A 56076-nucleotide genomic window follows, 5' to 3' on the forward strand; every position below is an offset into this window, starting at 1 on the left:
CTTGATGAACTGCCCCCAGCGCGCATGGTCGGCGCGGATCTGCGTGGCGAACGCATCGGGCGTGACCGCCTGCGGCGGCAGCACGCCCACGCCCGCCAGCCGCTTCTGGTAGGCGGGATCGGCCAGCACCTTGCGCACCGCGCCGGAGACCGCCTCCACCGTCTCGCGGGGCATCGCCTTGGGGCCAAACAGCGCGAAATAGCCGCTCAGCCGCTCCATCTCGGGGTAGCCCAGTTCGCGGAACGTGGGCGCGCCGGGCGCGAGTTCCGAGCGCTCCGGGATGGTGGTGGCCAGCACCTTGGTCTTGCCGGCCTGGTACAACGGCACGCCGGTGGTCAGGCCGTCGATCATCAGCGGCACCACGCCGCCCACCAGGTCCTGCGTGGCCGGCGCCGACCCCTTGTACAGCACCGGTTCGAGGTTGGTGCCGGCGAGCCGGTTGAACAGCAGCGGGCCGAAGTGCGACGACGTGCCCGGACCGTACGAGGCCGAGTGGATCGGCTTGCCCGGATTCGCCTTGGCGTAGGCGACCAGTTCCTTCAGCGTGTTATACGGCGCGTCCTTGTTGGCGGCCATCAGCACCGGCGCGCGGCCGAGTTCGGCGAGCGCGGTCAGGTCGGTCAAGGGATCGTAGGGCACGCGGTTGATATGCGCGCCCGAGGTGGCCGAAGAGCCCAGCGTCACCAGCAGGGTCTGGCCGTCGTTCTTTGCGCGGATCACGTCCTGCGTGGCCGGAATGGTGGCACCTCCGGGCTTGTTCTCCACCACCACCGCCTGCCCGGTCACGCGCGCGAGGTAGTCGGCGAACAGGCGCGCCACCACGTCGGTGCCGCCGCCCGGCGGATAGGCCACCACCAGCCGGATGGCGCGGGCGGGCCACTGCTGGGCCAGGGCGTGCGGCGCCACGCCGGCCGCCACCGCGAGTGCCGCGGTGCCAAGGAACTGTCGACGATCCATAGATGAAGTCTCCGCGTTATCGTTGTGCGCCGCACCGGCGGCAGGTCTTTCATCTTAGTGAGGGTTCAGGCCGGGGACACGCCCGGGTTTCCACCATGCGCGGCGCCGGCAGTGGCCCGCGGCGGCCCGAACCGTTCCGCATAGATGCCCGCCACCCAGTCGACAAAGACCCGTACGCGCGGCGCCAGCTGGCGGTGGAACGGATACAGCGCCGACACCGGCAGGTCCGGGCATGGCCAGGCCTCCAGCACCGGCACCAGCCGCCCGGCGCGCAAATGGTCTTCGACGCGGAAGCGCGGCACCTGGATCAGGCCGCAGCCGGCCAGCGCCGCGCTGGTATAGCACTCGGCATCGCTGACTGAAATCCAGCCGCTGGCCCGGAACGCGCGCACCTCGCCATCGACGGTCAGGGTGAACGGGTAGCGGTTGTCATGGTTGCGGGAAAAGAAGCCCACGCCGACGTGTTCGCCCAGGTGCGACGGATGCCGCGGCGTGCCGTGCGCCGCCAGGTACGCGGGGCTGGCGCACAACACCTCGGGCATCTCCGCCAGGCGCCGCGCCACCAGCGACGAATCGCGCGGCCGGCCGGCGCGCACCACGCAATCGATGCCCTCGCCGATCAGGTCGACCAGGCGGTCGCCGCTGCTGATGACCAGGTCGATATGCGGATAACGCGCGCGGAACTCGCCGATGCGCGGCAGGATGATCAGCGTGGCATGGGTGCCATGCAGGTCCAGCCGCAGCGTGCCGCGCGGGTCGGCCACCTGGGTGCTGAGCGAGGTCTCGGCATCTTCCAGCGCCTGCAGCACGCGCTTGCCGCGCTCATAGAAGGCCTGCCCGTCCAGCGTCGGGCGCACCTGCCGCGTGGTGCGCTCCAGCAGCCGGGCGCCGACGCGCGCCTCGAGTTCCTTGATCGCGTGGGTCGCCGTGGCGCGCGGCATGTCCAGCGCGCTGGCGGCGCGGGTGAACGAGCCCAGTTCCACGATCCGGGTGAAGAGTTGCAGCGCGTCGAAGCGGTCCATGCGGGGTCGGCCTGTGATGGGAAACGGTCACCCGGGATTGGAATCAGCTTCGACGCCTGCGTCAAGCCACGGCCAGCGGCGCCTGGCGCCCGCCCGGGCCGGGCACGTGCAAAAGCGCCGGGCATCGATTTTGCTGGCCTATATTTCAATAGTCATTTTCCGCCGCGCCGCGCTCCCGGAGCCGTGCCGCCATGTGACGACAATGAAATCCGCTCAGCACCCCGGAGGTGGATTATGAGCGCCGTGCCCGAGCCGCAAGTGGCCGACAGCACTACGGCCCCCGGCAAACGCCCCGCCACGTCCACGCGGCACGTCTGGACCCGCTATTGGGTGATCGCCAAACCCTACTGGGTCTCGCAGGAGCGTTGGAAGGCCGCCAGCCTGCTGCTGGTGCTGATCCTGCTGCTGCTGGGCCAGACCCAGGCCGAGGTGCTGATCAACGAGCAGACCGGCGAATTCACCTCGGCGCTGGCGGCGCGCGACGCCGACCGTTTCTGGGCCTCGATCCGCACCTGCCTGTACATCCTGATCGTCGCCATTCCCGTCTATGCGGTCTATTACTACATCCGCAACACGCTGGGCCTGCACTGGCGGCGCTGGATGACCCACCATTACCTGGACGGATATTTCAAGAACCGCATTTTCTACAAGCTCAATGCGGATGCCGGCATCGACAATCCCGACCAGCGCATCTCCGAGGATATCAACACCTTTACGCGGCAGTCGCTGTTCTTCCTGTCGATCGGCATCGGCGCGCTGCTGCAGCTGATTGCGTTCAGCGCGGTGCTGTGGATGATCTCCAGGGAACTGGTCTATTTCCTGGTGGTGTACGCGATCGCCGGCACCTTTGTCTCGATCGCCTGTTTCGGGCGGGTGCTGATCGGCCTGAACTTCTACCAGCTCAAGCGCGAGGCCGACTTCCGCTTCAGCCTGATCCGCGTGCGCGAGAACGCCGAGTCGATTGCGTTCTATCGCGGCGAGCCGCAGGAGTCCTCCCATGTCCGCGGGCGCTTCGGCAAGGCGTTCCAGAACTTCGAGCGGCTTATCAAGTGGCAGCTGGGACTGAACATGTTCCAGTATGGCTATGGCTTCCTGACCATCCTGCTGCCCAGCGCGATCGTGGCCTCGCGCGTGCTGGACGGCGAGCTCGAGGTCGGCAGCGCGATCCGCGCCGCGGGTGCCTTCGCCGCCGTGCTGAACGCGCTGACGGTGATCGTCGACAACTTTGAAGACCTGAGCCGGTTCGTGGCCGGGCTCGATCGCCTGGACACGTTCTCCAGCACCCTGACCGGGAAAAAGACGACCGCGCCGCGGGCTGCCGCCACCATCGAGTCCCGCCAGGACTCGCGGCTCGCGCTGGAACATGTCACGCTGCAGACGCCCAACCAGGAGCGCACGCTGGTCACCGACCTCAGCGTGTCGATCCCTCCCGGCGAGGGACTGCTGATCGTAGGCGCCAGCGGCGGCGGCAAGAGTTCGCTGATGCGCGCGATCGCGGGCTTGTGGAACAGCGGCACCGGCCGCATCGTGCGGCCGGCGCCGCAGGACATGCTGTTCCTGCCGCAGCATCCCTACATGGTGGTCGGCAGCCTGCGCAGCCAGCTGCTCTACCCCAACCATGTCGGCCGGCACGTTGCCGACGACGAGCTGCTGCAATTGCTGGATACCGTCAACCTGCGCGACATCGCCGGCCGCTTCGGCGGACTCGACACGGAAGTGGACTGGAGCAAGGTGCTGTCGCTGGGCGAGCAGCAGCGGCTGACCATCGCGCGCGTGCTGCTGGCCCGGCCGCGCTATGTGATGCTGGACGAAGCCACCAGCGCCCTCGACATCAGCAACGAAGATGCGCTGTACCAGTTGCTGGCGGGCTTGCAGGCGACGCTGGTCAGCGTCAGCCACCGGCCCACGCTGCTGAAGTACCACCACCAGGTGCTGGAACTGCCGGGCGACGGCACCTGGCGGCTGCATCCGGCAAAGGATTACCGATTCGGCTGGTAGCGGGCGGGACACCGGCAGCGCCAGCACGCGCGCGGATGCGTTGCGCTATGCTGAACGGATTCCCTTCCGCAGTGCTTACCGGAGACCCACCATGCGCCATCGCCTGTCCGTCTGGCTGGCCGCCACCGCGGCAACCCTGATGTGTGCCTGCGCAACGCTGCAGCCCATGCAGACCGCGCAGAAAATGATCGGCAGCCCGCAGAGCGCCGTGCGCGATACCTTCGGCGCGCCTTCCGAAACCTATCCGCTCGCCAACGGCACCAGCCGCTGGATCTATTCCAAGCAGCCGCTCGGTTTCGAGGTGTATGCCGCGGACTTCGACGCCGGCGGCAAGCTGACCAGCTTCCGCCAGATGCTGACCGAGAACGAAATCTACGCCGCCCGCCCGGGCGTGTGGACCAAGCAGGACGTGGCCGAGCACTTCGGCCTGCCGCGCGAGCCGGTCGAATACTACCCGATGATGAAACGCGAGGCGTGGTCGTACCGGCTCTACGCCGGTGCGTACCAGCCGGCGCACTTCAGCGCGTACTTCGACGAGCGTGGCGTGCTGGACCGCACCATGATCATCGTCGATGCGATCGGCGGGGATGCGCGCGACGGCAGCAAGTAGGCAGCGCTGCCTGGCAGGGTCAATCGGCCGTAATCTTCCCCGCCTCGATGACCTTTTTCCAGCGGGCGAACTCCGACGCCTGGAACGCGGTGAACTGTTCCGGCGTATTGGCCACGATCTCGAAACCGACATCGAGCAGTTTTGCCTTGACTGCCGCATCATTGAGCGCCTCGACGGTGGCGGCATGCAGCTTCGCCCTGATATCCGCGGGAAGGCCTTTGGGCGCCGCCACCGCTTGCCAGGAATAGACCGTCACACCCTTGATGCCGGACTCGTCCATGGTCGGAACGTCGGGCAGGATCGGCGATCGCTTTGTGCTGGTAATGGCGAGCGCGCGCAGCTTGCCCGCCCGGATATGCGGGACCGCGGTATTGATGTTCATGAAGCTGGCGTCGACCTGTGCGCCGATCAGGTCATTCATCGCCGGAGCGCCGCCCTTGTATGGGATGTGGATGCCGGTCGTGCCGGTCTGCTGCCAGAACAATGCCGCGGTGAGGTGGTCGCTGGTGCCGTTTCCCGCGGACGCGAACGTCATCTTGTCGGGATGGGCCTTCGCGTAGGCGATCACATCCTGGAGGTTTTTGAAGCGTGAACCGGCAGGCACCGCCAGCACATTCGGCGCCTGCACCGCGACGCTGATGTAGTCGAAATCCTTGAGCGGATCATAGCCCGCATTCTTCGCCAGATGCGGGCCGATGACAAACGGGCCCAGCGACGAAACGAAGACAGTATAACCATCGGCCGGCGCGCGCCTGACGGCAGCCGCACCGATCATGCCGGCCGCCCCGGGACGGTTGTCGACCACGAAACTGCCGCCGAATTGCGCCTGGAACCTCGCGCTCAGGATGCGCGCGACATTGTCGGTCGAGCCGCCCGCCGGGAAGGGAACCACCAGCGTAACGGGCTTCTCGGGCCACGCCGCGTGCGCGCCGGTCATGGCTGCCGCCAGCAGCACGGATGCAATCAGCTTTTTCATGTTCTGTCTCCTCTTGTGTTCGGTATGACGGGGTACCTCAGCCGCGATCGCCAAACTCGGCCCGGTGTCGCGTCCAGGCTCGGGCTTGCTCGCTGATGGTGACGCCCAGGCCCGGCCTGGTCGGCACGATGATGCGGCCGTCGCGGATCTCCAGCCGCTCGTTGAACAGTGGCTCGAGCCAGTCGAAATGCTCCACCCACGGCTCGCGGGGATAGGCCGCGGCAAGATGCACGTGCAACTCCATGGCAAAGTGCGGTGCGATCATCAGGCCCGCCTGCTCGGCCATGGCCGCAACCTTCAGGAACGGGGTGATGCCGCCCACCCGGGGCGCATCCGGCATCAGGTAATCGGCGGCGCGGTGGCGGATCAGGTCCCAGTGTTCGGCCGCGCTGGCCAGCATTTCACCGGTCGCGATCGGAGTATCGAACTGGGCCGCCAGCGCGGCATGGCCTTCATGGTCGTAGGCGTCGAGCGGCTCCTCGATCCAGACGAGGTTGAACGACTCAAAGGTGCGGCACATGCGCTGCGCCGTGGGACGATCCCACTGCTGGTTGGCATCGACCATCAGCGGCACCGCCTCCCCCAGTTGCTCGCGCACCGCGGCAACCCGCCTGATGTCGAGTGCGCCGTCGGGCTGGCCCACCTTCAGCTTGATGCCGCCGATGCCGCGCGCCACCGACGCCGCCGCATTGACCAGCAACTGGTCCAGCGGCGTATGCAGAAAGCCGCCGGAAGTGTTGTAGCAGCGCACGGCATCTCGCTGCGCCCCGAGCAGCTTTGCCAGCGACAGGCCGGCCCGCCTGGCCTTGAGATCCCACAGCGCCACATCGAAGGCGCCAATCGCCTGGATCGACAATCCACTGCGCCCCACCGATGCCCCGGCCCAGCAGAGCTTGTCCCACAGCCTTGCAATGTCATTGGGATCCTCGCCGATCAGCGCCGGCGCGATTTCACTGGCATGCGCGAACTGTCCGGGACCGCCGGCGCGCTTGGCATAGCTGAAGCCAACGCCCTCCAGGCCGTGGGCGGTCCGGATCTCGGCAAAGAGAATGGCGACCTCGGTCATCGGCTTCTGCCGGCCGGTCAGGACCTTGGCATCGCTGATCGGCGTGGCCAGCGGCAGGTAACACGACGAGAGCCGGATCCAGGCGATGGCATCGGCGGATGGGGTACTGGTACTTGTCATGGCATGCCCAAAAAGGAAAAGGAAAGGTCTCGGCCGCGGCTCGGCCGATCGAATGACAACGTTATCATTCTTCGGCAAGCAAGATTGATATAATCCAACCGTCATCAGTCATTCGGCCTGCGGCAGCCCGTGCAAGCAGGAGCTGCCGCAGTTGCGATGGAGAATGAACGGATGGTAACGTTATCATTTTAACCCGTCAACGGCGCCAGGCAAGGTTGACGCTAGCGATTTACCCTGAGTCAGAACCCGGATGACGAATACGAACCAGCCAAAGTCCGTGACCTTGCATGACGTGGCGCGCGAGGCCGGTGTCTCGCTGATCACCGCCTCGCGCGCACTCAGCAATCCCCGCATGGTGTCCGAGAAGACCATTGCGCGGGTGCAGCAGGCCGTGGCGGCGACCGGCTACATCCCCAATTTGCTCGCCGGCGGACTGAAGTCGAAAAGAAGCCTGATGGTGGCCGCACTAGTGCCGAATATCGCGGTGGCGCAGTTCCTGCCGACGGTCAAGGCGCTGACCGATGCGCTGGACGCGGCCGGCTACCAGTTGATCCTCGGACAAACGGGCTACGACCACGCGCGGGAAGAAGCCTTGCTGGGGACGATGATCAGCCGCCGCCCCGATGGCATCGTGATCACCGGGCTGGTCCACTCGCAGGCAGCCCGCGAGCGTTTGCGCCGCGCAGGGATTCCGGTTGTCGAAACCTGGGACCTCAGTGACCGTCCTGTCGACATGAGCGTGGGCTTTTCGCACGTGAAAGTCGGCAGTTCCGTTGCCGGTTACTTCCTTGGCAAAGGCTGGCGCCGCCTGGGCATTGCCACCGGCGACGATCACCGCGCATCCGTGCGCCGTGAAGGCTTTGTCTCGACGGTGGGGCATGAAGTGCCCACCGTGGTCGTGCCTGCCCCGAGCAGCCTGGCCCTCGGCCGCCAGGCGCTGGCCGGGCTGCTGGCGCAGGATCCGCGCATCCAGGCCATCTACTGCAGTTCCGATCAGCTCGCGCAAGGCGTCATGGTCGAGGCACTTGCGCGCGGCTTGCGCATTCCCGAGGATCTCGCCATCTGTGGCTTCGGCGATGCCGATTTCGCGGCGCACCTGAATCCGTCGTTGACAACGGTGCATGTGGATGGGGCTGCCATCGGCTCCCTGGCGGCGCGCCTGCTGCTCGACCGTTGCCAGGGCAAGGCCGTTGCCGAGCCCGTCATCGACGTCGGCTTCCGCATTATCGAACGGGGATCGACCTGAGGCATCGCGGTGAACGATGCCGTGCCGTGGCGGGACAGCAGCCTTGCCTGCGCTGGTGCTGGTCAGCCCTTCCCTGCCTGCCCGGCTACCGCGACACCGGGCTTGCGCAGCATTTTCTCGACCTCGCCGGCATGCAGCTCCTCCAGCTGGATCAATTGCCGCGCATATTCTTCCAGCGCCACGGAGCGGCCCTCGACCAGGGTCAGCAGTTCACGGTACGCCTCGAGCGCCTGCTGCTCGGTTGCCAGCGATTCACGCAGGATCGCACCGATATCGGTGGTGTGGACGTCCAGCAGTTCACCGATGCCAAGCGAAGGATAGGCGCCCAGTGTGGTTATCCATTCGCCCGCCTGGGGCGCGTGCAGCAACGACTCGTTGGCTTGCTCACGCAGCCACGACACGATGGGAATGCGGCCGAAGCCGAACACCAGGAACGAATAGTGCGTGTAGCGCACCACTCCGGCGAGCTCGGCCTCCAGTATCCGATTGAGTACGCCGACGACCTTTTCCTGTTCGATATCCGCCATGGCAGTACCTCCGTGGGATGGAATTCGACAGCAACCGCGCACCCGGGCCGCAATGGTTGCGCCCCCGCGTCGGCGTCCGCGCCTTCAGCGGTAGACCAGCACTGGCACCCGGCAATGGGTGAGCACCTTCTGCGTTTCACTGCCGACCAGCAAAGCGTCCAGGCCCCTGCGCCCGTGCGACGCCATGAAGATCACATCGCACTCGTGCCTCGCCGCGGCATCGATGATGCCCTTGTAGGGAACGTTTGCCGTCATGTCCGTGGCGCAGGACACGCCTGCCGCCCTGGTCGCGGCGACCACCTCTTCGAGCCGGGCCCGCGCCCGCTCGGCTTCCTGCTCCTCGAACGCCTGGCGCCTGGGATGGCCGGCATCGCCCGAGGCCAGATAGGGATACTCCTCCATGCACGTATAGGCGGTCAGCCTGGTGCCGTCGGCTTTGACAAAGCCGATGGCTGCCTCCATCGCCATTCTTGACAGTTCTGAGCCGTCGGTGGCCAGCAAGATGTGCTTGAACACGATTTCCCTCCGTCCGCAGTGGTGCCCGGCGGGGTGAGGCGTCCGCCGGTCAAGCTTCAGTATGGACAAGAATCCGGCTTGCGGAAGGAACGCGGCGATGACCGGCGGCTGGCACTTGCGCCGTACCGCTCCCGGAACGGGTTTTCCGGGAGCCGGCACGGGCCGGTGCCGACCTGCTTACTGCATGTGCTGGCCGCCGTTGATGGCGATATTGGACCCGGTCACATAGGCCGCCTCCTCCGAGCAGAGGTAGGCAATCAGCGCCGCCACTTCTTCAGGCTTGCCGACGCGGCCAACCGGAATCTGCGGCAGGATCTTGGTCTCCATGATGTCCTTGGGCACGGCGTTGACCATCCTGGTGGCGAGGTAGCCCGGCGAGACCGTGTTGACGGTCACGCCCTTGCGCGCCACTTCCAGCGCCAGCGACTTGGTGAAGCCGTGCATGCCGGCCTTGGCCGCGGCATAGTTGGTCTGGCCGAACGCGCCCTTGGAGCCGTTCACCGACGAGATATTGATGATGCGGCCCCAGCCGCGCTCGACCATGCCTTCGCACAGCGGCTTGGTCAGGTTGAACACCGAATCGAGATTGGTCCGCATCACCGCATCCCAGTTCGGCTTGTCCATCTTCTTGAACGCCATGTCGCGCGTAATGCCGGCATTGTTCACCAGGATGTCGACCTGGCCGACATCGGCCAGGATGCGCGCGGCGCAGGCCTGGCAGGCGTCATAGTCCGAGACGTCGACCTCATAGGCGCGCATCTCGCGGCCGTTGGCCGCCATCGTGGCCAGCCAGTCCCCGGCTTTGGCATTGCCGGGCGAGTGCGTCACCACCACGGCATGGCCGGCGTCGTGCAGCCGGATGCTGATGGCTTCGCCGAGTCCACCCATGCCACCTGTTACCAATGCGATTCTCTTCGTCATGCTGATTGCGTCGTTTTCGTGAGTTGAAAGACCCCTGCCGTGCAGCAAGGGACATTCCCCCGGTGGTCCCCGAGCAAATTCCCGCCGCCGTCGCGCAGGCAAAGCGCGGCCATGCCGGGCCGGACGTGCCGGTCCCGGTGCGCATGGATGGGGCGGGAAGATATGGTGTCGCGGTGCCGCGGGCCCGGGAACGCGGGGTTCCCGGCCTGCATGCCTGCGATCTGTGTGCAGCGCGTGCTCCGGCCTGGCCGGGGCAGCGCTGTGGGTTACGCCTTGGCGGCGCGCGGCGTAGCGTTCGCGGCCGTGGCCGACGCGGCTGCGGCGGTCTTGGCGAAGTTGGCCTTGGCGACTTCAGCGGTCTGCTTGGCGGCGTCCTGGAACGACTGGTACGTGGTGTTGGCCGCGGCAACGCCCGACTGCAGCAGCGCGGTCAGCGCTTCCGAACCGGCCGGCGCGTTCTTCACGAAGGTGTCGACGAATGCCTGGACATTGCGGTTGTGCTGTTCGTACTGAGCCTCGACGGCCTTGCTCAGTTGCGCCTGCGTATTCGAGGCGATTTCATAGACGTGGCGTACATACGCCACTGCCTTCTCGGCGGCCGGCTGGGCCAGGTTGCCCTGCGCCGCGAACACTTCGCGAACATCCTTGCCGGCCAGCACCGCTTCGACGTTTTCCTGGCCTTCGGCGAGCGAGGTCCTGATGGCTTGCAGGTTCAGCTCGGCCAGCTTCTGGAAACCTTCAAACGCCGTGTTCGTCAGCGCGAACAAATGGCTCACGTTGGACTTCTGCGCCGCAGCAAATTGTTCGGGCGTAAAAGGTGACATGCAGATCTCCTGTGGGTTGGATCGGACGGAATGGCGCGGCAGCACTGGCAATCGCTAGCGGCACAGCGTACCAGCCGTGCCTCGGCGCCGATCTTGCAGCGCACCATCGAACCCGCATCCTAGAGTGTTTCCTCCAATCTAAACCCTAGGGATAAACCCAAAAAGTATTGAAGAGAGGACAACGAAAGTGCAGCATGGACCTCTAATGTTACAAGTATTTACCCTGTATTGCTGCACTGCATGACAGGTGTAAGGCCGGCTTAACGCGGCCGGCGGCGAAAAAAAAAACCGCAGCCAGAGCTGCGGTTTTCCTTAATGGCGAACGCGGCTTGCGCTCAGACTTCTTCGTACAGCGGCAGCGTCAGGAACTCTGCAAAGTCTTCCGACGTGGACATCTGCTCGAAAATCTCGGCAGCGCGGTCGTAGGTGCTGGTGTCGCCACCAACCAGTTCCTTGACCTTGGCCAGCTCTTCCGGAATCAGCTTGCGCACCAGCTCGGCCGTGACCTTGGTGCCGTCTTCCAGCTTGCCCTTGGGCGAGCGGATCCACTGCCACACCTGCGAGCGCGAGATCTCGGCGGTGGCGGCATCTTCCATCAGGTTGTGGATCGGCACGCAGCCGTTGCCGGCCAGCCAGGCGCCCAGGTAATGGATGCCGACGTTGATGTTCATGCGCAGGCCGTGCTCGGTGATCGGCGTTTCCGGCTGGAAGTTCAGCAGGTCGGCGCCCTTCACCTGCACGTCCGGACGCTGCTTGCCGAACTGGTTCGGCTTGTCGCCCAGTACCGCGACGAATTCCTTCATCGCCGGCTCGACCAGGCCCGGGTGCGCCACCCAGCCGCCGTCGTAGCCATCGGTGGCGTCGCGGCGCTTGTCGCTGATGATGCCTTCCATGGCGATGGCGTTCTTCTCCGGATCGTTCTTGATCGGGATCAGCGCGCTCATGCCGCCGATCGCAGGCGCGCCGCGGTGGTGGCAGGTCTTGAGCAGCAGCAGCGCATACGAGCGCATGAACGGCGCGGTCATGGTGACCTTGGCGCGGTCGGCCAGGCAGAAGTCCTTGTCGTTCTTGAACTTCTTGATGCACGAGAAGATGTAGTCCCAGCGGCCGGCGTTCAGGCCGGCGCTGTGCTCGCGCAGCTCATACAGGATTTCGTCCATCTCGAACGCGGCGAGGATGGTCTCGATCAGCACGGTGGCCTTGATGGTGCCTTGCGGCAGGCCGATTTCGTTCTGCGCCATCACGAAGATGTCGTTCCACAGGCGCGCTTCCAGATGGCTTTCCATCTTCGGCAGGTAGAAGAACGGGCCGGCGCCGCGGGCGATCTGCTCCTTGGCGTTGTGGAACAGGAACAGCGCGAAGTCGAAGATGCCGCCCGAGACGCGCTTGCCGTCGATGGTGACGTGCTTCTCGTCCAGGTGCCAGCCGCGCGGACGCACCTGAAGCGTGGCGATCTTGTCGTTCAGCTTGTATTGCTTGCCCTTGGATTCCAGCGTCAGCGTACGGCGCACGGCGGCCTTCAGGTTGACCTGGCCCTGCAGCTGGTTGTGCCAGTTGGGGGTGTTGGAGTCCTCGAAGTCGGTCATGTAGCTGTCAGCGCCCGAGTTGAAGGCGTTGATCACCATCTTGGCTTCGACCGGGCCGGTGATTTCCACGCGGCGGCATTCCAGCGCCTTGGGCACCGGCGCAACCTTCCAGTCGCCTTCGCGGATGCTCTTGGTTTCCGGCAGGAAGTCGGGCACCTCGCCGGCGTCCAGGCGCTTGGCGCGCGCGACGCGCGCAGCCAGCAGTTCCTGACGGCGCGGCTCGAAGGCGCGGTGCAGCTTGTCTACCAGGGCCAGGGCTTCCGGCGTGAGGATATCTTCGTAGGCCGGCAGGATTTCGCCGGTAATCTTCATGCCCGCGGGCAGCGTGATAGCCATCAGTGTTCTCCTGTTAAACGATAGCGATAGCTTTGGTTGTTGGGCGCCCTGCTATGCCGCCACGCCATGGGCGCGGACGAATTCGAGCAGGTCGTTCATGTCGTGCCCGGTGCCGGAGGGGGCTACGTCGAGCCGCTCCGCCGGATGGCCGGCACGGTTGATCCAGAAAGTGGTGTACCCATACCAGCTGGCGCCGCAGGCGTCCCAGCCGTTGGACGAGACGAACAGCATCTCCTGCGCCTCCAGCCCGAAGGCCAGCGGCCCCAGCGCATAGGCGGCGGGGGCGGTCTTGTACTGGCGCACCGCATCGACCGACAGCACATGGTCGAACAGCCCGTGCATGCCGGCGCTCTTGACCGAGATGTCGAGCATCTCGGCGTTGCCGTTGGACAGGATGCCCAGCGGCAGCCCCGCCTTGCGCAGGCGCTTGAGCGCGCCGAGGTTTTCGGGGAACGCCGACAGGCACGCGTATTCCTTCAGCAGCTGCGCCTCGGCGGCCTCGTCCAGCGGCAGCCCCAGGCGCTCGGCGGCGTAGCGCAGCGCGTCCACGGTGATGGCCCAGAACGGCTTGTAGTGCGCGCCGTCGGGCGCCGCCATGGTGCGGATGCGGGTGTAGTCGATCTGGCGGTCGCGCCACAACAGCGCCAGCGCCTCGCCACGGCCCGGGAACAGCTGCTCCGCGCGCGCGGTGACGGAATACACGTCGAACAGCGTGCCATAGGCATCGAAGACGACGGCGCGGATCTTGTTCATGGGAGCCTGGACAACCTGCAACGGTAGGGGGCGACTGAGTAAGCGGCGGCCAGACCACAGCTGCGTGGCTCTGTACACCATTGAATGCATCGAATTGTAGGGAGACGCTGCAGTGCGGCAAAGTGGCCGTCGGTCACTTGATCTTTTACTTTTACACAACTAATCTTGGCTGACTAAAACAAAACTCCGCACCAAATCCTCTTCACTGGTGGCCAAAGGCCCGCCCCGGCACCCGGTGCGTGTCCAGCGCAGCACCCCGCGGGTTCTCCCGCGCATATCAGGCGAAACATTCGTGGACCATTTCAAACAACTGGAGACCTTTGTATCCGTCGCCTCGCGCGGCAGCCTGTCCGCCGCCGCCGCGGCCGAGGGCGTGGCGCCCGCGATCATCGGCCGGCGCATCGATGCACTGGAAGAGCGGCTGGGCGTCAAGCTGCTGGTACGGACCACGCGCAAGATCAGCCTGACTTTCGAGGGCTCGGCGTTCCTGGAGGATTGCCAGCGCATCCTGAACGACCTGCACAACGCCGAGGCCAGCGTCTCGGCGGGCGGCGTCAAGGCCAGCGGACACCTGCGCGTAACCGCGCCGGCCGGCTACGGGCGCAAGCACGTGGCGCCGCTGGTGCCGCTGTTCATCGAGTCGCACCCGGACGTGTCGATCACGCTGGACCTGTCCGACCGCGTGGTCGACCTGGTCAACGAAGGCTTCGACTGCGCGATCCGCCTGGGCGACCTGCCCGATTCCAGCCTGGTCTCGATCCGGCTGGCCGAGACCCGCCGCGTGGTGGTGGCAGCGCCGGAATACCTGGCGCGCGCCGGGCGCCCTGGCACGCCCGAGGACCTGCAGCGCCACAACTGCCTGGCCTTCGGCGCCAGCGCCAACATGCAGCGCGGCTGGGTGTTCCAGGAAGAAGGCCGCGCCGTGACGGTGAAGGTGGGCGGCACCATGGAATGCAGCGATGGCGCGGTGCTGCACGAGTGGTGCCTGCAAGGCAACGGGCTGGCCTGGCGCTCGTGGTGGGAAGTCGGCAGCGAGATTGCCAGCGGACGGCTGGTGACGGTGCTGGACGAGTTCCAGGCGCCGCCGATCGGCATCCATGCGGTGTTCCCGCAGCGCAAGCACCTGCCGCTGCGGGTGCGGCTGTTTATCGACCACCTGAAGAACACCTACGGCAATCCGTCCTACTGGCGGCGTGCCGAGCAGGCTTTGGCGCTGCCCGTGGCGGAGGTGCTGGCGGACTAGGCACGGTGCCAATGCGGACTTGCGCCCCGTCGGATGCCATTGACATTACGCAATGACCTTCTCGGCACACTGACTACAATGCATTCAAGACAGGCGCTGCCCGGCGCCGCGGCGATGCCGCGAACCGGCGGGTCGCCGCCCTGCCCCGACCCCTAGTCAGCAAAGGAGCCCCGCATGTTCCAACATATCCTGCTTCCCACCGACGGCTCGGAACTCTCCAAGAAAGCCATCAACGGCGGACTGGAGCTCGCCAAGGCCATCGGCGCACGCGTCACGGCCTATGTCTGCCTGGAGGAATACCCGTACACGCCGTTCAGCGAAATCGTGGTCGAGGCCCCGCAGGCGTTCAAGGACCGCATCGAGAACCAGGCCAAGCTGTATCTGAAAGAGATCGAGAACCTGGCCACGGCGGCCGGCGTGACCTTCGACGCCGACATGTCGACCTTTGCCGTGCCCTACCTTGGCATCATCGACGCCGCCGAGCGCCATGGCTGCGACGTGATCTTCATGGCCTCGCACGGCCGGCGCGGGCTGTCAGGCCTGCTGCTCGGCAGCGAGACGCAGAAGGTGCTGACGCATACCGACATTCCGGTGATCGTCTACCGCTGAAGCCCGGCGCAGCGCGCGCCAAAGCAAAACCGCCCGCACCGGTCATGCCGGTGCGGGCGGTTTTTTGCTTGCGCAGGCCGCTTACGAAGCCTTGCTCATGCGCTGCTCGATATGCTTGGCGCGGTCTTCCGAGCCCGGGTGCGACGAGAACATGCTGGACTTGCCGCCGTCGAGCTTGGCCAGCTTCTGGAACGCCGTGACCAGGCCCTTGGTGCTGGCCTTGTTCTTGGTCAGCAGGTCGAACGAATAGTCGTCGGCAGCGGTCTCCTGCGACTGCGAGAACTGCGCGTTGATCAGCTTCTCGCCCAGCTCGCCCAGCTGCGATTGCGACAGCGCCGCCACCGCGCCATTGCCGGCCGACGCCGCCGCGCCGCGCGCGGCGGTGGCGGTGTAGGCCACCTGCATGGCCTTCTTGGTGTGGCCCAGCGCCACGTGGCCCAGTTCGTGGCCCAGCACGCCGCGCACTTCGTCGTCGGTCATCATGTCCATCAGGCCGCTGTAGACGCGCACGCAGCCGTTGGCCATGGCCCAGGCGTTGACGTCCTTGGTCATGTAGACCTTGGCGTTGACGTTGGGCACGTCGCTGTTCTTCAGCCCGCTCATGATCTTGACCAGGCGCTTGCTGTAGGTGGTGTTGGCAGCGGCGATCTTGTTGGTCTTGTCCGATTCCGCGCAAGCCTGGTCCGACAGGCTCTTGACGTCGGCGTCGGACAGCGTGGCAGCCTTGGCCAGCGAGGTGCCGGCGCTCAGCATGCCGTCGACATTGGTGGGCATGCCGCCGGAACAGCCGGCCAGCAGTGCCGCCGCGACGGCGCAGGCAGCGAGCGAGAGAGTTGCTTTCATGATGTTGTTCTGGGTGGAGTGGCTCGGAGGTGCCGATAAAGGCCCCGGCACTTTAAGCCATCTGCCCGCGCGAGGGAATCACCCAAATGCTGCAAGCCGCCAAAAATGACAATTTGTTGCATTTGGACAATCTTCCAGTTCGAAAGGCAAAAGAGATGCGGCGGCCCCCGTGCGCGTTTTGCAGCGGTCCCCAGTGTGTCAGCGGTCCTGCCGCAGGACCACGGTCGTGCCCGGCACAGTAATGAAGGGATTGAACTTGCATGGCTCGATCATGGGGAGGCTCATCCGCACCGCAACAAACCTTTACAAATCCTTCCGTGAAATCTCGGATCGGTGCCCTAGCCTGTTCCCATGCTTTCGAGGGAGACGGCCATGCCTTCGTCACGGGACACATTCAAATTGCGTCGACCTGGGCGTCGCACGATGAACTGGCACGACGTCGCCCTGATCGCGATTGGATGGGTGGGTCTATGCCTCGGCGTGGGGTGGACGCTCTCCAAGGCGGCTGGCACCTTCGAGTGAATCGCGGTACGCGCTCCTGCATCCGGCGCAGGTACGGCAGTCGCATCGAGAATAAAAAAATCGCGCCGTCCCTGAGAGAGAGAACGGCGCGTCGCCTAAAAGAGAGCGCGCGATGGTCGCACGCGCTCCCGATCCCGCCGGACCCACGAGCCGGCGGGAGTGACCAGGAGAGTCAGGCCACTTTCTTGTCTTCGAAGAACTGCTCGTCTTCGGTCGAGCCCTTCAGCGCGGTCGTCGACGACTGGCCGCCTTCGATGGTCTGGGTCACGGCGTCGAAGTAGCCGGTGCCGACTTCGCGCTGGTGCTTGACCGCGGTGAAGCCCTTCTCGGCGGCCTTGAACTCGGCTTCCTGCAGTTCCACGAACGCGCTCATCTGCTTGCGGGCGTAGCCGTAGGCCAGGTTGAACATCGAATAGTTGAGCGAGTGGAAGCCGGCCAGCGTGATGAACTGGAACTTGTAGCCCATCGCGCCCAGTTCGCGCTGGAACCTGGCGATGGTGGCGTCGTCCAGGTTCTTCTTCCAGTTGAACGACGGCGAGCAGTTGTAGGCCAGCATCTTGCCCGGGAAGCGGGCGTGCACGGCTTCGGCAAACTTCTTGGCGAACTCCAGGTCCGGCTTGCCGGTTTCGCACCACACCAGGTCAGCCACCTCGGCATATGCCAGCGCCCGTGAGATCGACTGCTCCAGGCCGTTGCGGACGCGGTAGAAGCCTTCGACGGTGCGCTCGCCGGTGCAGAACGGCTTGTCGTTGTCGTCGATGTCCGAGGTCAGCAGATCGGCGGCCTCGGCGTCGGTGCGGGCGATCACCAGGGTCGGCACGCCCGACACGTCGGCAGCCAGGCGCGCGGCGGTCAGCTTGGCGACGGCTTCGCGGGTCGGCACCAGCACCTTGCCGCCCATGTGGCCGCACTTCTTCACCGAAGCCAGCTGGTCCTCGAAGTGAACGCCGGCGGCGCCCGCCTCGATCATGGACTTCATCAACTCGAAGGCATTCAGCACGCCGCCGAAGCCTGCTTCCGCATCGGCGACGATCGGGGCGAAGAAGTCGGTGTCGCCCGAGCCTTCGCTCCACTGGATCTGGTCGGCGCGCTGGAAGGTGTTGTTGATGCGCTTGACCACCTGCGGCACCGAGTTGGCCGGATACAGCGACTGGTCGGGGTACATCTCGCCAGCCAGGTTGGCGTCGCCGGCGACTTGCCAGCCCGACAGGTAGATCGCCTTCAGGCCCGCCTTGACCTGCTGCATGGCCTGGTTGCCGGTCAGCGCGCCGAGCGAGTTGACGAACGGCTCGGTATGCAGCAAGTGCCACAGCTTTTCAGCGCCACGGCGCGCGAGGGTGTGCTCGACCTGAACCGAACCGCGCAGGCGCACCACGTCTTCGGCGGTGAAATTGCGCTTGATTCCCTTCCAGCGCGGATTGGTGTCCCAGTCTTTCTGCAGGGCCTGGATCTGCTCTTGGCGGTTCATGGTCGCTCTCCTGAACGTGATTGGGGATGGGTGAGAATCTCGTGCTCGCCTGACCCGGGCTGCATCGTGTCGCCGCTGCGCTGGCCGCCGTTTTCATGCCCGTTGTCCTGTGTCTTATATAAGAGTGTAGAGAACGCTACTGCGTTGCAACAACCCCGAACCAGGTGGGAACCAAGATTTATTTTTCTTTTAAATCAATAACGTGCAGAAAATATTTCATGATGCGGGACAGAATCTTCCATCATGAGAAATGGCGTTGTGCTCCGCAAACCTGTATTTTTGCGGTCCAAAACTATTTTCCACATTGTGAAAAATCGGCGGATGTGGCGCAAGCCGCTAGCGGATGCGACTCGCCTGCAGCGCCGCGGAAGCCGGCGCGCCTTCGATATGGTCGACGAATTCGCCGACCATGGCGGCAAACCCCGCCGGGTCCGCCAACGGCAGCCAGTGCTGCGCCGGCACGGTGCGGCGCCACAGCTGCGGGGTCCAGCGGTGCATGCCTTCTGTCACCGCGGGCGTTACGTAACGATCATGCAGCGGCACGATCAGCTGCACCGGCGCATGCACAGCACGGCGGCGTGGCGCGCGCAACACCGGCAGGATATTGGCGCGGTACAGGCGCACGCCGTGGCAGCCGTCGGCGATCTGGGTCGGGTTCGGCCCGACGCGCACGCCCTCGGTCAGGCGCAGGTAGCGCGGCCAGGCCCGGCCCAGCCACAGCCGCCAGCCCAGTTCGGGCAGCCACGGCAGGTGGAACACGCCGATGTACCAGGAGGCCATTAGTTGGCGCAGCGCCTGGCCGAGCGCCGCCAGCGAGCGCTGCCCGCGCAGTTCGCGCAGCGCGATGGCCGCGTGGTCCAGGCACGGGCCCGAGCAGGAGGTAAACGAGGCAATGCGCCCCCGCAGGCGGGGATCGGTGACAAATTCCCAACCCTGGATCGAGCCCCAGTCGTGGCCGACCAGATGCACCGCGCGCTGCGGCGACACCGCGTCGATCACGGCGATGAAGTCGTCGGCCAGCTTTTGCAGCCGGTAGGCCGCGGTCGCGTGCGGGGCGGTCGAACGCCCGGCGCCGCGCACGTCGTAGGCCACCACGTCGAAGCGCCCGGCCATCTGCGCCGCCACCGCGTGCCAGACTTCGCTGTTGTCGGGATAGCCGTGCACCAGCACGATGGTCGGTCGGGTTGGTCCGGGCACGCTCCAGCGGGTAGCGGCCAGGCGCACGTCGCCGGCATCGATGCGGCACCGTTGCGGCGGAATTTGCTGCGGGACTTGCGGGGCATGCATGGCCGTCGGTTCCATCGGTCGATGTCATGGTCGGCCATGCTACGCAAAAGCCAACGGCACCGCCAAATCTGACCGCCAATCGGCGCCGCTGTTTGAAACGCTTGCGGGATTCAGGCCGCGGCCGTATCGCGGGCGCGGCGATAGGCTACCCAGTCACCGCTGTCGATGCGCGGCAGCGCGGCGGCCGCGGCGTCGGCCACCGGGTACAGCAGGCAGGTAACGGGCTGGCCGTTGTGCTGCACCGCCTGTTCCTCGCGCACGAACAGCGTGGCCTGGCCCGGATAGACCTCCTCGATCTCGTCCAGCACCGGCAGCAGGGCGTCGGCAATCTCGTAGATATCGCCGACCACCGGTCCGCCGCCGGCGTCCAGCACCAGGCCGGGATAGGTGCCAAAGTCATAAAGCCTGCCGGCCACCATACCCGTGCCCAGCAGCGTGGGCGCGGCAATGCCATGGCGCCGCGCCGCGGCGTTCAGGTCGTTGACTTCGCCGGCGCGCAGCGTGCCGTAGACGAAGACGCGCGGCATGCTCAGCGCTCCAGCTGTTCGTCGGCGACCAGGATCCCGTCGACATCGACGTAGATCCAGTTGCCCGGACGCACCACCGCGCCCGGCATCTGCACCGTGACCTCGCTCTCGCCCACGTTGCGCTTCTGGCTCTTCTGCGGGTGCGCGGCCAGCGCGCGGATGCCGATGTCGCACACGTCCAGCTCGGCGGTGTCGCGGATGCAGCCGTTGACGACGATGCCGACCCAGCCGTTCTTCTCGGCCAGCAAGCCCAGGTTGCCGCCCACCAGCGCGCAGCGCAGCGAGCCGCCGCCGTCGACCACCAGCACGCGCCCGCGGCCCGGCGATTCCAGCGTGGCGCGCACCAGCGAGTTGTCTTCGAACACCTTGAGCGTCGCGGCCGGACCGGCAAACGCGGGCTGCTTGCCGAAGGCGCGGAACACCGGCGCCATCACGCGCAGCGTGCCGTCGGCAAGGCGGTCTTCATGCGCGTCGCACAAGTCGGTGGTGACGGGCTTCATCTCGGGTCTCCTGGTCGGTAAGAAAGAATGCGGTCTGGTGGGTGCCGCGTCACGGCTTCTGGCTGGCCAGCGCCTGCGCCCGGATCGCGCTCAGCGTGGTGCGCGGCGTGATCACGTCCGGGTCCACCTGGATTTCGATCAGCGTCGACACCGGCGCGGCCAGTGCCTCGCGCAAGGCCGGCGCGAAGGCCTCGGTGGTGGTCACGGTGGCGCCGCGTGCCCCATAGGCGCGCGCCAGCGCGGCAAAGTCGGGATTGCGCAGCTCGGTGCCGGACACGTGCGTCGGGTATTCGCGTTCCTGGTGCATGCGGATGGTGCCGTACATGCTGTTGTTGACGACGATGATGATCACCGGGGCCTGGTATTGCATCGACGTAGCAAGTTCCTGGCCATTCATCAGGAAGCAGCCGTCGCCTGCCAGCGCCACCACGGTACGCTGCGGGAAGGCGATCTTGGCACCCACTGCCGCCGGCACGCCGTAGCCCATCGCCCCGCTGGTCGGCGCCAGTTGGCCGCGGCCGCCACTGGTGAACGGGCGATAGTGGAAATAGCGGTGCAGCCAGCCGGCATAGTTGCCGGCGCCGTTGGTCACCACCGCGTCGGCCGGCAGCAGCTGGTCCAGCGTGCGGATGACTTCGGCCATGTCGACGCCCTGCCCCGTGAACGGCGGCGGTTGCAGGTAGCGTTCGTAATCGGCATGGGCGGCTTCGGTCCAGGCTTGCCAGCGTGGCGCGGCCGGCGCCGGCAGGCCGGCCAGGCGCGCGGCGATGGCCGGCATCGCGGCCTGGATCATCAAATCGGCCTGGTACACGCTGCCCAGCTCTTCGGCGCCGGCATGCACATGGACCAGCTTCTGGGCCGGCCGCGGCGCCGCGATCAGCGCATAGCCGCCGGTGGTCATCTCGCCCAGGCGCGGGCCGATCGCGAGCACCAGGTCGGCCTTGCGGATACGCTCGGCCAGCGCGGGATTGATGCCGATGCCGACATCGCCGGCGTAGTTGGGATGGCGGTTGTCGAACAGGTCCTGTCCGCGGAAGGCGCAGCCCACCGGCAGCCTGAAGCGCTCGGCAAAGGCCTGCAGGTCGGCGCAGGCCTGCGGAGTCCAGCCGCTGCCGCCGGCCAGCACGAACGGGCGCTCGGCGGCCTGGAGCATTTCGGCCAGCCGCGTCAGCTCGGCTTCGCCGGGCCAGGCCATGACGCGCTGATAGGCCTGCAACTGCGGCACCGCGGCGGATTGAGCCAGCATGTCTTCGGGCAGCGCCAGCACCACCGGACCGGGACGGCCCGAGGTGGCAGTCTGGTAGGCGCGCGCGATGTATTCGGGGATGCGCTCGACCCGGTCGATCTGCGCGACCCACTTGGCCATCTGGCCGAACATGCGGCGGTAGTCGATTTCCTGGAAGGCCTCGCGGTCCATGAAATCGGTGCCGACCTGGCCGATGAACAGGATCATCGGGGTCGAATCCTGGAACGCGGTATGCACGCCGATGCTGGCATTGGTGGCGCCCGGCCCGCGCGTGCAGAACGCCAGCCCGGGGCGGCCGGTCAGCTTGCCGTAGGCTTCGGCCATCACCGCGGCTCCGCCCTCCTGGCGGCAGACGATGAAGCGCAGCCGGTCGCGGCGGCGGTGGAAGCCGTCGAGCACCGCCAGGTAGCTCTCGCCCGGCACGCCGAAGGCCAGCTCGGCCCCGTGCGCCAGCAGCGCATCGACCAGGATATGGCCGCCCGGCAGCGGCGCGCCGCGATCGGTGTCTTCAGGCTGGGTGGCGTTGGCCGGCGTCATTGGCATGGAAACGTTCCTCAGGCAAGCGGATTCGGATTGCGGCGGGCGGGCTGGCGGGCTGCGCTAGGCAGCCTCCGCCCGTGCCGCGGCCTGGCTGCGCGAGCGGTTGCCATTGCCCACGGTCACCGCGGTGAAGATCGACAGCAGCTGGAAGCCGCCGATCATAAAGAAGACCCAGGCCGGCAGCCTGGCGTCCATCAGCGCGCCGAAGAACAGCGGGCCGCAGGCCAGGCCGATATCCAGCCCCGAATAGACCACGCCGTAGACGCGCCCGGTGGCGCCGGCAGGCGCTGCCGCGCGCACCAGCAGGTCGCGCGACGGCCCGGCGGTGCCGGCGCCAAAGCCGATCACGCCCATCAGCACCGGCACCAGCAGCGCCGGCACCAGGTTCAGCCCCACCAGCACCGCGACCAGCCCCGACACGGTGAAGCTGACCGCGATCAGCCGGTCATGGTTGCTGGTGCGGCTGGCGGCAAAGCCGCCGACGATCATGCCCCCGGCGCTGCACAGCATATAGACGGTGTACGACGCGGTGGCCAGCGTGAACGGCATGCCGTAGAGGTAGGTCAGCGCGGTGGGCGCAAAGCTCTGGATGCCGGCGGCGGAGAACGTCGTCAGCAGGAAGAAGCCCCAGCACACCCACACCTGCGGCAGGCGCAGGAAGCCCAGCACGCTGGCGCCCCCTGCCGCGGCCCGGGCGGCGGGCCGGCCCACGGCGCCCTGCACTTCGCGCGGGTCCAGCACGTGGCGCAGCGCCACCAGCACCGCCAGCACGATCAAGGCCACCGCCGAGGCCGCCGCCAGCGCCACGCGCCAGCTGGCCAGGTTGGCGATCGCCACCAGGAACAGCGGCGCCGCGGCCCATCCCAGGTTGCCGGAAATGCCGTGCACCGAGAACGCATGGCCCAGCCGCGGTTGCGACACATGCTTGTTCAGCAGCGTGAAGTCGGCCGGATGGAACACCCCATTGCCCAGGCCCGCCACCGCCGCGCCGAACAGCAGCCCGGCATAGCCGCCGCTGGCCGACAGCAGCAAGGCCGCCGCGCCCAGGCAGGCCAGTCCGCCGAACAGCACCGGCCGCGCGCCGAAGCGGTCCACCACGAAGCCCGACGCGGTCTGCACCACCGCCGAGACCGCGAAGAACACGGTCATCAGCAGGCCCAGTTCGGCATAGCTGAGCCCGAACTCGGCCTTGATCCACGGGAACAGCGGCGCCAGCAACAGGTGGTAGAAGTGCGAGACGCCATGCGCCAGCCCCACCAGCCCGATCACCTGGGCGTCGTGGCGAAGGGAATTGGGCGTGGGTTCGAGGGCGGCGGTGGGCATGGCGCTGGCAGTCGGAGGGGCGATGCGGTGGGCTGGGCGGCGCGCAAAAAAATACGGGCCGAAGCCCGCATCATAGAGGAAAACCCCTGTTGGCTGCTGGCAGGTGGCGGCCACGACGCCTCCGCGCCGGCCGGTCTGCCCCACCCGCGCCGTCACATCTGCTTGAACAGGTGCGCGTACTGGCGCGCCACCGGCAGCAGTTCCGGCCGGTCGCGCAGCCGCAGCGACAGCCGGCCCAGCGACTGGTTGACCGCACTGGCGACGCAGCTGATGTTGACCACGGTGCCGCGGTGCACCTGCCAGAAGCGCTCGGGATCGAGCTGCTGGGTCAGCTCGCGCAGGCTGGTGCGGATCAGCGCCTCGCCGGCGCCGGAGACCACGTTGACGTACTTGTCGGTGGCTTCCAGGTAGATCACCTCATCGACCGGGATGATGCGCACCTCCTGCCCCACCAGCGCCTTGATAAAGCGCAGGTACTGGCGCTGCGGCGCGCCGGCCGCGCCCGGCGTGGCATTCTCCAGCGACTCCAGGCGCGCCAGCAACTGGCCGAGCCGGTCGGTCTCGGCCACCGCGGCTTCGTCGTCGCCGTCTCCCGCTTCCGCGGGCGCGGCCAGCCGGTCCTTCAGGCGCTGCACGGTCGCCTCCAGCCGTTCGCGCTGCACCGGCTTGAGCACGTAGTCCACCGCGGCGCGCTCGAAGGCCTCCAGCGCAAACTGGTCGTAGGCGGTGACGAACACCACCAGCGGCGGGGCATCGAATTCGATCAGCTCGCGCGCCACGTCCATGCCACTCATGCCCGGCATGCGGATATCGAGGAAGGCCACGCGCGGCTGGTGCTCGCGCGCCGCCGCCAGCGCGGCCACGCCGTCGTGGACCACGGACACGACCCGCGCCTCGGGCCACAGGGCCGCCAGTTCGGATTCCAGCACGCGGGCAAGCAGCGCTTCGTCGTCGGCAATCAGCAGGGTGGGTGTCATTGGGGGCGTGGGGGCGTTGGCGTTGGCAGCTTCGTGGCGCTGCAGGCCCACCGGCACCGGCGAAAACCGCAGCGCTTGTTCTTTTCAGGTGAACCGACAGCGATGCGCGTCAGAGCCGTGGCATGGCCGGGGCGGATACCGGCATGCCCTCCGGCATGGCGGTGACGGTCTGGGTCACGGTGGGCGCCTCGGCCGGGCGCTCCAGTGGCAAGGTCAGCCGCACCACCACGCCGCGCGGCGTGTTCTCTTCCATCTGCATGCTCGCCGCCGCGCCGAAGATACGCGCCAGCCGCTCGCGCACATGGGTGATGCCCAGTCCCGAGCCCTTGCCCGAGGCATGGCCGAAACCGACCCCGGTATCGGCGATCACCACCTGCACCGCGTTGTCGCCGGCCGCGCGCGCCGACAGCCGGATATGGCCGCCGATCATGCAGGGTTCGATGCCGTGCGTGACCGCGTTTTCCACCAGCGGCTGGATCAGCATCGGCGGAATCTCGACCTTCGCCAGTTCGCGCGGCAGGTCGATGTCATACGAGAGCCGCTGGCCGAAGCGCATGGCCTGGATCTCGAGGTAGCTGCGCAGCAGCTCGAACTCCTGCCGCAGCGTGCATTGCTCGGCGCGGGTATGCGCCAGCGACATGCGCAGGAAGCCGATCAGCCGCTGCAGCAGCTGCCGCGCCGCCGGCGGATCGGTGGCGATCAGCCCGTCGAGGTTGGCCAGCGAGTTGAACAGGAAGTGCGGCTCGATCTGTGCCTGCAGCGCCATCAGCTGCGCGCGCACCAGCTGCTTTTCGGCCTCTTCGCGCTGCAGCGCGTCCAGCGCCGCCTGCCGCTCCAGCGACGCCAGCTTCTCGCGCGACCAGTAGAAGTAGATCATCGACGCGGCCGCCAGCATGCCCACCACCAGGCACATGCGCAGCATGCCGCCGGCCTCGTCGGCCGACTTGGGCGGCAGGTCCAGCACCACGCGCGTGGCCCAGCTGCCAAACACCACGCCGGCGGGCACGGCCGCCGCGGCGAGCAGCAGGAAGGGCCAGCGGCGCGGCCGATCGTTCCACCAGATCACCACGCGCGGGATGTCGATCAGCACCCAGATCGACAGCCCGATCAGCTGGCTGTAGACGAAGTTATGCCAGAGCGTGCCGCCGGTCTGGAAGCCGTAGTTCAGGCTGATGGCGATCACCGAGTTCATGCACAGCACGAACAGCAGGTCGCGCCCGAGGATATTCAGGCGGGACGGGATGGCGGCGGTGCAGGCGTGTGTGAAGCAGCGGTCCATGGCGTTCATGTTAGCGCGGCTTTCGCCATGCGCAATACAGCGGGTGATGTGACGGCGACATGGGGTGCGTCAGCCACCCTGCCCGGTTGCGTCCCCAGAACGCGCGGGCGCAGGCGCCGGCACAGCGCCGCGGCCCGCCAGCGCACGCCACCATTGCCCGGACAGCACATAGCGCGGAAAGGTGATCCACTGCTCGGCCAGGATGCGGCCGGCGATGTCGGCCGGTCCGGCAAACGGCTCGGGCGCATGGGCCTCCAGCCGGTGGCCACGGCCTTGCAGCGCCATCGACATGCCCATGCACACCAGCCCCAGCGCGATCGCCGGCAGGTTCAGGCGCAGCAGGCCATAGAGGCCCAGCACGGTGCCGGCCATGAACATCGGCACGGCCACGATATGCAGCAGCAGGTTGCGGGGATTCTGGTGGTTGCGGGCATAGCCGCGCCACTGCCAGCGCAGCAGCGGTTCGTCGTCGCGCATGATCGTCTCTCTCTCCCTTGCCCGGCCCTTGCCGGCCGGCGGCCGCGCGCAAACTTTGCTGCGCTGCGGTACACGTGCGGCACTGGCCGGAATGCCAGCGCGGGCACGTGCAGGGAATGTACCCCGAGGCGGGGGTGGAAGAAAGTGTGTTGCGACGAACGGCCGGCACGGGGTGCGAACGGCACCGGGCGGGTGCGGACGGCGTAACCGCCGGCCCCCGCGGGTGCTGTCAGCGCCGCGCGCCGGATCAGGCGGCCAGCGCCTGGCGGTCCTGCTCGGACAGCGCGCTGCTCACGGTGTCGCGCGACAGGTGTGGCGCGAACATGTTGATAAAGGCGTGCGCATAGCCGCGCAGGTAGGCGCCGCGGCGCACCGCCACGCTGGTGGTGTTGGGCGCGAACAGGTGGTCTGCCGAGATCCGTACCAGCCCGGAGTCCTTGCGTTCGTCATAGGCCATCGACGCGATGATGCCGACGCCGAGGTCAAGTTCGGCATAGGTCTTGATCACGTCCGCGTCCAGCGCCGTCAGCACGATCTCGGGTTGCAGCCCGGCCTCGGCAAAGGCGCTGTCGATCTTGCGGCGGCCGGTGAAGCCGGCGTCGTAGGTAATGAGCTGGAAGCCCGCCACGTCTTCGAGCGTCGGTTCCGGCAGGCGCGTAAGCGGATGTTCCGGCGACACCACCAGCACGTGCTGCCAGCTGTAGGCCTCGAACGAGGTCAGCCCGGCCTCGGTCGCCAGCGCCTCGGTGGCGATGCCGATATCGGCCTGCCCGGTCAGCAGCAGCTCGACGATATGCGTGGGCGACGCCTCCTGCAGTGCCAGCGTCACATGCGGGTATTCGCGGCGGAACGCCTGCACCACGCGCGGCAGGGCGTAGCGCGCCTGGGTGTGGGTGGTGGCGACGGTGAGCCGGCCGGTGTGGCGGCCGGCGTATTCGTCGCCGGCCTGGCGCAGGTTCTCGGCCTCGAGCAGCAGGCGCTCGACGATGCGCACGATCTCGCGGCCGGGTTCGGTCAGCCCGGTCAGGCGCTTGCCGTAGCGCTCGAAGATCTCCACCCCCAGCTCTTCCTCCAGCTCGCGGATCTGGCGCGACACGCCGGGCTGCGAGGTATAGAGCGCGTTGGCGACCTCGGTCAGGTTGAACTGGCGGCGCACCGCCTCGCGGATCGATCGGAGTTGCTGGAAGTTCATCGCGTGGCCTCTTGTTTTGTGGGGGCGGTGCCGCTGGCCTGCGTAAAGACACGCAGCTGGCGCGGTCGGACGGCGAGCAGCTCGCCCTCGCGGAAGCCCGCGTGGCGGAAGCGCTCGAGCGGCAGCGCCACCTCGATCACGTCCTGGTTGTCTTCGCGCTCGAGTTCGAGCTGCGCCACCGGGCCCAGCGTCAGCGCGCGGCGCAGCGTCACGGCAATGCCGTCGGCGCCGGGCGCATAGCGCTCCAGGTCCAGGTCGTGCGGACGGACATAGGCGACCGCGTCGCCGGCGGTCTCGTGGCCGCTGCCGATCACCGGCAGCACCGCCTCGCCGGTATGCAGCAGGCCACCGCTCTCGCCCACTTCGAGCCGGCCGTGGAACAGGTTCACGTTGCCGAGGAAGCCGAACACGAAGGGCGTGGCCGGATGGTTGTAGACCGCCTCGGGCGAGCCGTACTGCTCGACACGGCCGCGGTTCATCAGCACCACCTGGTCGGCCACTTCCAGCGCTTCTTCCTGGTCGTGCGTGACGAACACGCTGGTCACATGCAGCTCGTCGTGCAGGCGCCGCAGCCAGCGGCGCAGTTCCTTGCGCACCTTGGCATCGAGCGCGCCGAACGGTTCGTCGAGCAGCAGCACGCGCGGCTCCACCGCCAGCGCGCGCGCCAGTGCGATCCGCTGGCGCTGCCCGCCAGAGAGCTGCGAAGGGTAGCGGTCGGCCAGCCAGTCGAGCTGGACCAGGTCGAGCAGCGCATGCACCTTCTCGCGGATCTGCGCCTCGTTCGGGCGCTCGGCGCGCGGCTTCACGCGCAGGCCGAAGGCCACGTTCTCGAACACGCTCATATGCTTGAACAGCGCGTAATGCTGGAACACGAAGCCCACCTGGCGCTGGCGCACGTGCTGGTCCGAGGCATCGCGCCCGGCCAGCACGATCTGGCCGGCGTCGGCGCGCTCCAGCCCGGCGATGATGCGCAGCAGCGTGGTCTTGCCGCAGCCGGACGGTCCCAGCAGCGCGGTCAGTTCGCCCTCGTCGAAATCGAGCGAAACATTGTCCAGCGCGACGAAATCGCCAAAGCGCTTCTCTACGTTCTTGACCTGGATGCTCATGATGCTTGTCCTTGCACTGAAGCCGGCAGGCTTGCCAGCGGCCGCTCCGGCGCGGCCTCTTCGGTTTCCTTGCGGGCGCGCCATTCCACCAGCGTCTTGATGCCCAGCGTGACGAGCGCCAGCAGGGTCAGCAGCGACGCCACCGCGAACGCGGCCGCGAAGTTGTATTCGTTGTAGAGGATCTCCACGTGCAGCGGCATGGTGTTGGTCAGCCCGCGGATATGGCCCGACACCACCGACACCGCGCCGAACTCGCCCATCGCGCGCGCATTGCACAGGATCACGCCGTACAGCAGGCCCCAGCGGATATTGGGCAGCGTGATATGGCGGAAGGTCTGCCAGCCCGACGCGCCCAGCACGATCGCGGCCTCTTCTTCTTCGCTGCCCTGCGCCTGCATCAGCGGGATCAGCTCGCGCGCGACGAAGGGGAAGGTCACGAAGATGGTGGCCAGCACAATGCCCGGCACCGCGAACATGATCTTGATGTCGTGCGCTTCCAGCCACGGGCCCAGCCAGCCCTGCGCGCCGAACAGCAGCACATAGACCAGGCCGGAGATCACCGGCGACACCGAGAACGGCAGGTCGATCAGCGTGATCAGCAGGTTCTTGCCGCGGAAGTCGAACTTGGCGATGGCCCACGCCGCCGCCACCCCGAACACCACGTTCAGCGGCACCGCGATCGCCGCCACCGTCAGCGTAAGCTGGATCGCGGCCAGCGCGTCGGGCTCGACCAGCGCTTCCCAGTAGGTCTGCACGCCCTTGCGCAAGGCTTCGTAGAACACCGACGCCAGCGGCACGAACAGGAACAGCGTCAGGAACAGCACCGCCACCGCGATCAGCGTGTACCGTACCCATGAAGCCTCGCCCGTTGCATCGAAGCGGTGATGGATCCTGGCGCTGCCCTGCCCGCCGAGGCGTCCCGAGATTGCTCCGGCCATCTCAGAACTCCTTGCCCGTGGCGGGCGCTTCCGGTGCCAGCGCCGCGCGCGCACCCGACTGGTGGCGGCGCGTCCAGGCCTGCAGCAGGTTGATCAGCAGCAGCAGCCCGAACGAGATCACCAGCATCACCACCGCCACCGCGGTCGCGCCGGCGTAGTCGTACTGCTCCAGCTTGGAATAGATCATCAGCGGCGCGATCTCGGACACCATCGGCATGTTGCCCGAGATAAACACCACCGAGCCGTACTCGCCGGTGGCGCGCGCGAACGACAGCGCAAACCCGGTCAGCAGCGCCGGCAGGATCGCCGGCAGGATCACGCGGCGGAAGGTTTGCAGCCGGTTGGCGCCGAGGCTGGCGGCGGCCTCTTCCAGTTCCTGCTCGACGTCTTCCAGCACCGGCTGCACCGTGCGCACCACGAACGGCAGGCCGATAAAGGTCAGCGCCACCACCACCCCCAGCGGCGTGAACGCGACCTTGATGCCGAGCGGCTCCAGGTAGCGGCCGATCCAGCCATTGCCGGCGAACAGCGCGGTCAGCGCGATGCCCGCCACCGCGGTCGGCAACGCGAACGGCAGGTCGACCAGCGCATCGATCAGGCGCTTGCCGACAAAGCGGTAGCGCACCAGCACCCACGCCACGATCAGTCCGAACACCGTATTGACGATGGCGGCGATCAGCGACGCGCCGAAGCTCAGCTGCAGCGATGCCACCACGCGCGGCGCCGTGATCGCGGTCCAGAACGCGTCCCACGTCATCGTGAACGCCTTCAGGAAGGTGGCCGACAGCGGCACCAGCACGATCAGCGTCAGGTAGAACAGTGTGAACCCGAGCGACAGGCCGAAGCCCGGCAGCACGGTGAAGCGCTGCGTGGACGGCTGGCGCGGCGCGGGCGCGGCACCGGACCCGGGCGCGCGGGGCGCGGCTGGCGGCGGCGTGTCCGCCAGGGAAATGGATGGAGGCATGTCGTCTCGTCTGTGAGCGGTGCGCTGCCAGGGCCTGGTGGCCCGGTCCGGCACGCCGTTCTTTATGACGCCGGCGCATGTTACGCCGGCCTACGAGACAGATTCTGCAGAGCCGCCTTTATAAAAAGAACGAATCTTTATGAATTTTCTTAGACGCTTTAGATATAAGGAACCGTCGTGGCGACCTCGACCCCGGCCTCCCAAGGGGTGTCTGACGCACTTTGTGTGCCGGTATCGCCGGCCTGGCCGATGCGCTGCACCAGCGTATCGAGCAGCGCGAGCCCTTCGGGCCACTCGCCTAGTCCCGAATCGGCATTGATATGGCCAAGATGGCCCACGTCGACCAGTTCGCTGCCCCACAGCGTGCCCCACGAGAACGCGGTGCGCTGCGGCATCCACGGGTCGTTGCGGCTGGCCGCGAGAATGGTCGGGAACGGCAGCCGATAGGTGGGCAGCAAGGCCGCCACGCCGAACTTGTCCGGATCCGCCGGTGCCACCAGCAAGGCGCCGGCGATGCCGACCGGGTCCAGCGCCGCCTGGCGCAGCGTCGCCAGGCAACCAAAGCTGTGCGCCACCAGCACGGCGCCGCGCGCGGCCACGCGCCGGGCCCGCATCACCCCTTCTGAAACGCGCTCGGCCCACAGCGGCAGGCTCGGGCGCGACCAGTCGTGCTGCTCGATCCGCTGCCAGTCCGGAAACTGCTGCTCCCAGCGGCTCTGCCAGTGCGCCGGGCCGCTGCCGTGCAAGCCGGGCACCGTCAGCACCTGCAGATGGCGCGGAATTTCCGGCCGCATGGCGCGGCCCGACGCGGTCCTGTCCGATTGCGTCATGCCGGCTCCTCGCTTAGCGCACGCGGTGTCGCGGCGTGCGTGGCCGCACCCTCCACCGCGCGCAGCCCGGCAGCGCTCACCAGCCCGCCGGCAAAGGCGCCCTGCCCCAGCCCGATGCCGGCGGCCTGCAGGCGCTCGATGCTCTCGGCGTCCTGCAGGCGCCGCCCGATCAGCGTGACGCCGGCGCTGGCCGCGCTGGCGCGCAGGCCCGACAGCTGGCGGTCGGTCCAGGTGCGGCGCATGTCCAGCTTGAGCCAGTCCGGCAGCGCATGCGCCATCAGCGCACCCGCCTCCGCCGGATCCGACGCCTGCAGGCTCACCGCGAAGCCATTGCGCCGGTAGTTGCCGACCACATGCAGCAGCAGCCCGAGGTCATCATTGGCGCTGGCCGGCACCTGGATCACGAAGCGCTCCAGCGGCAACCCCAGCGACTGCAGCGCGCGCCGGAAGGCCGCGCCGTGGTCGTCGGCCACCGCGGCCAGCAGGCGGTTGTGCACGTTCAGCACCAGCTTGTGCTCGCCGTCCGCGGCAAAGTAGTTGATGGCATGCAGCAGGCGCGAGAGCCGGTCCAGCGACACCAGCGTGTGATCGTCCGCCGCCATCGCAAACAGCTTCCATGCCGCCAGGCCGACGCCGTCCTCGGCATAGGTATGGATGGCCCCTTCATGCGCCACCACCTGCCGGTCCGCGAGCGTCACCAGCGGCTCGAACGCGCTGGTCAGCGAGCAGTTGAAGAACTGGCCCTGCACCTGCCCGCGCGCATCGCGCCACAGCTGCCGGTCCGCCAGCGGCTGGCGCGGCAGCGATTCGAGATAGCGTTGGAGCGCAGACGCTGCGCCCGTGGGTTCATGCACGCCTGGCATGGTGATCCTTGGGTTGACCGGGCCGCTCGGGGCCGGCGGTCTGATTGGTAAGGGCAAGCGCGACGCCAGCAGCCGCCTGCCTGCTCATGATAGGAGCTCGGCGGGCACCGGCGTATGAAGATTCAGGACTGTCGATATGCGCCGGGCGGCACCACGGCGCAAGCCTGGCCGGGCGCGCTGCCGTCAGGCCGCCCAGCTCACATTCAGCGGCGCGGCCGCGGCAGGCACGGCAGCCTGCGCACCGGCCGGCCCGGCCGCCGGTGGCGACGGCCGCATCACCCGCTGCAGCACCTCGGCCTCCAGTTGCGCAAAGCCCGCGGTTCCGCGTTCGCGCGGACGCGCCAGCGCCACGCGCGTATCCATGGCGATGCGGCCGTCCTCGATCAGCACGATGCGGTCAGCCAGCGCCACCGCTTCGGCAACATCGTGCGTGACCAGCAGCGCGGTGAAGCCCAGCCGGCGCCACAGCGATTCGATCAGCGCCTGCATTTCGATGCGCGTCAGCGCATCGAGCGCGCCCAGCGGTTCGTCGAGCAGCAGCAACTGCGGGTGATGCACCAGCGCGCGCGCCAGCGCCACGCGCTGGCGCTGGCCACCGGACAGCCGGGCCGGCCACGCCTGCGCGCGGTCGGCCAGCCCCACCTGCGCCAGCACCTGCGCCGCTGCGGCGCGGCGTGCGCGCGGCAGGCCCAGCGCCACGTTGTCCAGCACGCGCTTCCACGGCAGCAGCCGCGCGTCCTGGAACATCACACGCACGTCCGCCGGCCGCGCGCGGCCCGTGGCAGCGGCATCGCCATCGATGGCGATGCTGCCGCCGTCGGCCGCTTCCAGCCCGGCCACCAGCCGCAGCAGGGTGCTCTTGCCGCAGCCGCTGCGCCCGACGATGGCGAGGAACTCGCCCGGCGCGACCTCGAGCGCCACGTCGTGCAGCACCGTGCGGCCGTCGTAGCGCTTGACTACCTGGTTCACGCGCAGCGCCACGCCGCCCGCCGCCTTGGCGGGCACCGCGCGCGCCTGGTCTGGCACAGCGGACGCCTCGCGCCGCGCCAGGCCCGCTTCCAGTTCGGCCAGGGCCGCCTGTTCCACCGGATACATCTGCATCTCGCTCTCCTTGCCTTGATTGGTTGCCGCGCCGCTCAGGCCGCGGCGTAGCCCGGGTGCCAGCGCAGCCAGTAGCGCTCCAGCCCGCGCGAGAGCCAGTCGGCCAGCTTGCCCAGCAGCGCATAGAGCAGGATGCCGACCAGCACCACGTCGGTTTGCAGGAACTCGCGCGCGTTCATGGTCATGTAGCCGATGCCCGATTGCGCGGAGATGGTTTCCGCGACGATCAGCACCACCCACATCAGACCCAGCGCAAAGCGCACGCCCACCAGGATCCCCGGCAGCGCGCCGGGCAGGATCACCTCGCGATACAGCTGCCAGCCGGACAGCCCGTAGCTGCGCGCCATCTCCACCAGCCCCGCATCGACCGAGCGGATGCCGTGGTAGGTATTCAGGTACACCGGGAAAAACACGCCCAGCGAGACCAGGAACAGCTTGGCGCTCTCGTCGATGCCGAACCACAGGATCACCAGCGGGATCAGCGCCAGCGCGGGAATGTTGCGCACCATCTGCAGCGTGCTGTCGAGCAGCGTGGCGGCGCTGCGGAAGGTGCCGGTCAGCAGCCCCAGCAGCAGGCCCAGCCCGCCGCCGATGGCAAACCCCAGCAGCGCGCGCCAGGTGCTGACGCCGACGTGCCGCCACAGCTCGCCCGAGCGCGCCAGTTCCCACGCCGCCTGCACCACGGCCAGCGGGGCCGGCAACACGCGGCTGGACAGCCAGCCGTGCTGCGACGCCAGCTGCCACGCGACGATCAGCAGCACCGGCACGATCCACGGCGCCGCGGCGCGCCACAATGCCTGCGGCGCCTGGCGCGCCGGCGGTATCAGCGGAGCAGTCATGGTTGTCTCCTCAGCTTTGCGCGGCGCGCGGCACGAGGCCGGTTGCCATGACTTCACCGAACGGGCCGGACAGCACCTTGCCAGGCAGCGTGTCGAACTTCGCGCGCACCGCGCGCGGCAGCAGCGGGAACACCAGTTCGGCGAAACGGTAGGCCTCTTCGAGGTGCGGATAGCCGGACAGCACGAAGGTGTCGATGCCCAGCGCGGCGTATTCGCGCAGGCGCTCGGCGACGGTATGCGGGTCGCCCACCAGCGCGGTGCCGGCGCCGCCGCGCACCAGGCCGACCCCGGCCCACAGGTTGGGGCTGATCTCCAGCGCCTCGCGCGTGCGGCGCGTGCCGCCAGCATGCAGCGCGGCCATGCGGCGCTGGCCCTCGGAATCCATGTTGGCGAACACGGCCTGCGCGCGCGCCACGGTCTCGTCATCCAGCCGGCTGATCAGGTCCTCGGCCGCGGACCACGCCGCGGCATCGGTTTCGCGCACGATCACATGCAGCCGGATGCCGGACTTCACCGTGCGGCCGTGGCGCGCGGCGTGGCGGCGCACGTCGTCCAGCTTCTGCGCCACCGCCGCGGGCGGCTCGCCCCAGGTCAGGTAGGTATCGACCTGCTCGCCGGCCAGCGCATGCGCCGGCGCCGACGAACCGCCGAAATACACCGGCGGATACGGCCGCTGCAGCGGCGGGTAGAGCACGGTGGCGCCCTTCACGCTCAGGTGGCTGCCCTCGTAGTCGACCTTGTCGCCGTCATGGCTGGCGGCCAGCACCTGGCGCCAGATCCGCAGGAATTCGGCCGAGGCCTCGTAGCGTTCGGCGTGGTCGAGGAACAGGCCATCGCCCTCCAGCTCGGCGCGATCGCCGCCGGTGACGAGGTTGATCAGCAAGCGGCCGTTGGAAACGCGGTCGAAGGTCGCGGCCATGCGCGCGGCCAGGGTCGGCGCCATCAGTCCGGGGCGGACCGCCACCAGGAATTTCAGGCGCTGCGTCACCGCGGCCAGCGCCGATGCGACCACCCACGGGTCTTCGCACGAACGGCCCGTCGGGATCAGCACGCCTTCATAGCCGAGCGTGTCGGCGGCCACCGCGACCTGCCTGAGGTAATCGAAACCGACCGCGCGCGCGCCTTCGGAAGTGCCCAGGTAGCGGCTGTCGCCATGGGTAGGGATGAACCAGAATACTTGCATGTCGTGCTCCTGTTCTTCTTGGCTGGCGGGTTAGCGCCTGGCCTGCTGCTGCGGCGCGGTCCAGCGTGCATCGGCGACCTTGACCGGCCGGGGAATCAGCTTCAGCGCATGAAAGGCATCGGCTATGCGTTGCTGCTCGGCCAGCACCTCGGCGCTGACCGGGCGCGCGCCGTACGAGAAGCGCGACACCGCCAGCGCGAGCACATCGGCCGGCAGCCCGGTTTCACCGGCCAGCACCGTGGTGGCCTCCTTCGGATGCTGTTGCGCCCAGGTGCCGAGCGTCGCCAGTTCCTCCAGGATCAGGCCGACGATTTCCGGCCGGGCCCGGGCATAGGGGCGTGAGGCCAGGTAGAACTGGTGGTTGCTGACCACGTTCTTGCCATCCGCGCCGCGGCCGTCGGCCAGCACGCGCGCGCCCAGCTGCTTCTCGGCGGCGGCGAGGAACGGGTCCCAGATCACCCACGCATCGACCGCGCCCCGCTCGAAGGCGGCGCGCGCATCGGCCGGCGGCAGGTAGACCGGCTGGATCTCGCTGTAGGGAATGCCGGCCTGTTCCAGCTGGCGCACCAGCAGGTAATGCACGTTCGAGCCCTTGTTCAGCGCCACGCGCTTGCCGCGCAGGTCTGCCACCGAGCGCAGCGTCGAGCCCCTGGGCACGACGATGGCCTCGGCCACCGGCGCCGGCGGCTCGTTGCCGACATAGACCAGCTGCGCTCCCGCTGCCTGCGCGAAGATCGGCGGCGCCTCGCCGACGGTGCCGAAGTCGATGGCGCCCACATTGAGCCCCTCGAGCAATTGCGGCCCCGCCGGAAATTCCGTCCACCTGACGCTGATGCCTTGCGCCGTCAGGCGTTTCTCCAGCGTGCCGCGCGCCTTCAGCAGCGTCAGCGTGCCGTACTTCTGGTAGCCGATGCGCAGCACCTTGGGATCGATGTGGTTCGATTGTGCTTCGGCTTGGCCGGGCAGAATCCCGTAGGCCAGGCCAGCGGCAAGCACCAGCGCTGCGGTAATGAGTCGGCGGCGCCGGCTTGCCGCGCGCAACGGGTTGGTCGTTGTCATGTGAGGTCCTCCGTGGCCCGCGCCGATATGCTGCGGGCCGGATCGATGTCCGGGATGGTTGCGGCAGCACGCCGCCCTGCCGGCCCCGCGTGGCGGGTTGGCATGGTGTCGCTGCCGTTGCGCCGGGCTGGCCGGCGCCACTACGGTCAGGCCATCAGTTCAGGCGGAACATCGCCCGGCCGCCGCGATTGCGGCGGCGCGGCGGACATAGGCGCCGGGCACCACGTCGAGAGGCACCTCGATGCGGGCATGCGCCAACGCATCGCGCACGCGCAGGACGCCTTCGTCCAGCCGCGCCGCCAGCGCGGCATCGAAGCGCCCCCGGCGCGCGCCGGCGGCATCGACCGCTTCGATCTGCTGGTCCACGGCAAAGATGCCGGGCAGGATCTGGCGCGAGCCGAGTGCGGCCAGCACCGGCCGCAGCGCGTAGTCGATCGCCAGCGCATGCGCCAGGCTGCCACCCGTGGCGATCGGCAGCACGATCTTGTCGCGCAGCCCGGTCTGCGGCAGCATGTCCAGGAAGGCTTTGAGCAGGCCGCTGTAGGCGGCCTTGTAGACCGGCGTGGCCAGTACCACCACCTGCGCCTCGGCCACGGCACGGGTGGCGGCATCGATGGCGGGGTCGTCGGCGCGCGCGGCCAGCAGCGGGCCGGCGGGAAGCTCGCGCAGCTCGAGATGGCGGGTGCGTTCGCCGGCAGCCTCGAGCGCCGTGCGCAGGTGCGCCAGCACGAGACCGGAGCGGGACTGGGCCGACGGGCTGCCGGAGAGCGTCAGGATGGACATCGGGCTTCCTTGTTCGGATGGACCGGTCGACGCCGCGGCCGCCCCACGCGGCCCGGCGCGCCGGTCCGGGGGTCTTATTTCTTGCCGGGCAGGTAGATCTGGTCGAACGAGCCGCCGTCGGCGAAGTGAGTCTTCTGCGCCTTCTGCCAGCCGCCGAACACCTCGTCGATGGTGAACAACTTCACCTTCGGGAAATTGGCGGCATACTTGGCCGCGACCTTCTGCGAGATGGGGCGGTAGTAATTCTTCGCCGCGATCTCCTGCCCTTCATCGGTGTAGAGGAACTGCAGGTAGGCCTCGGCCGCCTTGCGCGTGCCCTTCTTGTCGACCACCTTGTCGACCACCGCCACCGGCGGCTCGGCCAGGATCGACACCGACGGCGCGACGATGTCGAACTTGTCCGGGCCCAGCTCCTTGATCGCCAGGATGGCTTCGTTCTCCCACGCGATCAGCACATCGCCCAGGCCGCGTTCGACAAAGGTGGTGGTGGCGCCGCGCGCGCCCGAATCCAGCACCGGCACATGCTTGAGCAGTTCGCCGACGAAGTCGCGCGCCTTGGCATCGTTGCCGCCCGGCTGGCGCAGCGCATAGCCCCATGCCGCCAGGTAGTTCCAGCGCGCGCCGCCAGAGGTCTTGGGATTGGGGGTGATCACCTGCACGCCGGGCTTGACCAGGTCGCCCCAGTCCTTGATGCCCTTGGGATTGCCTTTGCGCACCAGGAACACGATGGTGGAGGTGTACGGCGAGGCGTTGTGCGGCAGGCGCTTCTGCCAGTCCGGCTTGATCAGGCCCTTTTCGGCGATGGCGTCGATGTCGTAGCCCAGCGCCAGCGTGACCACGTCGGCGTCGAGCCCGTCGATCACCGAGCGCGCCTGCTTGCCCGAGCCGCCGTGCGACTGGCGCACGTTCACGGCGTCGCCACCTTGGGCCTTCCAGGCCTTGGCGAAGGCGGCGTTGACATCGACATACAGCTCGCGCGTCGGATCGTAGGAAACGTTCAGCAGGTTGGCAGCGCTCGCGGTCTGCGCCGCGCCGATTGCTGCCAGCACAGCCAGGCCGATGGCCAGTTTGCGAATCATCTTGTGTTGCTCCCGTCAGTGTCGTGAATGGCGCCTTGCGCCTGTTTGCGTGGCCCGCCTGGCGGGCGGGCTGGTGTCAGGAGCAAGACTACCGACGGGGCAATGCGAACGGAACGAAGGGTTTCGCCGATCCTTCGCCGTTTTCTGCATAAGATCCGGCGGAAATATGGGCATGCCCGGGACGGGATACTCACCGGCCCGGTAAACCCAGGGCACAGGTGGCGCAAACAGCACGCCCAAAAGAAAACGCCCGCACCGGCAAACCGGTGCGGGCGAAGTTTCCATTCTGGAAACGGGTAGACAAGTCATGAAGAGCGCCCCCGCATCTCCATGACAGGGCAGATCTTATCGGGCCGGCCGCGGCCGCGGCTTGACCAATATCAAGTGCGCGGCAATCGCATCAGCCGCCGCCCTGCCGGCTCAACAGGTCGGCCATCTCGTCGGCATGCTCCTCTTCCACCGCCAGGATCGATTCCATCAGCCGGCGCGAAGTCGGGTCGCGCTCGCCCAAAAACTGGATGATCTCGCGGTAGCTGTCGATGGCAATGCGCTCGGCCACCAGGTCTTCCTTGATCATGTCGGTCAGCGAGGTGCCGGCCACATATTCCGCATGCGAGCGGCTGGTCAGGCCGTCCGGCGCAAAGTCAGGCTCGCCGCCCAACTGGACGATGCGTTCGGCGATCTGGTCGGCATGGCCTTGTTCTTCGTTGGAATGCGCCAGGAATTCATCAGCCACGCTCTTCGAGTTCGGGCCCTTGGCCATGAAGTAATGGCGACGGTAGCGCAGCACGCAGACCAGTTCGGTGGCCAGCGCGTCGTTCAGCAACTTCAGCACGGTGTCACGGTCCGCAGCGTAGCCCGCGGTCACCGCACCTTCGTCGATGTGCTGGCGGGCACGCTCACGCAGGGTCTTGACGTCTGTAAGGAAAGGCTTGTCGTTCATAAAGGGCTCCTGGGGGATCGGGCTGCGTCGGCGCAGCGCCTTGTACGGAAACTCAACCCTTTTGTAACGCGAAAAGTGTGCCACTCGGCCGATAGGCCGTAACGTCGCGACTGGCGACTACACCGGAGGCTCCGCGGCGTGAAAAAATTGCATGGCACAGACCGGCTTACACGCACTGGGATGCCCATATGACGAAGCCGCTAGCCACCGCAACGCCAGCCGAATAGGACGCCATCCACTCGCGCATGCGCCAATGGGTTCGGACCCATGGCAAGCAGGACGCTGGCGAGGATCGCCAGACACGCCCATGCGATTCGCATCGATACGTCCGTCGCGAGCGTCGACGCGTCAAGCATCAACACAATCATGCTTACGCCCGCAAGCAGAAAGGCGACGACGATGATCTGAACCATCATGGCTTGTCAGGAATATGCCCAGTGCCCGTGTCGTACGTTTTGCTGAATGCGGCGCGAGAAGACTCGAGGGCACATAACGCGCGATCGATATCCGCCTGCAGGTCATCAACGCTCTCAAGCCCCACCGACAGGCGTACCAGACTCTCACGGATACCAGCTCGGCTTCTTTCCTCTGACGTCAACCTTCCATGCGTTGTCGTTGCGGGATGTGTCACCATCGAGCGTGTATCGCCAACATTCGTCGCGATCGAGATCAGGCGAAGGGCATCGATAAAAGCCCAGGCGCTCTCGCGCGAGTTGCCAACCTCAAAACTCAGGACACCGCCAGCGCCGCACTGTTGACGCTCGACCAAAGTACGCTGGGGATGGCACTGGAGTCCACTGTAGTACACAGCGCCGATATCGCGCCGGCATTTCAGCCAGCTCGCGAGCTTCTGCGTACTGCGTGCAATCGCCTCAACACGAAGCTCGAGCGTCTCGAGGCCTTTCAACAATAACCATGCATTCATGGCGCTCAGCGTTGGCCCCAGTGTCCGGGTCACCGCACGCATTTCCTCCATCAGAACAGTCGAGCCGGCTACAACACCCGCAACACAACGACCTTGTCCGTCGATGTACTTGCCGGCGGAATGTACGACCATATCAGCGCCAAGGAGTAGAGGTTGCTGCAAAATCGGCGTGAGCATCGTATTGTCGACTGCCAGCAAGCCGCCATGAGCGTGGACGATTCCTGCGACTCCCCGGATGTCCGCAACCTGCTGCAGTGGATTGGACGGCGTTTCAAGGAACGCAAGACTGGTCCTGTCGTCAATCGCGGCACACCATTGCGGCAGATCCGTCAGATCGACGATGCGAACATCGACCCCGAATTTTGCGAAGTAGTGCTGAAAGGCCGTCAGCGTTGTGCCAAATACATCTCGCGAACAAACCACATTTTCTCCGGCCCCGAGTCTCGCGTGGGCGATGGCGGCGATCGCCGCCATTCCTGACGAGAACGCCACCGCGTCTTCAGCCCCTTCCAATGCCGCCAGACGCCGTTCAAATGCCCGGACGGTCGGATTAGTGAAACGAGAGTACACGTTGCCGCTGGATGCGCCGCTGAATCTTGTTGCCGCGTCTGCTGCCGATTCGAACACATATGCGGACGTCAACGCGATCGGCTCGCAGAAGCATTCGGAAAAGTCCTGAAACTGAGCGACTCGTACCGCCTGTGTCATGGAAGGATTCATGGTCGTCTGACTTTGGTCAGCCATTGGTATCGAAATTCGGTCCGGCCGGTCGTATCGCCCCGTCGGAACTGGTGGACAATGTTCCGCGACCACGCAGACCGAACCATGAACACATGGCGGAGATCAACGTGAGCAAAGCGAGCGCCATGATGGTGTACACGTAGCTGCGGCTGGATTCAAAGGACCAGGCTCCAAGTTGCACAGTCAAGAACGCACCGAGCTGGTGAACAAGAAAAAGCAGACCAAACACTTTACCCTTGACCTGGCTGCCATAACGCTCGAAGCAGAACATGGATGTCAGGACAACCGTGCCCAGATAGCTTGCGCCGAAGAGTATTGCAAATGGCAGGATGCCTAGCCAAGGTGCAAGGAGAAGCAGCATCGACAGCGACCGCATCGCATAGAAGAGCGCAAGCAGCCGGTGCTTGTCGAATCGCATGGCAAGCATTCCTGATACGATCCCGCTCAGCAGCTCAAGCACCCCAAGGACGCTCATGGCAAAAGCCATTTCGAACCTCGGCACCCCCTGATCCTGCCAGTGCGGCAAAAGATGGACATCGATGAACGCCATCGTCGCGCCACAACCGAAGAATCCGGCCGCAAGGACGTAAAAGACTGCGTCATGCTGCACCACAGACCAGGCGCTTGCATACTGTGTCGGCATTCTCGGGCTGGCCGCGGAAGAAGGTTCCCATCGTGAAACCAACCACAGCGTAACCGCTATAGGCAACGCCAGTACGACCCCGACTACACCAAATACGGTTATCCAGCTTGCCTGCGGCTGCAACCATATCCACATGGGAGAGAGTACGATGAAGCCAATGGCGGTGCCATTGGTCACCACCGCGTACGCCAGGCCCTTCTTTCTCTCTTCAAAAAGACGATCCACCAGAATGCCCATGGGCACGAAGGTCATTGCCGCGAGGCCGAACGCGCCCACGACACCGAAGGCCAGACTAAAGAACACAATCGACTGATGCCAGACCGCCACACTCAGCAAGGCAACGCCCGCTCCGAACGCGCCGATGGCGGACGTCCGTAATGGACCGACACGATCGCTCAGCGCGCCCACCAGAGGGGACATAAGCCCCGTAGCCAGCATGAACAGTCCACCTGACCATGCGAACTGCGCGCGTCCGCGGCCGTAATGCTCCGACAGCTGGACAAAGTAGACCTGGTAGATTCCCTTTATCGCGGTGGACGAAAACATCACGGCAAAGCCGATGGCGAGCAGCAACCAGATGATTGTGCGGGAATTTTGGTGTCCGTTCATATCAGCGTCCGATCCCGAGAGCCATCGTGCCCGGCGCCTTCTGGCCATTCTCCACGTATATGTTTTCATACATGCTGTAGAACAGCTTGCACGTATGGTCCACGGCAAATAGCGCCTCTTCCTGCATCCTGGCTGTCGTGCACAACTCGCAGACGAGATTCAGACCCTGCTCAACATGCCCGACATCTTCAGCTTGATGGACCGAGAAGAACCGCAGATCGTGCTCGGCCAGTCCATACACTTTGCCGAATAGTTCATGACGGGCCTCACCCGCTCTCGTTTCCAGATTCTGCCCTTCACTGGCGATCATGACCGCCGCGGCACCGATGTGGTACTTCGCAGGATCGCGTACCGCGTCCAGTCGGTAGTTGATCAGCGCACTGGTGGCAGGCAGGGGATGCTCGGCATCACGCTCGACATCGCTGATGCCAATGGCGCGCAAGAAGTCCTGCATGAGAGCGACATGATTGTCGCTTCTGGAGAGACGCCCTGTTTCCTCCTCATACATATTGATTAATAGCGCGCGCTTGAATTTCGGGACCGGACAATAGAAGAAGAGATGCTCGACGTAGTGCAGGAAGTTCTTCGTTAACTGATACCCCTGAAGCGCCGTGGCCTTCAGCAGAGGCAGATTTGGCTTGTTCGGATCAAAGAGTGCCGCGAAGATGGGATGACCAAGAGTCAGGTTGTCATGCAGGACCTGACGAAGCTCTTCCTTGAGTTTTTCTTTTTTCATCATGCCGATTCGACTCCTTCTATAAACCATTCTGGAAGACCTGCTTTCGCAACGCGCAGACCGGTTGTGCAAGGAAGTGCCCGCGATAAGCCTCCCCGCCGACACGTGCATAGTCATCAAGCACACCATATGACTTGAATCCGAAACGCTGCCATAGCAGATGAGCCCGGCTTCCTTCACGTACATCGATAATCAGTTGCTCGATGCCAAGCGATTCCGCCTTGAGAACGATTTTCCGGAAAGCGTTCGGAATGATGTTCTGGCCACGGTACTCTGGATGAACGACTCCTTTGGACAGTTCAGCACGATGGCGGCAGTTCGGCATGGGGCTGCGAGTCATCATGCAGAAGAACACCAGCTTGCTTCCGGCAACCCCAACCAAGGCCAAGGAATCGCCTTTGGCAATTCGATAGCGCAACTCGCCAATGAATGCTTCTGCCTCGCCGCTCGACATGCGCTCTGCATAGCCCAGCATCGCGCCTTCCAAAGTCGTGCCCTCAACAAGCTCGACGATGCGATGAGCTTCCGCATCGGCAAGAGCTGAAATCCATTCGAGATGAACCTCGTTTTTCACGGTAAAGCTGCAAGTTTTTTTGATGACTGAAAGCCTAAGCCGGTGACTTGCGGCCAGCCAGCAAATGACTGGCCAGCGTCAGCAAAGATCCGGCCATATCCGATCAGCCGTAGAATTCTTGCTCTGAGCGCTTGACGAAGCGAGAAAGACAGTCAGCGCTCATCAGCCGGAATCGACGCCAAATGAGATCCGCTTACCTCCTCGTACTCCCCGGCGTGCACATGCTGGACCTGGCCGGTCCCCTCCAGATCCTCTCTACGGTCTCGGAGCTAGGTATCGGTCGGCTTTCCGTCCAGTGCGTCGGCCCCGATGCAACCGTGCAGGCCTTCCAGGGCGTGGCCCTGGGCCGAATCGAGGCATTGCCTACGCGCGTCGGTAGTCGGGACCTGGTTGTGGTGATCGGAAGCAAGCTGCAGGCTGCATTGATGGCATCGCAGGCCTGGCGTGACGCTGCTACGTGGCTGCGCCGAATGTTCACGGGCCGTCATGCAACTGACACGACGATTGCCGCCGTCTGCACCGGCGCCTTCCTGCTGGGTGACGCGGGACTGCTGGATGGCCGGCTGTGCACCACGCATCATGCCTTCATCAGGAAGCTTCGCGCACGGCAGCCGCATGCCTCGGTGGTCGACAACCGGGTCTTTGTTAGTGATGAAAATATCTGGACTTCCGCGGGCGTCGCATCGGGTATCGACATGGCGCTGCGACTGGTGGCGGAGATATTTGGCGATGAGGCCGCCATTCGCGTAGCGCGCGAGAATGTCGTGCCATTCCGGCGCTTCAGCAATGATCCTCGACTCGACCCGCAATACCAATCCCGCTCGCATGGCAACCCGTTGATCCATGCCGTCCAGGATGCCATCTCGCAGGATTTGCAGGCTTCCGTCTCGGCCCCTCATTTCGCCCAGAGCTTTGCAATCAGCGTCAGGCACCTTTCCCGGGTGTTTCTGGAAGAGACGGGATTGACTCCAAAGCAATACCAGCTTGCGCTCCGCATGGCGCGCGCGAGGAAGCTGTTGACTGCTTCAAATCTCTCCGTGGAAGAAGTTTCGTCGAAGTCCGGCTTCAGTAGCGTTCAGGCCTTCCGCAGTTGCTGGGACAAGATGGAAACCATGCCGCCAAGCCAGTACCGGAAGTCCAATTCGACCATCAGGCGTTGATGTCGCGATGTCATGAGGCTTACGCCCCATAGAAAAAAGCCCCCGCGCTATCTGCGCGGGGGCTTGAGTGCGAACGGACCTCGACGGCTCCCTGTCCGATCAGGGAAGGGAAGCAAGCGGCATTGTCAGCGCTGTGAGCAAGGTCAATCCAGCTTCCGCCCGAACGTGAACTCGCCGTCGGCATAATCCACCGGCACCAGGTCCTTGGCGGCGAACTTGCCCTCGAGGATGGCCCGTGCCACCGGGTTCTCGATCTGCTGCTGGATCGCGCGCTTGAGCGGCCGCGCGCCGAACACCGGGTCGTAACCCGCGCTCGCGATTTTTTCCAGCGCCTCGTCGCTGACCTCCAGCGTCATGTCCATGCGGGCCAGGCGGGCCTGCAGGCGCTGCAGCTGGATGCGCGCGATCGACTCGATATGCTTCTGGTCGAGCGCGTGGAACACCACTACTTCATCGATCCGGTTCAGGAATTCCGGCCGGAAATGCGTGCGCACCTCTTGCCAGACCGCGCCCTTGATCGCTTCCTGCGGCTCGCCGCTCATGGCCTGGATGATCTGCGAACCCAGGTTGGACGTCATCACGATTACCGTGTTCTTGAAGTCCACGGTGCGGCCCTGGCCGTCGGTCAGGCGGCCGTCGTCCAGCACCTGCAGCAGCACGTTGAAGACGTCGGGGTGGGCCTTCTCGACCTCGTCGAGCAGCACCACGCTGTACGGCTTGCGGCGCACGGCTTCGGTCAGGTAACCGCCTTCTTCATAGCCGACGTATCCCGGCGGCGCGCCGATCAGGCGGCTGACGCTGTGCTTCTCCATGAATTCGCTCATGTCGATGCGGATCAGGTGCTCTTCCGAATCGAACATGAACTCGGCCAGCGCCTTGCACAGCTCGGTCTTGCCGACGCCGGTCGGGCCCAGGAACAGGAACGAGCCATAGGGCCGGTTCTCGTCCGCCAGCCCGGCACGCGAACGACGGATGGCGTCGGACACCAGCCGCACGGCCTCGTCCTGGCCCACCACGCGCCCATGCAGGCGGTCTTCCATCTTCAGCAGCTTCTCGCGCTCGCCCTGCATCATCTTCGATACCGGGATGCCGGTGGCGCGGCTGACCACTTCGGCGATTTCCTCGGCGCCCACCTGCGTGCGCAGCAGCTTGTTGGGCTGCTTCTGCTCGCTCGCCTCTGCATCGGTCGCGGCCTTGAGCTTGCCTTCCAGGCCCGGCAGCTTGCCGTACTGCAGCTCGGCCACCTTGTCCAGCTTGCCCTCGCGCTGCAGCTTCGCAATCTCCAGCTTGACCTTCTCGATCTCTTCCTTCAGCGCGGCCGTGCCCTGCGCGGCGCCCTTCTCCGCCTTCCAGATCTCATCGAGGTCGGCGTACTCCTTTTCCAGGCGCGTGATTTCCTGCTCGATCAGTTCGAGGCGCTTCAGCGAAGCCTCATCGGTTTCTTTCTTGACCGCCTCGCGCTCGATCTTCAGCTGGATGGTGCGGCGCTCGAGCTTGTCCATCGACTCCGGCTTGGAATCGATTTCCATCTTGATGCGCGCGGCGGCCTCGTCGATCAGGTCGATGGCCTTGTCGGGCAGGAAGCGGTCGGTGATATAGCGATGCGACAGCTCCGCCGCCGCGACGATGGCCGGGTCGGTGATCTCGACGCCGTGGTGCAGCTCATACTTTTCCTGCAGGCCGCGCAAGATCGCAATGGTCGCCTCCACGCTCGGCTCATCCACCAGCACCTTCTGGAAGCGGCGCTCGAGCGCGGCATCCTTCTCGATGTACTTGCGGTATTCGTCCAGCGTGGTCGCGCCGATGCAGTGCAGCTCGCCGCGCGCCAGCGCAGGCTTGAGCATGTTGCCCGCGTCGATCGCGCCCTCGGCCTTGCCGGCGCCGACCATGGTGTGGATCTCGTCGATAAAGACGATGGTCTGGCCCTCGTCCTTGGCGACGTCGTTCAGCACGGCCTTGAGCCGTTCCTCGAACTCGCCGCGGTACTTGGCGCCGGCCAGCAGGCCGGCCATGTCCAGCACCAGCACGCGCTTGTTCTTCAGGCTTTCCGGCACCTCGCCGTTGACGATGCGCTGCGCCAGGCCTTCGACGATGGCGGTCTTGCCGACGCCCGGCTCGCCGATCAGCACCGGGTTGTTCTTGGTGCGGCGCTGCAGGATCTGGATCGCGCGGCGGATTTCGTCGTCGCGGCCGATCACGGGATCGAGCTTGCCGATACGGGCGCGCTCGGTCAGGTCGATGGTGTACTTCTTCAGGGCCTCGCGCTGGCCTTCGGCCTCGGCGCTGTTGACCGAATCGCCGCCGCGCACGGCCTGGATCGCCGACTCGAGCGACTTGCGGTTGAGTCCGTGCTCGCGCGCGAGGCGGCCGGCGTCGCCCTTGTCGTCGGCGACGGCCAGCAGGAACAGCTCGCTGGCGATGAACTGGTCGCCGCGCTTGATCGCTTCCTTCTCGGTGGCATTGAGCAGGTTCACCAGGTCGCGTCCGATCTGGACCTCGCTGGTGCCCTGCACCTGCGGCAGCCGCTTGATGGCCGCGTCCAGCGCCGTCTGCAGGCCCTGCACGTTGGCGCCGGCGCGCGCCAGCAGCGCCTTGGCGGCGCCGTCGTCCTGCGCCAGCAGGGCACGCAGCACGTGCTGCGGATCGATGTACTGGTTGTCGTTGGCCAGCGCCAGGCTTTGCGCATCAGCCAGCGCTTCCTGGAACCGGGTGGTCAGCTTGTCAAGACGCATAAGGATTCCCTCTCTCGGATAGGTCGTGTCCTGATGCGGGGGCGCTGGCGCCGGCCGGTTGCCGGCGCGCCCGTTTGCCCTGCCGGACACTCGATGTCATACCGAAAGATAAGGCTTTGCCGTGACATTTCAAGGCCGCATTCCGCGCGCAATCGCGCCGTCCGGCGTAGCGCGGCGCGGGCACGCCTGGACTACCCCATGTGATGCCCGAGATACGCAGCCGCTACGCGGCGCGGTCAGCGGCCTTGTCGGCGAGGTTGCGCACCAGTACCAGCGACTCGCCCTGCACCACCACGCGGCCGTCGGCGCCGGTGACCATGCTGGCGAGGTTGACCAGGTCCTTGTCCGCGCGCAGCCGCACGATGCGCACGCGGGCCGTCAGCGGTTCGTCCAGCCGGGCCGGCGCGGCCAGCCGCAGCGACTGCTTCATCCAGCCGGTGCCGCGCCCGGGCAGCCGGGTGCCGAGCAGGTCCGAGAACATGCCGGCCAGCAATGGCAGCGGCACCACGGGCCCGGCGAAACCGCGCGCGCGCGCGAAGTCCGCATCGGCGTGGAACGGGTTGGCATCGCCGGTCAGCGCAATGTACTCGTCCAGGTCCGCAGAGGTGAAGGCCCGAGTCGCGGCCGCCTGCTGGCCCGGACGCAGGCCGTACAGGGCCGCGTCGCCGTCCTGCGCAACCGGGTCGGCTCCGGCTGACTGGCCAGCCAGTGCGGCAGGACCCGCGTCCGCCAGCCAGCGCGACTCGCCCACGGCCGTCACCCGCGGTGCCTGGCCGGGCCCGCCCGCACAGCTCACCGTGGTGGCGTAGGCGGCAAGCCCGGCGGGCGCCGGCTGCGCAGACAGCGCACACTGCACCGCATCGCCAACGAACGCCGGCGCCGGGAACATCAGCGTCTGCGCGACCGGCAAGGCCGGCCGCGGCAGTTGCCGCGCGCTATGCGCGCACAGCAGCGATAACAGCAACATGCCGTGCGCCACCGTGGCACCGAAATGCGTGCCACGGGCAAAGGCCGGATCGCAGTGGATCGGGTTGTCGTCGCGCGACAGCGCGGCGAAGCGGTCGAAATCGCGCTGCGACAGCACGCGCGGCGGGTCGTCGTGCATCAGTCGGGCACCTGTACGGTATTGGCGTTGACGGTGATGGCGTTGCCGGGCGCCGGCGTGGCGGCGAACGGCGGCACGTTGGACGGCAACAGCGCCGGCGCCGGGGTGTTGAGGGTGCCGCCGCGTGGCGTGGTCCGCACCACCTGCGAGGGCGGCAGCGCCTTGCCGGCGGTCAGGTTGTCGTAGACCGCGTCGAGGGCCCGGTTCAGGTAGACGTGCAGCGGCACATAGCGGTTGCTGTAGCCCGGCACCAGGCCGATGAAGGCATCGAAGTGCTGGGCGTTCTCAACTTCCACGTAGGACAGCTTGCTGGTCACGCCTTCCTGCTGGCGGTTCAGGCCCAGGTAGGGGCGCGAGGTATGGTTGACCGGCAGCAGCGCGTCGCTGCGCCCATGCACGATCAGCGCCGGCTTGCCGCGCAAATTGCCATTGCGCAGTGTCAGCGCCTGGCCGGCCTGCAATGCAAGCGCCGCCGCATCGGAGCCGGTCAGCAGGTTGCGCAGGCAGCTGGCGCCGTCGTAGTTGAGGTCGGCGCGCTGGGTCGAGGCGGACACGGACGGCAGGTTCAGGTAGGGCCCGTGCTGCGGATCGCGGTCGTTGATCAGCTGGACCGGCGCCTGCGGCGGAATGCCGTTGCCGGTTGCATACATCGACGCCAGCGCGGCCGGCGCGATCGCGGCGGGCTTCAGGTCGGTCAGCGTGGCGGCAAAGCTGTAGCCGCACAAGCGGTCGGTCACGCTGGCCTGCGCATAGGCGTTGGCGTAGGTGACCGAGATCGCGGCCGCTACGTCGAACGCGGCCAGCGACGGGTGCAGGTCATCCGATTCCGCTTCCCAGCCGGCGGCACGCAGCGCCTGCAGCGCGCTGGCGCTCTGCAGGTCGGTGTTGGCGCCGGTGACCAGCCCTTTCTCGGCCAGCGTCTGGCAGCGCGCGGCGAAGAACGGCGCCATGGTCGGGTTGGTGTAGAACGGCGCCTGCGCCAGCGCGGTGGCACGCCCGGCGCAGTGCTGCAGCAGGTTGGCGGTGGTGGTGTAGTCGTACAGCGTCAGGCCCGAAGCCGCCACCTGTGCCGCGCCGCGACGCACCACGATGCCGGTATTGGGCGGCATGTTCAGGTTGGGCTCGGCCACCGCGACGCCGTCGATCAGGCCGCCGGCATCCTGCTCCGCGGCCGCCACGGCGGCACCGCCGCCATTGGACACGCTCGATGCGATTACCAGTACCTGGTCCTGGCCCAGCGTGCGCTGGCGCGTGCCGTTGGCCGACACGGCGCCGAAGCGGTCATTGATGGCCCACAGCGCGAACTCCACCGCCTGCAGCGTGAACCTGCCCCAGTCCTTCTCCGGGTTGCGCTGCGAGTGCGCGTGCTTGAACGCAAGCCGGTGCGGGTTGGCGGCGGTAAATTCCGCCAGCGAGGTGGCGCCGGCCGGCGCAGCAAAGTGCGCGTTCTTGCCGGCGGCAGCGCGCGTGATGCGGGTGCCGTCGATCAGCGGCACCGTGTCGGTATCCAGGTCATGCGGCGCGGCGCCGGTGCCCTTGTCGGTATAGGCCACCGCGCAGCCGCGCTTCAGGCCCCATTCGCCGGTGCCGATGGCGCCATACACGCCGCGCGAGCCCGACGAGGTCGCGGTGATCAGGCACGGCCTGGCGGGGTTGAACGTGCTCGGTATCTGCACCAGCATGGTCACGTTCTGCTGGCCCGAGCCGTCGTCCGAGTACGCCACGTACTCGACGCCCGCGACCTTGCCTTCCGACGCCGTGACATTGCCCTGCGCGTCGACGTTGGGCCCATAGAGCGAGCCATAGCCGCCGCCGGCGCTGGTATCGACAATGGCGCGATAGTTGGTATAGATCGCATAGCGCCGCAGCTCCGCCGCGGTCGGTGCGGCCGGGTTGAGCGGCAGTGGTGCCGTGCTGCTCGCCAGACCGTCCTTGCCCAGCCCTGCGGTCAGCAGGTCGTCGGTGGCGCCGTCGTAGCTGTTGGTGGTAACCGCGCCGATATAGGCGGGCTTGGTATTGGGGTTGCCGCCGTTGCCGTTGCTGTTGCCGTTGTCATCGCTGGAGCCGCAAGCGGCCAGCATCGATGCGGCCGCCGCCAGCGCCGTGAGCCTGAGGCCGCGGTGCCGCCGCGGCAAATGCTGAGTGGATTGCATGTCAACCTCCTTCTGTCGCCCCGCCTCGGGGCCGTCGAGACATACGTCGATGGAAGACTGCGAAAACTGCGAAGACTGCGACCGCGAACAACGGATACAACATCAAACCACGGCAACCGGTGCGCACCTCAGCCGCTGTTGCCGGCAAGGCCCGCACGCAGCTTGTGCTTTTCCACCTTGCCGGACGGCGTGCGTGGCAACGTCTCGAGAAAGCGCACCTGGCGCGGCACCTTGTAGCCGGCCAGGTGCGCCTTGCAGTGGGCGATCACGGCATCGGTGTCCAGCGCCGCACCGGGGCGCAGCACCACCAGCGCCATGCCGACCTCGCCCCAGCGCGGGTCCGGCGTGCCGATCACCGCGGCCTCGGCCACGCCCGGCAGCTGGAACAGCACGTTCTCGACCTCGGCCGGATAGATGTTCTCGCCGCCCGAGATAAACATGTCCTTGGCCCGGTCGACGATGTAGTAGTCGCCGTCCTCGTCGCAATAGGCGATGTCGCCGGAATGCAGCCAGCCGTCGCGCAGCGCCTGCGCGGTGGCCTCGGGCAGGTTCCAGTAGCCCGGCGTCACGCCCGGCCCCTTGATCAGCAATTCGCCGCGCTCGCCGGGGCCTGCGTCGACGCCGAGCGGATTGACGATGCGGGTCAGCATCGACCCCACCGGCTTGCCGATGCTGCCGAGCTTGCGGCGCGCGGTGTCCTCGTCGCAAACGAAGACCGTGGGACCGGTCTCGGTCATGCCGAAGCCGAAGCGGATGGTCACGCCCTTGGCCAGGTAGGCTTCGAGCAACGGCCGGGGCACCGGCGAGCCGCCCGCCGCCATGTTGCGCACGCCTGACAGATCCGTTCGTGCGAAGCGCGGATGCTGGCTCAGGAACAGGTACACCGCCGGCACGGCGAAGAACATGGAGATGCCCTCGCCGCTGCCGCGGTCGAGCCGGGCCAGGACCGCCTGCGGCTCGAACTGCCGCATGATGTGTACGGTGCCGCCGGCGTGCAGCACCGGGTTGGCATACAGGTTCAGCCCCCCGGTATGGAAGAACGGCAGCACGTTGAGGAACACGTCGTCGCGCGTGATCTGGTTCGCCAGCATCGCGTTGACGGCGTTGAAGAACACCATGCCGTAGGTCTGGATCACGCCCTTGGGCTTGCCGGTGGTGCCTGAGGTGTACAGCAGGTGCCAGATTTCGTTCTCGTCGCGGCACGGCATCTCGATGATGCGTCCGGACGCGGCATCGAGCACGGCTTCATACTCGGTCCAGCCGCCGGGCACGTCGGCGGCTTCGTCATCGGCCAGGTGCAACACCGCGCGCAGCGGCACCGCACTGGCCAGCTCCGCCGCCACGCCGAGGAAGCCGTCGCCCGCCACCAGCACGTGCGGCGTGCAGTCGTGCAGGATCGGCAGCAGTTCGGCCGCGGGCAAGCGCCAGTTCAGGCACACCATCACCATGCCGGCCTTGGCGCAGCCATACAGCATCTCGAGATAGTCGGAGCTGTTGTGCGCCAGCACCGCCACGCGCGAGCCCGGTGCCAGGCGCAGATGGTCGCGCAGGTATTCGGCGAAACGGCTGGCACGCTCGTCGGCATGGCGATAGGTCACGTGGCGGCCGCTCTCGACGTCCACCAGCGCGACCTTGTCGGGGAAATGCTGCGCGTTCCGGTGCAGCCAGTCGATCACGTACATGGGCTAGCCTCCGCTCAGCTGGCGATGTCGTGGACCGGTCCGCTGCCACGCAGCCGGCCCACCACGCCCTGCGGGAAATAATAGACGCTCAGCACGAACAGCAGGCCCAGCCACAGCAGCCAGCGGTCCGGATGCAGCAGCGCCGACAGCAGCGGCAGCGCGGCGGTGCCGTCGCTGGCCAGCTTCATCACGTCCTGCAGGTAGGTCTGCGCCAGCAGGAACAGCACGGTGCCGATCACCGCGCCATAGAGCGTGCCCATGCCGCCGATCACCACGATCAGCAGGATGTCGACCATGATCTCGAACGACAGCGAGGTGTCGGGTCCGTTGTAGCGCAACCAGACTGCCATCAGCACGCCCGCCAGCGTTGCGAACATCGCCGACAGCACCGTCGACACCGTGCGGTAGACCACGGTACGGTAGCCGATCGCCTCGGCACGGAAGTCGTTCTCGCGGATCGCCTGCAGCACCCGGCCGAACGGCGAGTTGACGATGCGCAGCAGCGCCAGGAACAGCACCAGCGCGCCGGCGAACACCAGGTAATAGCTGAGCAGCTTGCCGCTCAGCGGCACGCCCAGCCATTCGGCGTCGCCCAGCGTAAAGCCGGGGCGCAGCACCTCGGGCACCTTGAAGGTCAGTCCGTCCTCGCCGCCGGTCCACTCCGACAGCTGCGAGACCAGCGTGGCGAAGGCGGTGGCCACCGCCAGCGTGATCATGGCAAAGAAGATCGCCCGCACCCGCAGCGAGAACAAGCCGATCAGGAAGGCCAGCAGCGCCGACACCGCCAGCGCGCCCGCCGTGCCGGCCAGCAATGCCCCCCAGCCGGGCTCCATGCGCGACATGGCGATGGCCACGCCATAGCCGCCGATGCCGAAGAACATGGTGTGGGCAAACGAGACAATGCCGGTATAGCCCAGCAGCAAATCGTAGCTGGCCACCAGCACCACGAAGATGCAGATCTTGGCCGCCATGTTGAGCGCGCGCGCGCCGGGGAACGCAAACGGCGCGCACGCCAGCGCAACCAGGATCAGCAGCAGCAGCGCCGCCAGCACGCGGCTGCGCGGCAGGTCGCCGGAAAGAAGTCGAATCATCGTCGTTGCCCTCAGCGCCGTGCCACCGGGAACAGCCCTTGCGGGCGCCACAGCAGGATCAGCATCATCAGCAGGATGTTGGAGAACAGCGCCACCTTGGGGAACAGGAAGCCGGTGTAGTTGGCCATCAGCCCCACCAGCAGTGCGCCGACGAAACAGCCGGTGGTGGACCCGAGCCCGCCGATGATGATCACGATGAAGATCAGCACATTGACCTGCGCGCCGATCGCCGCCGTGATGTTCTGCTGGTACAGCCCCCACAGCACGCCGCCAAGCCCGGCCAGCGCCGCCCCCGCGACGAATACGCCGATAAACAGGCGGCGCACCCGGTAGCCCAGCGCCTCGACCATCTCGCGGTTCTCCACCCCGGCGCGGATCAGCAGGCCGATGCGGGTGCGGTTGAGCAGCAGCAGCATGGCGATGAAGATCACCAGCCCCAGCGCCATCGCGATCAGCCGGTACTTCTCGATCGCCGCGTCGCCCAGCAGCACCGCGCCGCGAAAGGTGGTGGGCACCTGCAGCGCGATGGTTTCCGGGCCCCAGATCGCCTTGATCAGCTGCTCGGCCACGATCATGCCGCCCATCGTGATCAGGATCTGCTTGAGGTGCTGGCCGTAGACCGGACGCACCACCACGCGCTCGAAGAACAGCCCGACCGCGCCGGCAGCCACCATCGCCGCGGCGATCGCCAGGGCAAAGACCGACAGGTTCAGCGCCAGGCTGTCGGCCTCCACCCAGCCCGCCAGCGGCAGCAGCACCGAGGCCGCGACATAGGCGCCCAGTGCGATGAAAGCGCCATGGCCAAAGTTGAGCACGTCCATCAGGCCGAACACCAGGGTCAGGCCGGACGACACCACGAAGATGATCATGCCCATCGCCAGGCCGGCGATGGTCAGCGTGAGCCACGTGGAGGGGCTGCCGATCAGGGGGAAGGCAAGCAGCATCAGCAGCGGCGCAAGTGCCAGCGGAGTCCAGTCGAGGCGGACCCTGGGCAGGGCAGCCGCCGCGCCTGCGGCGGGCAAGGTTGTAGAGGTTGTCATGTGTCTCGTCCTGCGCGGCATGGTCTTCTGCCTGCGCTTCTTCCAATCACTGATTGCCGGTCCTCTCTCCCGCAAGCGGGAGAGGGGGCCAGCCTGCGCAACTGAAAAGGCCTACTGGTGCGCCGCCAGCGATAAACCCAGCAGCCGCTGCTGCAATGCCTCATCCTCCGCCAGCGCCGCCATCGTGCCGGTATGCACGGTGCGGCCATCGTCCATCACTGCCACCGTATCGCCCACCGACTTCGCCATATGGAAGTTCTGCTCCACCAGCAGGATCGACACCTCGGTCTGCTTCAGCTCGCGGAACACATGGATCATGTTCTGGATGATCGCCGGCGCCAGCCCCTTGGTCGGCTCGTCGACGATCAGCAGCTGGCGCGGCTCGATGATGGCGCGCGCCACCGACAGCATCTGCTTCTGCCCGCCCGACAGCACGCCGGCGCGCTGGTGCCAGAACGTCTTCAGCGCCGGGAACATGCGGAACACCCAGTCCAGCCGGCGTTCGTCGATGGCGCCGGTGCGGGCGGCGAGGCGCATGTTCTCGGCCACGCTCAGGTCGGAGAACACGCTCATGTTCTCGGGCACGTAGGCAATGCCGGCCTGCGCGATCGCCGGCGTGCTGTGGCGCGTGATGTCGGCGCCGTTGAACGTGACAGTGCCGGCGCTGGCCTGCCACAGGCCCATGATGGTGCGCAGCGTGGTGGTCTTGCCGGCGCCGTTGCGCCCCAGCAGCATGGTCACGCCGCCGCGCGGCACCGCGAAGCTGACGCCATGCAGGATGTGGTACGGGCCGATATGGGTCTGCACGTCCTGCAGCTGCAGGATCGGCTCTGCCGTGGTCAAGTCAGCCATGGCTGCCCTCCTCTTCCGGCAGGCCCAGGTAGGCCTGCTGCACCACCGGCGATGCGATCACCTCGGCCGGGTCGCCATCGGCCACCAGCGTGCCGTTGTGCAGCACGATGATGCGGTCGGCCAGCGAGCGCACCACGTCCATCTTGTGCTCGACCAGCAGCACGGTCTTGCTGCGGTCCTGGCGGATCTCGCGGATCAGGTCCAGGATCACCGGCACTTCGTCGACGCTCATGCCCGCGGTGGGCTCGTCGAACATGAACACGCGCGGCTGCAGCGCGAGCAGGATGCCGACCTCCAGCTTGCGCTGGTCGCCGTGCGGCAGCGATGCCACCGTCAGGTGACGCTTGCCGGCCAGCGCCACCCGCTCCAGGATGCCCATGGCCTGCGCCTGCAGCTCGCGGTGGCCCGACCACATCGAGAACAAATCGATGCCGCGCTGCTGCCGCGCCTGCACCGCCAACCGCACGTTCTCCAGCACCGACAGCTGCGGGAACAGGCTGGTCAGCTGGAACGCGCGGCCGATGCCACGCCGGGTCTTCCGCGACACCGCCAGGCGCGTCACGTCCTCGCCGTCGAGCAGGATCTGCCCGGCAGTGGGCGGCAGCTGTCCCGAGATCAGGTTGAAATACGTGGTCTTGCCGGCGCCGTTGGGGCCGACGATGCAGGTCAGCTCGCCGGGCCGGAACGCGCACGACACCGCATTGACGGCGACGTGGCCGCCAAAGCGGATGGTGAGCCCGCGCGTTTCCAGCAGCGGCCGCGCCGCGGACACCGCCGCGCCCGCGGGCTGGCCCGCCGGCTGCGACGGCGCGGGCGCGGTCCTGGCGTAGGAGGCTGGCGCGTCCATCAGCGGT

General features: G+C 66.7%; 53 protein-coding genes (2 of these 53 cut by a window edge). 6 read left to right on the forward strand and 47 right to left on the reverse strand.

Features of this window, described 5'->3' with window-relative positions; genetic code table 11:
• Nucleotides 1–957 carry the 5' portion of a Bug family tripartite tricarboxylate transporter substrate binding protein gene (locus tag GA0116996_RS07400; RefSeq protein ID WP_092308816.1) on the reverse strand. The gene continues 30 nt to the left of window position 1, outside the view, so only the first 957 of its 987 coding nucleotides appear in the window; it begins with the start codon at nucleotides 955–957; its stop codon lies off the left edge, out of view.
• A 65-nt stretch (nucleotides 958–1022) separates the two neighbouring features.
• Complete coding sequence (locus tag GA0116996_RS07405; protein ID WP_092308819.1) at nucleotides 1023–1979, reverse strand: LysR family transcriptional regulator; 957 nt, start codon at nucleotides 1977–1979, stop codon at nucleotides 1023–1025.
• Nucleotides 1980–2213: 234 nt separating this feature from the next.
• Here GA0116996_RS07405 and GA0116996_RS07410 point away from each other — a divergent pair, with 234 nt between their 5' ends.
• Both GA0116996_RS07410 and GA0116996_RS07415 read left to right on the forward strand, forming a co-directional pair.
• A complete protein-coding gene (locus tag GA0116996_RS07410) occupies nucleotides 2214–3977 on the forward strand; it encodes an ABC transporter ATP-binding protein/permease (protein ID WP_092308822.1) in 1764 nt (587 codons plus the stop codon).
• Nucleotides 3978–4068: 91 nt separating this feature from the next.
• Nucleotides 4069–4587 (forward strand): hypothetical protein, encoded by a 519-nt coding sequence (locus tag GA0116996_RS07415; RefSeq protein WP_092308825.1) that lies wholly within the window; start codon nucleotides 4069–4071, stop codon nucleotides 4585–4587.
• A 19-nt stretch (nucleotides 4588–4606) separates the two neighbouring features.
• Here the strand turns inward: GA0116996_RS07415 and GA0116996_RS07420 are convergent, their stop codons facing one another.
• Together GA0116996_RS07420 and GA0116996_RS07425 are read right to left on the reverse strand one after the other, a co-directional pair.
• Nucleotides 4607–5563, reverse strand: coding sequence for a Bug family tripartite tricarboxylate transporter substrate binding protein (locus GA0116996_RS07420; protein WP_092308828.1), 957 nt, complete (start codon nucleotides 5561–5563; stop codon nucleotides 4607–4609).
• A gap of 37 nt (nucleotides 5564–5600) precedes the next feature.
• Nucleotides 5601–6749, reverse strand: coding sequence for an L-talarate/galactarate dehydratase (locus tag GA0116996_RS07425; protein ID WP_092308830.1), 1149 nt, complete (start codon nucleotides 6747–6749; stop codon nucleotides 5601–5603).
• Between the two features lie 250 nt (nucleotides 6750–6999).
• On the opposite strand from GA0116996_RS07425, the gene GA0116996_RS07430 reads away from it, so the two are divergent.
• On the forward strand, nucleotides 7000–7995 hold the full coding sequence (locus tag GA0116996_RS07430) for a LacI family DNA-binding transcriptional regulator (RefSeq protein WP_092308833.1): 996 nt from the start codon (nucleotides 7000–7002) through the stop codon (nucleotides 7993–7995).
• Nucleotides 7996–8057: 62 nt separating this feature from the next.
• Here GA0116996_RS07430 and GA0116996_RS07435 read toward each other — a convergent pair whose 3' ends face one another.
• The 6 genes from GA0116996_RS07435 to GA0116996_RS07460 form a co-directional block, all read right to left on the reverse strand.
• Entirely contained in the window at nucleotides 8058–8522 is a 465-nt protein-coding gene (locus tag GA0116996_RS07435) for a ferritin-like domain-containing protein (protein WP_092308836.1), read from the reverse strand.
• An 84-nt stretch (nucleotides 8523–8606) separates the two neighbouring features.
• Nucleotides 8607–9038: a universal stress protein gene (locus GA0116996_RS07440; protein WP_092308839.1), complete on the reverse strand. Its 432-nt coding sequence runs from the start codon at nucleotides 9036–9038 to the stop codon at nucleotides 8607–8609.
• Between the two features lie 177 nt (nucleotides 9039–9215).
• Entirely contained in the window at nucleotides 9216–9959 is a 744-nt protein-coding gene (gene phbB, locus GA0116996_RS07445; RefSeq protein ID WP_092308842.1) for an acetoacetyl-CoA reductase, read from the reverse strand.
• Nucleotides 9960–10225: 266 nt separating this feature from the next.
• Nucleotides 10226–10783: a TIGR01841 family phasin PhaP3 gene (gene phaP3 / locus GA0116996_RS07450; RefSeq protein WP_092308845.1), complete on the reverse strand. Its 558-nt coding sequence runs from the start codon at nucleotides 10781–10783 to the stop codon at nucleotides 10226–10228.
• Nucleotides 10784–11118: 335 nt separating this feature from the next.
• A complete protein-coding gene (gene aceB / locus GA0116996_RS07455) occupies nucleotides 11119–12705 on the reverse strand; it encodes a malate synthase A (protein WP_092308848.1) in 1587 nt (528 codons plus the stop codon).
• A gap of 51 nt (nucleotides 12706–12756) precedes the next feature.
• On the reverse strand, nucleotides 12757–13458 hold the full coding sequence (locus GA0116996_RS07460; RefSeq protein WP_092308851.1) for a haloacid dehalogenase type II: 702 nt from the start codon (nucleotides 13456–13458) through the stop codon (nucleotides 12757–12759).
• Between the two features lie 292 nt (nucleotides 13459–13750).
• Here GA0116996_RS07460 and GA0116996_RS07465 point away from each other — a divergent pair, with 292 nt between their 5' ends.
• Both GA0116996_RS07465 and GA0116996_RS07470 read left to right on the forward strand, forming a co-directional pair.
• Nucleotides 13751–14701 carry a LysR family transcriptional regulator gene (locus GA0116996_RS07465; protein WP_092308854.1) on the forward strand — a complete coding sequence of 317 codons (951 nt, stop codon included), beginning with the start codon at nucleotides 13751–13753 and terminating at the stop codon, nucleotides 14699–14701.
• Between the two features lie 174 nt (nucleotides 14702–14875).
• The gene (locus tag GA0116996_RS07470) at nucleotides 14876–15310 is read left to right on the forward strand and encodes a universal stress protein (protein ID WP_092308857.1); all 435 of its coding nucleotides are present in this window, start codon (nucleotides 14876–14878) and stop codon (nucleotides 15308–15310) included.
• A gap of 81 nt (nucleotides 15311–15391) precedes the next feature.
• Here the strand turns inward: GA0116996_RS07470 and loiP are convergent, their stop codons facing one another.
• The 28 genes from loiP to GA0116996_RS07610 form a co-directional block, all read right to left on the reverse strand.
• Nucleotides 15392–16153, reverse strand: coding sequence for a metalloprotease LoiP (loiP, locus tag GA0116996_RS07475; protein ID WP_092308860.1), 762 nt, complete (start codon nucleotides 16151–16153; stop codon nucleotides 15392–15394).
• A gap of 694 nt (nucleotides 16154–16847) precedes the next feature.
• Nucleotides 16848–18143 (reverse strand): isocitrate lyase, encoded by a 1296-nt coding sequence (aceA, locus tag GA0116996_RS07480; RefSeq protein WP_092308863.1) that lies wholly within the window; start codon nucleotides 18141–18143, stop codon nucleotides 16848–16850.
• A gap of 336 nt (nucleotides 18144–18479) precedes the next feature.
• The gene (locus GA0116996_RS07485) at nucleotides 18480–19430 is read right to left on the reverse strand and encodes an alpha/beta fold hydrolase (RefSeq protein WP_167355481.1); all 951 of its coding nucleotides are present in this window, start codon (nucleotides 19428–19430) and stop codon (nucleotides 18480–18482) included.
• Nucleotides 19431–19540: 110 nt separating this feature from the next.
• On the reverse strand, nucleotides 19541–19957 hold the full coding sequence (locus tag GA0116996_RS07490; RefSeq protein WP_092308869.1) for a gamma-glutamylcyclotransferase family protein: 417 nt from the start codon (nucleotides 19955–19957) through the stop codon (nucleotides 19541–19543).
• Nucleotides 19958–19959: 2 nt separating this feature from the next.
• Entirely contained in the window at nucleotides 19960–20457 is a 498-nt protein-coding gene (gene rraA, locus GA0116996_RS07495) for a ribonuclease E activity regulator RraA (RefSeq protein ID WP_092308872.1), read from the reverse strand.
• Nucleotides 20458–20506: 49 nt separating this feature from the next.
• The gene (locus tag GA0116996_RS07500; RefSeq protein WP_425248308.1) at nucleotides 20507–22246 is read right to left on the reverse strand and encodes a thiamine pyrophosphate-binding protein; all 1740 of its coding nucleotides are present in this window, start codon (nucleotides 22244–22246) and stop codon (nucleotides 20507–20509) included.
• Nucleotides 22247–22303: 57 nt separating this feature from the next.
• The gene (locus GA0116996_RS07505) at nucleotides 22304–23566 is read right to left on the reverse strand and encodes an MFS transporter (protein ID WP_092308878.1); all 1263 of its coding nucleotides are present in this window, start codon (nucleotides 23564–23566) and stop codon (nucleotides 22304–22306) included.
• A gap of 152 nt (nucleotides 23567–23718) precedes the next feature.
• Complete coding sequence (locus GA0116996_RS07510) at nucleotides 23719–24543, reverse strand: LytR/AlgR family response regulator transcription factor (RefSeq protein ID WP_092309778.1); 825 nt, start codon at nucleotides 24541–24543, stop codon at nucleotides 23719–23721.
• A gap of 109 nt (nucleotides 24544–24652) precedes the next feature.
• Nucleotides 24653–25831, reverse strand: a complete 1179-nt coding sequence (locus tag GA0116996_RS07515; RefSeq protein ID WP_092308880.1) for a sensor histidine kinase — start codon at nucleotides 25829–25831, stop codon at nucleotides 24653–24655.
• Nucleotides 25832–25891: 60 nt separating this feature from the next.
• A complete protein-coding gene (locus GA0116996_RS07520; protein ID WP_092308882.1) occupies nucleotides 25892–26299 on the reverse strand; it encodes a DUF962 domain-containing protein in 408 nt (135 codons plus the stop codon).
• Between the two features lie 247 nt (nucleotides 26300–26546).
• Nucleotides 26547–27491 (reverse strand): CysB family HTH-type transcriptional regulator, encoded by a 945-nt coding sequence (locus GA0116996_RS07525; protein WP_092308885.1) that lies wholly within the window; start codon nucleotides 27489–27491, stop codon nucleotides 26547–26549.
• Nucleotides 27488–28597 (reverse strand): sulfate/molybdate ABC transporter ATP-binding protein, encoded by a 1110-nt coding sequence (locus tag GA0116996_RS07530; protein WP_092308888.1) that lies wholly within the window; start codon nucleotides 28595–28597, stop codon nucleotides 27488–27490. Before GA0116996_RS07530 ends, GA0116996_RS07525 begins: the two co-directional genes overlap by 4 nt.
• Complete coding sequence (gene cysW / locus GA0116996_RS07535; RefSeq protein WP_092308891.1) at nucleotides 28594–29535, reverse strand: sulfate ABC transporter permease subunit CysW; 942 nt, start codon at nucleotides 29533–29535, stop codon at nucleotides 28594–28596. The genes GA0116996_RS07530 and cysW overlap by 4 nt, the downstream gene beginning before the upstream one ends.
• A 1-nt stretch (nucleotide 29536) precedes the next feature.
• Complete coding sequence (cysT, locus tag GA0116996_RS07540) at nucleotides 29537–30499, reverse strand: sulfate ABC transporter permease subunit CysT (protein WP_092308893.1); 963 nt, start codon at nucleotides 30497–30499, stop codon at nucleotides 29537–29539.
• Between the two features lie 158 nt (nucleotides 30500–30657).
• Nucleotides 30658–31329 carry an RBBP9/YdeN family alpha/beta hydrolase gene (locus GA0116996_RS07545; protein ID WP_092308896.1) on the reverse strand — a complete coding sequence of 224 codons (672 nt, stop codon included), beginning with the start codon at nucleotides 31327–31329 and terminating at the stop codon, nucleotides 30658–30660.
• On the reverse strand, nucleotides 31326–32192 hold the full coding sequence (locus tag GA0116996_RS07550; protein WP_092308899.1) for an EAL domain-containing protein: 867 nt from the start codon (nucleotides 32190–32192) through the stop codon (nucleotides 31326–31328). Before GA0116996_RS07550 ends, GA0116996_RS07545 begins: the two co-directional genes overlap by 4 nt.
• A 183-nt stretch (nucleotides 32193–32375) precedes the next feature.
• The gene (locus GA0116996_RS07555; RefSeq protein WP_092308902.1) at nucleotides 32376–33293 is read right to left on the reverse strand and encodes an ATP-binding cassette domain-containing protein; all 918 of its coding nucleotides are present in this window, start codon (nucleotides 33291–33293) and stop codon (nucleotides 32376–32378) included.
• Between the two features lie 35 nt (nucleotides 33294–33328).
• A complete protein-coding gene (gene ssuC / locus GA0116996_RS07560; RefSeq protein WP_092308905.1) occupies nucleotides 33329–34132 on the reverse strand; it encodes an aliphatic sulfonate ABC transporter permease SsuC in 804 nt (267 codons plus the stop codon).
• Nucleotides 34133–34142: 10 nt separating this feature from the next.
• Complete coding sequence (gene ssuD / locus GA0116996_RS07565) at nucleotides 34143–35315, reverse strand: FMNH2-dependent alkanesulfonate monooxygenase (protein ID WP_092308908.1); 1173 nt, start codon at nucleotides 35313–35315, stop codon at nucleotides 34143–34145.
• 30 nt (nucleotides 35316–35345) lie between these two features.
• Nucleotides 35346–36374 (reverse strand): sulfonate ABC transporter substrate-binding protein, encoded by a 1029-nt coding sequence (locus tag GA0116996_RS07570; RefSeq protein ID WP_092308911.1) that lies wholly within the window; start codon nucleotides 36372–36374, stop codon nucleotides 35346–35348.
• Between the two features lie 159 nt (nucleotides 36375–36533).
• Entirely contained in the window at nucleotides 36534–37157 is a 624-nt protein-coding gene (gene ssuE / locus GA0116996_RS07575; RefSeq protein WP_092308914.1) for an NADPH-dependent FMN reductase, read from the reverse strand.
• Between the two features lie 74 nt (nucleotides 37158–37231).
• Complete coding sequence (locus GA0116996_RS07580) at nucleotides 37232–38236, reverse strand: sulfate ABC transporter substrate-binding protein (RefSeq protein ID WP_092308917.1); 1005 nt, start codon at nucleotides 38234–38236, stop codon at nucleotides 37232–37234.
• Nucleotides 38237–38636: 400 nt separating this feature from the next.
• Nucleotides 38637–39179: a ferritin-like domain-containing protein gene (locus GA0116996_RS07585; protein WP_092308920.1), complete on the reverse strand. Its 543-nt coding sequence runs from the start codon at nucleotides 39177–39179 to the stop codon at nucleotides 38637–38639.
• Between the two features lie 200 nt (nucleotides 39180–39379).
• Nucleotides 39380–39595, reverse strand: coding sequence for a hypothetical protein (locus GA0116996_RS07590; RefSeq protein WP_092308923.1), 216 nt, complete (start codon nucleotides 39593–39595; stop codon nucleotides 39380–39382).
• Nucleotides 39592–40824: an O-succinylhomoserine sulfhydrylase gene (locus GA0116996_RS07595; protein ID WP_092309781.1), complete on the reverse strand. Its 1233-nt coding sequence runs from the start codon at nucleotides 40822–40824 to the stop codon at nucleotides 39592–39594. The genes GA0116996_RS07590 and GA0116996_RS07595 overlap by 4 nt, the downstream gene beginning before the upstream one ends.
• Before the next feature lie 16 nt (nucleotides 40825–40840).
• Nucleotides 40841–42097, reverse strand: a complete 1257-nt coding sequence (locus GA0116996_RS07600; RefSeq protein WP_092308926.1) for an MFS transporter — start codon at nucleotides 42095–42097, stop codon at nucleotides 40841–40843.
• A gap of 1 nt (nucleotide 42098) precedes the next feature.
• Nucleotides 42099–42836 carry an iron-containing redox enzyme family protein gene (locus GA0116996_RS07605; protein WP_092308929.1) on the reverse strand — a complete coding sequence of 246 codons (738 nt, stop codon included), beginning with the start codon at nucleotides 42834–42836 and terminating at the stop codon, nucleotides 42099–42101.
• A gap of 16 nt (nucleotides 42837–42852) precedes the next feature.
• Nucleotides 42853–43407 (reverse strand): GNAT family N-acetyltransferase, encoded by a 555-nt coding sequence (locus GA0116996_RS07610; protein WP_141693719.1) that lies wholly within the window; start codon nucleotides 43405–43407, stop codon nucleotides 42853–42855.
• A 182-nt stretch (nucleotides 43408–43589) separates the two neighbouring features.
• On the opposite strand from GA0116996_RS07610, the gene GA0116996_RS07615 reads away from it, so the two are divergent.
• The gene (locus tag GA0116996_RS07615) at nucleotides 43590–44567 is read left to right on the forward strand and encodes a GlxA family transcriptional regulator (RefSeq protein ID WP_092308935.1); all 978 of its coding nucleotides are present in this window, start codon (nucleotides 43590–43592) and stop codon (nucleotides 44565–44567) included.
• A 143-nt stretch (nucleotides 44568–44710) separates the two neighbouring features.
• Here the strand turns inward: GA0116996_RS07615 and clpB are convergent, their stop codons facing one another.
• From clpB to GA0116996_RS07660, 9 genes are all read right to left on the reverse strand, one after another.
• Nucleotides 44711–47299, reverse strand: coding sequence for an ATP-dependent chaperone ClpB (gene clpB, locus GA0116996_RS07620; protein ID WP_092308938.1), 2589 nt, complete (start codon nucleotides 47297–47299; stop codon nucleotides 44711–44713).
• A gap of 223 nt (nucleotides 47300–47522) precedes the next feature.
• Nucleotides 47523–48404 carry a MaoC/PaaZ C-terminal domain-containing protein gene (locus GA0116996_RS07625; protein ID WP_092308940.1) on the reverse strand — a complete coding sequence of 294 codons (882 nt, stop codon included), beginning with the start codon at nucleotides 48402–48404 and terminating at the stop codon, nucleotides 47523–47525.
• The gene (locus GA0116996_RS07630; protein WP_092308943.1) at nucleotides 48404–50557 is read right to left on the reverse strand and encodes a D-(-)-3-hydroxybutyrate oligomer hydrolase; all 2154 of its coding nucleotides are present in this window, start codon (nucleotides 50555–50557) and stop codon (nucleotides 48404–48406) included. Before GA0116996_RS07630 ends, GA0116996_RS07625 begins: the two co-directional genes overlap by 1 nt.
• A gap of 128 nt (nucleotides 50558–50685) precedes the next feature.
• Entirely contained in the window at nucleotides 50686–52239 is a 1554-nt protein-coding gene (locus GA0116996_RS07635) for an acyl-CoA synthetase (protein ID WP_092308946.1), read from the reverse strand.
• A gap of 14 nt (nucleotides 52240–52253) precedes the next feature.
• Nucleotides 52254–53330 (reverse strand): branched-chain amino acid ABC transporter permease, encoded by a 1077-nt coding sequence (locus tag GA0116996_RS07640; RefSeq protein WP_092308948.1) that lies wholly within the window; start codon nucleotides 53328–53330, stop codon nucleotides 52254–52256.
• Between the two features lie 11 nt (nucleotides 53331–53341).
• On the reverse strand, nucleotides 53342–54370 hold the full coding sequence (locus GA0116996_RS07645) for a branched-chain amino acid ABC transporter permease (protein WP_092308951.1): 1029 nt from the start codon (nucleotides 54368–54370) through the stop codon (nucleotides 53342–53344).
• A gap of 111 nt (nucleotides 54371–54481) precedes the next feature.
• A complete protein-coding gene (locus GA0116996_RS07650) occupies nucleotides 54482–55222 on the reverse strand; it encodes an ABC transporter ATP-binding protein (RefSeq protein ID WP_092308954.1) in 741 nt (246 codons plus the stop codon).
• On the reverse strand, nucleotides 55215–55976 hold the full coding sequence (locus GA0116996_RS07655) for an ABC transporter ATP-binding protein (protein WP_092309784.1): 762 nt from the start codon (nucleotides 55974–55976) through the stop codon (nucleotides 55215–55217). The genes GA0116996_RS07650 and GA0116996_RS07655 overlap by 8 nt, the downstream gene beginning before the upstream one ends.
• Before the next feature lie 92 nt (nucleotides 55977–56068).
• Nucleotides 56069–56076, reverse strand: the 3' portion of a protein-coding gene (locus GA0116996_RS07660) for a substrate-binding domain-containing protein (protein ID WP_092308957.1). Its footprint extends 1180 nt past the window's final position; only the last 8 of its 1188 coding nucleotides appear in the window; the start codon falls outside the window, past its right edge; it ends in the stop codon at nucleotides 56069–56071.

Source organism: Cupriavidus alkaliphilus (assembly GCF_900094595.1).
Classification (GTDB): domain Bacteria; phylum Pseudomonadota; class Gammaproteobacteria; order Burkholderiales; family Burkholderiaceae; genus Cupriavidus; species Cupriavidus alkaliphilus.

What these genes read in the sequence shown, in the direction of transcription:
- GA0116996_RS07405 (WP_092308819.1), bottom strand. Translation starts at nt 1,979, where the DNA reads ATGGACCGCTTCGACGCGCTGCAACTCTTCACCCGGATCGTGGAACTG.
- GA0116996_RS07410 (WP_092308822.1), top strand. Translation starts at nt 2,214, where the DNA reads ATGAGCGCCGTGCCCGAGCCGCAAGTGGCCGACAGCACTACGGCCCCC.
- GA0116996_RS07415 (WP_092308825.1), top strand. Translation starts at nt 4,069, where the DNA reads ATGCGCCATCGCCTGTCCGTCTGGCTGGCCGCCACCGCGGCAACCCTG.
- GA0116996_RS07420 (WP_092308828.1), bottom strand. Translation starts at nt 5,563, where the DNA reads ATGAAAAAGCTGATTGCATCCGTGCTGCTGGCGGCAGCCATGACCGGC.
- GA0116996_RS07425 (WP_092308830.1), bottom strand. Translation starts at nt 6,749, where the DNA reads ATGACAAGTACCAGTACCCCATCCGCCGATGCCATCGCCTGGATCCGG.
- GA0116996_RS07430 (WP_092308833.1), top strand. Translation starts at nt 7,000, where the DNA reads ATGACGAATACGAACCAGCCAAAGTCCGTGACCTTGCATGACGTGGCG.
- GA0116996_RS07435 (WP_092308836.1), bottom strand. Translation starts at nt 8,522, where the DNA reads ATGGCGGATATCGAACAGGAAAAGGTCGTCGGCGTACTCAATCGGATA.
- phbB (WP_092308842.1), bottom strand. Translation starts at nt 9,959, where the DNA reads ATGACGAAGAGAATCGCATTGGTAACAGGTGGCATGGGTGGACTCGGC.
- phaP3 (WP_092308845.1), bottom strand. Translation starts at nt 10,783, where the DNA reads ATGTCACCTTTTACGCCCGAACAATTTGCTGCGGCGCAGAAGTCCAAC.
- aceB (WP_092308848.1), bottom strand. Translation starts at nt 12,705, where the DNA reads ATGGCTATCACGCTGCCCGCGGGCATGAAGATTACCGGCGAAATCCTG.
- GA0116996_RS07460 (WP_092308851.1), bottom strand. Translation starts at nt 13,458, where the DNA reads ATGAACAAGATCCGCGCCGTCGTCTTCGATGCCTATGGCACGCTGTTC.
- GA0116996_RS07470 (WP_092308857.1), top strand. Translation starts at nt 14,876, where the DNA reads ATGTTCCAACATATCCTGCTTCCCACCGACGGCTCGGAACTCTCCAAG.
- loiP (WP_092308860.1), bottom strand. Translation starts at nt 16,153, where the DNA reads ATGAAAGCAACTCTCTCGCTCGCTGCCTGCGCCGTCGCGGCGGCACTG.
- aceA (WP_092308863.1), bottom strand. Translation starts at nt 18,143, where the DNA reads ATGAACCGCCAAGAGCAGATCCAGGCCCTGCAGAAAGACTGGGACACC.
- GA0116996_RS07485 (WP_167355481.1), bottom strand. Translation starts at nt 19,430, where the DNA reads ATGCATGCCCCGCAAGTCCCGCAGCAAATTCCGCCGCAACGGTGCCGC.
- GA0116996_RS07490 (WP_092308869.1), bottom strand. Translation starts at nt 19,957, where the DNA reads ATGCCGCGCGTCTTCGTCTACGGCACGCTGCGCGCCGGCGAAGTCAAC.
- rraA (WP_092308872.1), bottom strand. Translation starts at nt 20,457, where the DNA reads ATGAAGCCCGTCACCACCGACTTGTGCGACGCGCATGAAGACCGCCTT.
- GA0116996_RS07500 (WP_425248308.1), bottom strand. Translation starts at nt 22,246, where the DNA reads ATGCCAATGACGCCGGCCAACGCCACCCAGCCTGAAGACACCGATCGC.
- GA0116996_RS07505 (WP_092308878.1), bottom strand. Translation starts at nt 23,566, where the DNA reads ATGCCCACCGCCGCCCTCGAACCCACGCCCAATTCCCTTCGCCACGAC.
- GA0116996_RS07510 (WP_092309778.1), bottom strand. Translation starts at nt 24,543, where the DNA reads ATGACACCCACCCTGCTGATTGCCGACGACGAAGCGCTGCTTGCCCGC.
- GA0116996_RS07515 (WP_092308880.1), bottom strand. Translation starts at nt 25,831, where the DNA reads ATGAACGCCATGGACCGCTGCTTCACACACGCCTGCACCGCCGCCATC.
- GA0116996_RS07520 (WP_092308882.1), bottom strand. Translation starts at nt 26,299, where the DNA reads ATGCGCGACGACGAACCGCTGCTGCGCTGGCAGTGGCGCGGCTATGCC.
- GA0116996_RS07525 (WP_092308885.1), bottom strand. Translation starts at nt 27,491, where the DNA reads ATGAACTTCCAGCAACTCCGATCGATCCGCGAGGCGGTGCGCCGCCAG.
- GA0116996_RS07530 (WP_092308888.1), bottom strand. Translation starts at nt 28,597, where the DNA reads ATGAGCATCCAGGTCAAGAACGTAGAGAAGCGCTTTGGCGATTTCGTC.
- cysW (WP_092308891.1), bottom strand. Translation starts at nt 29,535, where the DNA reads ATGGCCGGAGCAATCTCGGGACGCCTCGGCGGGCAGGGCAGCGCCAGG.
- cysT (WP_092308893.1), bottom strand. Translation starts at nt 30,499, where the DNA reads ATGCCTCCATCCATTTCCCTGGCGGACACGCCGCCGCCAGCCGCGCCC.
- GA0116996_RS07545 (WP_092308896.1), bottom strand. Translation starts at nt 31,329, where the DNA reads ATGACGCAATCGGACAGGACCGCGTCGGGCCGCGCCATGCGGCCGGAA.
- GA0116996_RS07550 (WP_092308899.1), bottom strand. Translation starts at nt 32,192, where the DNA reads ATGCCAGGCGTGCATGAACCCACGGGCGCAGCGTCTGCGCTCCAACGC.
- GA0116996_RS07555 (WP_092308902.1), bottom strand. Translation starts at nt 33,293, where the DNA reads ATGCAGATGTATCCGGTGGAACAGGCGGCCCTGGCCGAACTGGAAGCG.
- ssuC (WP_092308905.1), bottom strand. Translation starts at nt 34,132, where the DNA reads ATGACTGCTCCGCTGATACCGCCGGCGCGCCAGGCGCCGCAGGCATTG.
- ssuD (WP_092308908.1), bottom strand. Translation starts at nt 35,315, where the DNA reads ATGCAAGTATTCTGGTTCATCCCTACCCATGGCGACAGCCGCTACCTG.
- GA0116996_RS07570 (WP_092308911.1), bottom strand. Translation starts at nt 36,374, where the DNA reads ATGACAACGACCAACCCGTTGCGCGCGGCAAGCCGGCGCCGCCGACTC.
- ssuE (WP_092308914.1), bottom strand. Translation starts at nt 37,157, where the DNA reads ATGTCCATCCTGACGCTCTCCGGCAGCCCGTCGGCCCAGTCCCGCTCC.
- GA0116996_RS07580 (WP_092308917.1), bottom strand. Translation starts at nt 38,236, where the DNA reads ATGATTCGCAAACTGGCCATCGGCCTGGCTGTGCTGGCAGCAATCGGC.
- GA0116996_RS07585 (WP_092308920.1), bottom strand. Translation starts at nt 39,179, where the DNA reads ATGAACGACAAGCCTTTCCTTACAGACGTCAAGACCCTGCGTGAGCGT.
- GA0116996_RS07590 (WP_092308923.1), bottom strand. Translation starts at nt 39,595, where the DNA reads ATGATGGTTCAGATCATCGTCGTCGCCTTTCTGCTTGCGGGCGTAAGC.
- GA0116996_RS07595 (WP_092309781.1), bottom strand. Translation starts at nt 40,824, where the DNA reads ATGAATCCTTCCATGACACAGGCGGTACGAGTCGCTCAGTTTCAGGAC.
- GA0116996_RS07600 (WP_092308926.1), bottom strand. Translation starts at nt 42,097, where the DNA reads ATGAACGGACACCAAAATTCCCGCACAATCATCTGGTTGCTGCTCGCC.
- GA0116996_RS07605 (WP_092308929.1), bottom strand. Translation starts at nt 42,836, where the DNA reads ATGATGAAAAAAGAAAAACTCAAGGAAGAGCTTCGTCAGGTCCTGCAT.
- GA0116996_RS07615 (WP_092308935.1), top strand. Translation starts at nt 43,590, where the DNA reads ATGAGATCCGCTTACCTCCTCGTACTCCCCGGCGTGCACATGCTGGAC.
- clpB (WP_092308938.1), bottom strand. Translation starts at nt 47,299, where the DNA reads ATGCGTCTTGACAAGCTGACCACCCGGTTCCAGGAAGCGCTGGCTGAT.
- GA0116996_RS07625 (WP_092308940.1), bottom strand. Translation starts at nt 48,404, where the DNA reads ATGCACGACGACCCGCCGCGCGTGCTGTCGCAGCGCGATTTCGACCGC.
- GA0116996_RS07630 (WP_092308943.1), bottom strand. Translation starts at nt 50,557, where the DNA reads ATGCAATCCACTCAGCATTTGCCGCGGCGGCACCGCGGCCTCAGGCTC.
- GA0116996_RS07635 (WP_092308946.1), bottom strand. Translation starts at nt 52,239, where the DNA reads ATGTACGTGATCGACTGGCTGCACCGGAACGCGCAGCATTTCCCCGAC.
- GA0116996_RS07640 (WP_092308948.1), bottom strand. Translation starts at nt 53,330, where the DNA reads ATGATTCGACTTCTTTCCGGCGACCTGCCGCGCAGCCGCGTGCTGGCG.
- GA0116996_RS07645 (WP_092308951.1), bottom strand. Translation starts at nt 54,370, where the DNA reads ATGACAACCTCTACAACCTTGCCCGCCGCAGGCGCGGCGGCTGCCCTG.
- GA0116996_RS07650 (WP_092308954.1), bottom strand. Translation starts at nt 55,222, where the DNA reads ATGGCTGACTTGACCACGGCAGAGCCGATCCTGCAGCTGCAGGACGTG.